This is a genomic window from Streptomyces sp. ISL-12, assembly GCF_018614415.1.
Classification (GTDB): domain Bacteria; phylum Actinomycetota; class Actinomycetes; order Streptomycetales; family Streptomycetaceae; genus Streptomyces.
The window spans coordinates 1-56,936 of record NZ_JAGGOO010000012.1 but is presented as its reverse complement, the minus strand read 5'-3'; the positions used below and the strand labels follow the sequence as shown (position 1 = coordinate 56,936).

Sequence of the window (56,936 nt, the reverse complement as noted above, 5' to 3'; positions counted from 1 at the left end):
GGCGGACGTTGAACCACCAGTCGTCCGACGACACGGTGAGGCCGTCGAGGTCGTCCAGGGTGACGTCGTCGCGGCCCTCGTAAGCGGCTCTGATCGCGGCCAGGCGGGCCGTCTGGTCGGCGACCGTGGAGTTGATCTCGCCCGAGCCGGTGTAGCGGTCGTACGCGGCGACCAGGGCGGACAGGGGGCCCTGCTGACCGCCGAGGGCGGCCAGGACGTGGAGGGCGGCGAGCATGCCCGTGTCCGCGTTCCAGAAGTCGCGGAAGTAGTAGTGCGCGGAGTGCTCACCGCCGAAGATCGCGCCGGTGCGGGCCATCTCGGCCTTGATGAAGGAGTGGCCCACCCGGGTGCGGACCGGGCTGCCGCCGTTCTCGCGGACGATCTCCGGGACGGACCAGGACGTGATCAGGTTGTGGATGACCGTGCCGCTGCCGCCGTGCCGGGCGAGTTCGCGGACGGCGACCAGGGCGGTGATCGCCGACGGCGAGACCGGGTCGCCGTTCTCGTCGACGACGAAGCAGCGGTCGGCGTCGCCGTCGAAGGCGAGGCCCAGGTCGGCGCCCTCCTCGCGGACGCGCTGCTGGAGGTCGACGAGGTTGGCCGGATCGAGGGGGTTGGCCTCGTGGTTGGGGAAGGTGCCGTCCAGTTCGAAGTACATCGGCACCAGGTCGAGGGGGAGGCCGGCGAAGACGGACGGGACGGTGTGGCCGCCCATGCCGTTGCCCGCGTCGACGACGACCTTCAGCGGGCGGACGGCGGTCAGGTCGACCAGTCCGCGCAGGTGGGCCGCGTAGTCGGCCAGCGTGTCACGGCGGGTCACGGTGCCCTGCCGCGCCGCCGGTTCCGGGGCGCCGGCCGCGGCCCAGCCCTCCACCCGGGCGCGGATCTCCGCGAGGCCGGTGTCCTGGCCGACCGGGGCGGCACCCGCGCGGCACAGCTTGATGCCGTTGTAGCGGGCCGGGTTGTGCGACGCCGTGAACATGGCGCCCGGCAGGTCCAGCGCGCCGGAGGCGTAGTAGAGCTGGTCGGTGGAGCACAGGCCGATCTCGGTGACGTCGGCACCCTGGGCCGCCGCCCCGCGCGCGAAGGCGCCGGAGAGGCCGGGGGACGAGGGGCGCATGTCGTGGCCGGTCACGACGGCGCTCGCGCCGGTCATCCGGACGAAAGCGGCGCCGAACAGCTCGGCCGTCGTCTCGTCCCACTGGTCCGGGACCACTCCGCGTACGTCGTACGCCTTCACGATCTGCGACAGATCGGACAGATCAGCAGTCACGGGCCAGCCTTCCTGGAATTCCTGTCGGTGATCAGGTGATCAGGTGATCAGCCGGTCGGGTTGATCGGGTTGATCACGTTGATCGGGTTGCAACGGGTGAGCAGCGGTCCGGCCGACGGACAGGAGTCCCGTCGGTGGTCACAAACTACCCGGCGCCACTGACAGCCCCGTCGTCAAGGCAGCATCCACTCCAGGACCGGCGAGGACTGGCCGACCACGATCAGGCACATCACCAGCAGCAGGCCGAGGCTCCAGGGGAGCACCTTGCGCAGCAGGTCGCCCTCGCGGCCGGCGAGACCGACGGCGGCGCAGGCGATGGTGAGGTTCTGCGGGGAGATCATCTTGCCGAGGACGCCGCCGGAACTGTTGGCGGCGGCGAGCAGTTCGGGCGACAGGCCCGACTCCCGCGCGGCGGTGACCTGGAGGGCGCCGAAGAGGGCGTTGGCGGAGGTGTCGGAGCCGGAGACGGCGACGCCGAACCAGCCGAGGACCGGGGAGAGGAAGGCGAGTCCGGCGCCGGCCGCCGCGACGAAGTGGCCGATGGTGGCGGCCTGCCCGGAGAGGTTCATGACGTAGGCGAGGGCCAGGACGGAGGTCACGGTGAGGAGGGCGAAGCGGAGTTCGTGGACGGTGGCGAGCCACTCCTTCACCGCCACGCGCGCGTGGACGCCGATGACGAACGCCGTGGCCACGCCCGCGAACAGCACCAGCGTGCCGCCGGTGGAGACGATCGGCCAGGTGAAGACGTTGCCGCCGACCCGCTCGCCGTCCGGGCCGGCGACGTCGAGGAAGGGCCAGTCGTACGTCCGGGTCGCCCCGGCCAGCCAGCCCTTGACCGCCGGGATCTGCGCGATCGAGAAGATCACGACGATCAGCGCGTAGGGGACGTAGGCGCGGACGACCTCCCGCGCGGGGTCGCGTTCGTCGAGTTCCTCGCTGCGCGCGCCGGTCAGGACGGCGGTCCGTACGGGTTCGGCGGCGGGCCGCCGCGCGTGCGGTACGGCGACCAGGGCGCCCGCTCCGGCGAGGGCGGCGCCGATGTCGGCGAGCTGGGCGGAGACGTAGTTGGAGGCGGCGAACTGGGCGACGGCGAAGGCCGTTCCGCAGACCAGCGCGGGCACCCAGGTCTCGCGCAGTCCGCGCCGTCCGTCCACCAGGCCGACCAGGACCAGGGGGACGACCAGGGCGAGCAGCGGTGTCTGACGGCCCACCACGGAGGCGACGTCGTCCAGCGGCAGTCCGGTCACCTGGGCGAGGGTCACCACCGGCGTCCCCATCGCCCCGAACGCGACCGGCGCGGTGTTGGCCACCAGCGACACCACCGCCGCGCGGACGGGGTCGAAGCCGAGCGCCACGAGCATGACCGAGCAGATGGCGACCGGCGCCCCGAACCCGGCGAGCGCCTCCAGGAGGGCGCCGAAGCAGAAGGCGACGACGAGCGCCTGGATGCGCGGGTCGTCGGAGAGGCGGCCGAACGACCGCCGGAGGATGTCGAAGTGCCGGGTGCGGACGGTCATGCGGTACACCCACAGGGCGTTGACCACGATCCACAGGATGGGGAAGAGGCCGAAGACGGCGCCCTGGACGCCGCTGGAGAGGGTCTGGCCGAGCGGCATGCCGTAGGCGAGCCAGGCGACCAGGACGGCCGCCAGCAGACCCGTGAGGCCCGCCAGGTGCGCCTTCATCCGCACGCCGCCGAGCAGGACGAGGACGAGCACCAGGGGCAGGGCCGCGACCAGGGCGGACAGGCCGAGCGAGCCGGCGACGGGTTCGAGTTCCTGGACGTACACGGGCGCCTCCCCGGTTCCGCCATGCGAAAGCGATTTCTCGCCGCTGAGTCACTGAGACGGAATGGTCGTGTCCGCGACAATGGCCCGTCAATGGCCGTGCAGCAACAAGTCGGGAGAGGAGCGGCTCAGTTGTCCGGCGACCGCAGGACCCTCAGGTGCCCGCGCCGGGCGACCTCCATCGGGTCGGCCGACCGTGCCCCGCCGGCCTCCGCGGCCCGCTCCTGGGGCCGGGCCGCCTCGCGCACCGCGTTCGCCAGCGCCTCCAGGTCGTCGCCGCTGGGGCGGGCCGGGGCGGAGCCGTCGAGGAGCCGGACGACCTCCCAGCCGCGCGGGGCGGTGAGGCGCTCGGAGTGCTCGGCGCACAGGTCGTAGCAGTGCGGTTCGGCGTAGGTGGCGAGCGGGCCGAGGACGGCGGTCGAGTCGGCGTAGACGTACGTCAGCGTCGCTACGGCGGGACGGCCGCAAGCGGTGCGCGAACAGCGACGTACAGGGCTCACGATGTTGGACGGTACCGCACTCTTGAGCGGGCCGCGACGACTCCCCACCGGGTCACTCCACCGTGTCGCGGTGTGAGACGCCCCACACACCCGTCCGGGCCCACTGCGCTGACCTGCGTGGACACCGTCCGCCACACTGCCGGACGAGCCGGAAACCGGACATGATCCCACACAAACCGCACCAATCGGCCCACCCTCCCGCCGCCCGGACGGCCGCCGGGAGATACCGGAGAGATACGGAATCGAGCCCCGACCTTGGCTTGAACGGTCGCCTCCCGGCGCGCCGCCGACGGTCCCGTATCCGGTGTGGAGCCCGCCGCCGGGGCCCCGCGAGGACTACCCTTCACCAGTGATGGACAACCCCGTGACGCCCCGCGACGCCGCCCCCGGCCCCCGCCGCCGTGACCGCCACGGCCGGGGCATGCGCGGCCCGATCGCTCCCCCGCAGGTACCGCTCGCCGCGAGCCGCGGTGACGTGTTCCGGGACCTGGTGGAGGACTCCGTGGAACGGCTGGAGCGGCGGTGGCCGCAGCTCGCCGACATCGATTTCCTCGTCCTGGAGGTGCCGCGGCCGGACGAGAGCGGCGAGGCGTGGAGCGACGAGGCCGTGCCGCTGGGCCGCACGGTGCCCGCGCGGGACGGGCGGCGGGCGCGGGTGGTGGTGTACCGGCGGCCGGTCGAGATCCGTACCAAGGGACGGGACGAGCGGGCCATGCTGGTGCACGAGGTCGTGGTCGAACAGGTCGCCGACCTGCTGGGGCTGACGCCGGAGACGGTCGATCCGCGCTACGGCGAGGACTGAGCCACCGCCGCGCCGGCCGCCGTCACCCCGGCCACCGCCGCGCCGGCCGCCGTCGCTCCCCCGGCCCCGTCACTCCTGAAGGACCGACAGATCCTCCTCCGCCTCCGGCACCGACACCGTCCCCCGGTCGTCCGGGAGGGTCTGCGTGGTGAAGGCCGAGACGCCGTCCTCCGTCGCCGTCAGCGTGCGGGCCGCGTACACCGGGCCGCCCGACACCGGCTCGACCGTCAGGGCGTACGTGCCTTTCAGGCCCTCGGGGACCGGGATCTCGACGTTCTGGGTGGTGCCGCCCTTGATCGTGTACGTCTTCGTCGCCTGCGTGCCGCCCTCGCTGCCCGCCGACGCCGTGACCTTGACCTTCGCCTCGGCCTTGGGGGCCGTGACGGACAGCGTCGTCCCCTTGGCGCGGTTGTCCACCGCGGTCGCGCGGGTCTCGATCGGGCTCGTGGCGGGAATGAACGCGGTCTCCTGACCGGAGTTCTTCCCCCGCACCACGCGGGCCGCCGCGACGACGGGTACGGACCGGTCGGTGGGCGTCAGCACCAGCGAACCGGCTTCACCCCGGGTCACGTCGGCGAGGTCGACGGCGGTCGTCATGCCCGCCTTCACCCGTACCGTCTCGTACCCGGCGGGGGTGATCAGTCCGGACGGGGAGGCGAGCTTGACCTGGAGATCGGCGTCCGTGTCCCCGGGCGTGAACACCACCAGCCGTACGTCCTCGGCGTCCTCCGGGATGCCCGGCAGGACCAGGCTGCCCGCCGGGTCGGTGGACGCGGCGAGCCAGTCGCCGCCCAGCTTCTCGTGCAGGGCCTGCACGGCGGCGCCGACCCGGCCACTGCGGACGCCGACGTGCACGGTGAGGTCGGACTCCGCCTCCTCGCTGAGCGTGGACAGCAGGATCGACTCGGTGGCGTGGGGCTTGACGGTGATGCCCTCCCCCGCCGTCGACTCCACGGCGCCGTCCTTGCCGTACAGCTCGATGTCGACCACGGCGGCCGAGTCGTCGGGGTTGGTCAGGTGCATGTAGTCGGTGCGGCCGGGGTCCGTGCTGGCGCCGGGGAACCAGAACTCCGTGTCCGCCTGGGCGCAGTTGAGGCCGAGGAGTCCGCGTCCGGTGCCGACGGCGACCTCCGTGGTCTGCTGCACGGTCCAGCCGGGCGCGAACTCGCCCTCCGCCGTGCCGATCAGGGCGGGTTCCTCGCCGCCGTCGACCTCGGTGGTGACCGGCGTGCCGGGCTCCTCCGACTTCAGTACGGCCTTGGCGTCCTGCTCGTCGTCCTGCTCCCCGGCCGCCGTCAGCTGCGCCCCGCCGTCGCTCTCGGCGCCCTCGGTGACGGGGGTGAAGGACGTGTACGTGGTCTCGGCGAGGTCGGAGGTGCTGGGCGCCGGGCACACCAGGCCGGTGCGCTCGACGGGCAGCAGGGCGGCCTGCCCGGCCGGGTCGGTGCCGGTGGCCTCCGGGGCGGAGACCACCGCGAACCCGGTGACGGCGGCGAGCGCGGCCGTACCGGCGATGAGGGACAGGGTGGTGCGCTTCACTGCTGACTCCCGTCGGGACGCTCACTGCCCGTGCCGTGACGGTACGGCGCCTCGTGGCCTCCTTGGCCCTGGCTCTGGCTCTGGCTCTGGCCCTGGCCGTAGGTCTGGTCGAAATCCTGCCCGTAGTCCCGGGTGTAGCCCTGGCCGTAGGCCTGGTCGTACCCCTGGTCGTAGCCCTCCGCGCCGCCCTGGCCGCCATAGGCGTACGGGTCGTACTGGCCGCCCTGGTACTCCTCTTGCGGGTACGGGACCTCCTGGTACGCGCCCGCCGGGTACGGCTGCGGCACCTGCTCGTAGGGGTCGGCGGCGTCGGCGGGGTCCGTCGCGTACTGCTCCTGGTGCTGCGGCGTGCCGTAGGCGTCGTACGTGCCGCCGCCCGCGTCCGCCTGCCAGTCGTCGTAGGACTGCTGCCGGGGGACCGCCGCGGGGGTCTCCTCGGCCTCGGGAAGCGGCTGTTCCTCCTCCGCTTCCGTCTCGGCCTGTGCGCGCAGCCGCCGGGCCCGGCGGCCCTCGCCGGCCAGTGCCTCCGCCGGGGCGGCCGGCTCGTCGGGCAGGTCGTCGTCCACGTCGCGGCGCCGCCCGGGCAGGGCGAGGACGACGAGGACGACGGCGAGCAGGCCCTGGGCCCAGAGCCAGGCGGTGCGGGTGAGCGGCTCGTCGTAGGTGACGTCCAGCTTGCCGCCCGCCGCCGGGAGTTCGAAGCCCTGGGCCCAGCCGTCGACCGTGGTGCGGGTCAGCGGCTTGCCGTCCAGGGTGGCGGTCCATCCGGCGTCGGCGGTGTCGGCGAGGCGCAGGACGCGGCCCTCGGCGCCGGCCTCGATCGTGGTGTGGATCTCGACCGGTCCGGCGGCGACCGGCTCGGGCGTCCCGGACCCGGTGGCGACGGTGGCCCGCGCGACCTCCTGGTCGACCCGCCACAGGCCGCTGCCGTCCTTCTGGCTGAGCCGGCTCAGGCCGGGGGTGGTGTCCAGGACGCGGGTGACCTCGCGGGGCGCTCCCTTGTGGACGAGGACGTAGCGCACGGCGTAGCCGCCGAGCTGGTCGGCCTGGTCGGCGCCGGAACCGGCGACGAGGTTGGCGACGACCTTGCCGAGGCCGCTGTCCGAGCCGGCGGCGGCCAGTTCGGCGTCGCCGAGGCGGACACCGGAACCGCGCACCAGGGTGTAGCGCACATGGGAGGCGGAGTCGCTGTCGAGGACGAGGGTGCGGGCCTGGTCGCGGCCGCCGCTCTCCTCGGCGACGAACGCGGGCACCTGCACGGGGTCGCGCCGCTCCAGCGGGCCGTCGGCGCCGCCGATCAACCAGGTCGCGGCGGCGATCAGCGGTCCGACGGCCGAGGCCAGGGCGATCAGCACGGCGACCGGCTGGCGCCAGCCGAAGCTCTGTTCGGCGACCCGCGCGCGTGCCCCGTCCGCGCCGAGGGCGGCGGCGGACAGCAGGGCGATGCCGTAGACGAGGGTGGCCGGACCGGCCCAGGCGGAGCCGTTGGACAGAACGGCGAAGACGAGACCGGCCAGGGCGGCCACCCAGGCCGTCCAGATGCCCAACTGCCGTTCGGAGCGCAGCAGGGCGGCCAGCGCGGCCAGCACGATGCCGAGGAGCAGCACCCCGCCGACCGTGCCGGGGCCGCCGGGGCTCGCGCCGAGCAGGTCGAGCGCGGAGGCGGCCGAGGAGCCGTACTCCAGGCCGGCCTCCTGGAAGAAGCCGAACGGGAGCAGCGACAGCGACCAGGGGGCGAGCACCAGCAGCGGGGTGCCGAGCTGGGCGAGGAAGCGGAGACCGTAGGCGGTGATCTCGCCGCGGCGCAGGGCCAGTACGCCGATGCCGAGGAGCAGCGCCACCGGCCACACCACGGGGGTGAAGGCGGTGGTGACCGTCAGCAGCAGCGCGTAGGCCCAGGTGGCCCGCCAGGTGCCGCGGCCGCCCGCGGGGCGGGTCAGGCCGGCCGCCGCGACGCCCGCGCGGGCGATCAGCGGCAGCAGCACGGCGAGGACCGCGGTGCCGATCCGGCCGCCGGCCAGGGCGCCGGTGGCGGCGGGCAGGAAGGCGTAGACGACCGCCGCCCAGGCGCGCAGCAGCCGGGAGGTGACCAGCGGGCGGGAGGCGAAGTACGCGGTGAGGCCGGCCAGCGGGACCGAGCAGACCAGCAGGAGGGTGACGGCGAGTCCGGTGGAGCCCAGCAGTACGGAGGCGAGCAGGGCGACGACGGCCAGGTAGGGCGGTGCGGAGGCGGTGCCGCCGGCGCCGACCGCGTGCCAGGAGTCGGCGTAGCGCGACCAGAGTTCACCGGCGCCGTCCGGTGCGGGCAGCAGGGCGCCGCCGGTCAGCGCACCACCGCCCAGCAGGGCGCGGCAGGCGGCCAGCGAGACCAGCAGCAGCGCCAGGAAGAGCACCGGGCCCGGCTTGCGGGCGATGCGCTTGAGGCGGGCGAACTGCTCGATCTCCAGGAAGTCGGCGTCGTCGCCGCCGGGTCCGGACTCGACGGCGCCGCCGTGCCGTCCGGCGCCCGAGGCGACCTCGGCGTCGGAGCGGCTGGTGAAGCTGCCCGCGGCCTGTTCGACAGTGGCCCGGATGGTGGCGCCGGGCGGCGGGAACAGGGCCCGCAGCTCGTCCTTGTCGATCTGCGGGCGGCCTCTGACGCGCCGTCCGGCGAGGATCCGTTCGGGGCGCAGCACCACGCTCAGCAGACCGCTGACCTCGTCGAGGGCCTGTCCGGGCACCTTGCCGACGAGGTAGGCGAGGGTGCGCAGCAGCGTGCCGAGGACGATGCGGAACAGCGTCCAGGGCAGGGCGGCGGTACGGGTGTTGACGAGCAGGGTGTGGACGGCGCCGGCCTTGTCGACCTTGTGCGGTGAGGCGGTGGTGCGCCCCGCGCAGTCGACGGCGCGGCGCTCGCGGGAGGCCGCCTCGGCGTGGCGTACGACCGCCTCGGGGGCGACCAGGACGCGGTGCCCGGCGGCGTGCGCGCGCCAGCACAGGTCGACGTCGTCGCGCATGAGGGGCAGCCGCCGGTCGAAGCCGCCGAGCGCCTCGAAGACGTCGCGGCGCACCAGCATGCCCGCGGTGGACACCGACAGCACGCTGCGGACGTGGTCGTGCTGGCCCTGGTCCTGCTCGCGCCGGTCCAGGCCGGTCCAGCGGCGGCCGGAGTTGGCGATGGAGACGCCGACCTCCAGCAGTTGCCGCCGGTCGTACCAGCCGCGGAGCTTGGGGCCGACGACGGCGACGTCCTCGCGGCCGAGGCCGTACTCGTTGTCCACGACGCGCAGCAGCTGGGCGAGGGCGTCGGGTTCGGGGGCGCAGTCGTCGTGCAGCAGCCACAGCCAGTGCACGGGCTCCCCGTGGGGGAGGTCCGGCAGGTCATAGGCGTCGTCGCGCCAGGTGCGCGTGACGGGGTCCCAGCCGCTGGGCCGCTTCAGGTACGGCAGGTCGTCCGGGGTGAGGACGGGCGCGGTGCGGGCGGCCTCCTCGACGGCCTGGCCGAAGCCGGTGCGCCGGGCGAGGTGCAGGACCCGGTCGTCGCCGAGCGCCTCGGTGACCAACTCGGCGGACGCGTCGGCGCTTCCGGTGTCGGCGGCGACGGCGTACTGGACGGGCCGTTCCTGGCCGAGCAGGCCGGACAGCGCGTCGGGCAGCCAGCGGGCGCCGTCGTGGGAGACGAGGACCGCGGTCACCACATGACGCGGGAACTCAGGTGAGGCAGCGGTGTCGTGATCTGCTGCCGTGTGGCTGTGCACGGACATCGAGGTACGGGCCCCGGTTCGGTGGACTGCGGTGGACGCCGGTGCCCGGTGGGAAGGGCGGGGCGTCTCGGACGAGCGCCCACACTATCGGCTGGCCATGAGGACGGCCCGCCGCCTGTGGACAACCCACCCGCGACGGGCCGTTCGTCTGCCTATGCCCGGTTGCACCGCGCTGACGGCGCCCGTCAGACCGCCGCCTTCTTCAGCCGGCGGCGCTCCCGCTCGGACAGACCGCCCCAGATGCCGAACCGCTCGTCGTTCGCCAGGGCGTATTCGAGGCACTCGGAGCGCACCTCGCAGGCGAGGCAGACCTTCTTGGCCTCCCGGGTGGAGCCGCCCTTCTCGGGGAAGAAGGACTCGGGGTCGGTCTGGGCGCACAGCGCGCGCTCCTGCCAGCCGAGTTCCTCGTCCGCGTCGTCGACCAGCAGTTGCTGCACCAGCTCGGTCATGTGCGCCCCTCGTCTGTCTTCGCGTCCCCGTGATGTGGCCGTTACCGATTCCGGCTGAACGACACGAGTGAAATTACAAGTGTGCTGCTCCGGGCGAGTCAAGCCGAGATCTGCTATTGAGCCCCTTATTCACTCTGCGGAACCAAGGCCGAGCGGAAAGTGTTCAAATCGGCCTAAAGCTCGACACACCGACCGGGCCCGCAGGGCCGTCACCCCCGTCACAGGGGAGGACGCCCCGGCGTCCGGTCCCGTTCCTGCGCACGCACCGAAGCGGCCTTGATCACATTCGGATCACAGGATCGCAACGGGGGTTGTGCGCCCGGCTTGTGCGCCATGTGTCCCGGAGGTCGGGTGAGCAAACCTTTCATCTTTCAGGTGAACCGGATGAGGTGAACCATGTCCCACATTTCGGGCGTCGAGTTGACAGTGCAGGTGTCAGCCGCTGTCCTTGTGGGCATGCTCGCGAATTCGGCACTCACCTCGACCCGCCCCGCCGGGTCCCACGGTGCTGCCCGCGCTCGCTGTAGCTGTCGCTGTTCCGGCTGTTGAGCCAAGCCCGCTCCGGCCGCCCCGGGTTTACTCGACCCGTCCCGCGTTCTCCCGCCCCACCAGGGCGCCCTTGTCCTCCCCGCACTTGCCCTCCCCGCACTCTTCCGCCGAGGAACCACCCCACCCCATGAACAGCGACAGCGACCTGCAGATCGCCGGCGACATCCTCGAAGTACCGCACCTCCTGCAAGCACCGCGCGAGCACCCGGCCACGGTGGCCGAGTTCGCCGGTCTGGCCCGCTCCATCGCCGCGGACCGCGCCCACTGGGAGCCCCTCGTCCGCTACGACGCCCTCTCCCGCTGGTACCACCGGCTGCGCACCGGCCCCGGCTACGAGGTGTGGCTGCTGTCCTGGGTGCCCGGCCAGGGCAGCGGACGGCACGACCACGGCCCGTCCTCCGGGGTGCTGACCGTCCTGGACGGCACGCTCACCGAGCACAGCCGGCGCGGCACGCGCGCGTTGCGGCCGGGTGCGCAGCGGGTGTTCGCGCCGGGCTACGTGCACGAGGTGGTCAACGAGACCCTGGAGCCGGCGGTCAGCCTGCACGTCTACCACCCGGGCCTGACCGACATGACCGTGTACTCGGCGTACTCGGCGCGCTGCACGCCCGCCCCGGCGACTGCCTGACGCACTGTCGTACCCGCCTGCCAGACTGGGCGCATGCGCATTGTGGTTCTGGCAGGCGGCATCGGTGGTGCCCGGTTCCTGCGCGGTCTGAAGCGGGCCGCGCCGGACGCGGAGATCACGGTCATCGGCAACACCGGCGACGACATCCACCTCTTCGGGCTGAAGGTCTGCCCGGACCTCGACACGGTGATGTACACGCTCGGCGGCGGCATCAACGAGGAGCAGGGCTGGGGACGGACCGACGAGACCTTCCACCTCAAGGAGGAACTCGCGGCCTACGGCGTCGGCCCCGAGTGGTTCGGCCTGGGCGACCGCGACTTCGCCACACACATCGTCCGGACCCAGATGATCTCCGCCGGTTACCCGCTCAGCGCGGTGACCGAGGCCCTCTGCGACCGCTGGCAGCCCGGCGTACGCCTGCTCCCGATGACCGACGACCGCGTGGAGACGCACGTCGCCGTCGAGCTGGACGGCGAGCGCAAGGCGATCCACTTCCAGGAGTACTGGGTACGGCTGCGGGCCTCGGTCCCCGCCGAGGCGGTCGTCCCGGTCGGCGCCGAGCAGTCCAAGCCGGCCCCCGGCGTCCTCGAAGCGATCGCCGACGCCGACGTCATCCTCTTCCCGCCCTCCAACCCGGTCGTCTCCGTCGGCACGATCCTCGCCGTACCCGGCATCCGGGAGGCGATCGCCGAGGCGGGCGTGCCGGTGGTCGGCCTGTCCCCCATCGTCGGGGACGCGCCCGTGCGCGGCATGGCCGACAAGGTCCTCGCCGCCGTCGGTGTCGAGTCCACCGCCGCCGCGGTCGCCGAGCACTACGGCTCCGGGCTCCTCGACGGCTGGCTGGTCGACACCGTCGACGCCGACTCGGTCACGCGCGTGAAGGCCGCCGGCATCCTCTGCAAGGCCGTCCCGCTGATGATGACCGACGTCGACGCCGCCGCGCGGATGGCGCGGGAGGCGCTGGAGCTGGCCGAGGAGGTGCGGGCGGCTTGAGCGACGGGAACGGGTACCGGGTCTGGGCCGTGCCCGGACTGCCGGAGGTGCGGCGGGGCGACGACCTGGCCGAGCTGATCGCCGCCGCCGAGCCGGGGCTGGCCGACGGGGACGTGCTCCTCGTCACCTCCAAGATCGTCTCCAAGGCAGAGGGCCGCGTGCTGAAGGCCGCCGACCGGGAGGCGGCCATCGACGCGGAGACGGTACGGGTGGTCGCCCGGCGCGGCACGCTGCGCATCGTCGAGAACCGCCAGGGCCTGGTCATGGCCGCGGCGGGCGTCGACGCCTCGAACACCCCCGCCGGCACCGTCCTCCTCCTCCCCGAGGACCCCGACGCCTCCGCCCGCGCCCTCCGCGACGGACTGCGCGACGCCCTCGGCGTGCGGGTCGGCGTCGTCGTCACCGACACCTTCGGCCGCCCCTGGCGCTCCGGGCTCACCGACGTGGCGATCGGCGCGGCCGGCGTCCGCGTCCTCGACGACCTGCGCGGCGGCACGGACACCCACGGCAACGCGCTCGGCGCCACCGTCGTCGCCACCGCCGACGAGCTGGCCGCCGCGGGCGACCTGGTCAAGGGCAAGGCCGCCGGGCTGCCGGTCGCGGTGGTCCGCGGCCTGCCGCACACCCTGACCGAGGACGACGGCGAGGGCGCCCGCGCCCTGGTCCGCGGCGCCCGCGACGACATGTTCCGCCTCGGCACCTCCGAAGCCATGCGGCAGGCGGTCACCCAGCGCCGTACCGTACGGGCGTTCACGGACGAGCCCGTCGACCCCGGCGCGGTCCGCCGCGCGGTGGCCGCGGCGGTCACGGCACCGGCCCCGCACCACACCACGCCCTGGCGGTTCGTCCTCCTGGAGTCACCGGAGTCCCGCACCCGGCTGCTGGACGCGATGCGGGACGCCTGGATCGCGGACCTGCGCCGCGACGGCAAGTCCGAGGAGTCCATCGCCAAGCGGGTCCGCCGCGGCGACGTCCTGCGGAACGCGCCGTACCTCGTCGTCCCCTGCCTGGTCATGGACGGTTCGCACACCTACGGGGACGCGCGGCGCGACGGGGCGGAGCGGGAGATGTTCGTGGTCGCGGCCGGGGCCGGGGTGCAGAACTTCCTCGTCGCGCTGGCCGGCGAGCGGCTCGGCTCGGCGTGGGTGTCGTCGACGATGTTCTGCCGCGAGGTCGTACGGAAGGTCCTGGACCTGCCGGCCGGCTGGGACCCGATGGGGGCCGTCGCGGTCGGCCACCCGGCGGAGGAACCCCGCCCGCGGCCGGAGCGCGACCCCGGGGCCTTCGTCGAGGTGCGCTGACCGGATCACCCGGCGAGCGCCTACCCTCGTAGGGAACTCTCACCATCCCCAGGGACATCATTCGTGGCCGGACGCTTCGCTCCCCGCCCCGCGCGTACGTCGACGTACGGCGGGCGCGGCGTCGTATCCGGCGGGGGTGTGCCGCGCCAGGCTCCGGCGCCGGGGAAGGTCCGTGTCTGGGTGCCGGACGGGCCGCTCGACGTCGGCCTGGTCCTCGGCCCGCTGCGGCGCGGCCCCGGGGACCCCACCTTCCGGGCTACGCCGGACGGGTCGGTGTGGCGGGCCAGCCTGACGCCGGCCGGGCCCGGGACACTGCGGGTCGCCGTGCGGGGCGGTGAGGTACGGGGTGAGGCGTGGGGTCCGGGCGCGGAGTGGCTGCTGGACCGGCTGCCGGGGTTGCTGGGCGCCGACGACGACCCGTCCGCGTTCGTGCCGAGGCACCGGTTGCTGGCGGTGACACGGCACCGGCGGCCGGGGCTGCGGCTGGGCCGGACCGGGCTGGTGCTGGAGTCGCTGATCCCGTCGGTGCTGGAGCAGAAGGTCACGGCGGTGGAGGCGTACCGGGCGTGGCGGCTGCTGGTCCGGGCGTTCGGTGAACCGGCGCCGGGGCCGGTGCCCGACGGCCTGTGCGTGATGCCGGCGCCGCGGACGTGGGCGCTGATCCCGTCCTGGGAGTGGCACAAGGCCGGGGTCGACGACAAGCGTGCGTCCACCGTCCTGCGGGCCGTACGGGTCGCCGCGCGGCTGGAGGAGGCGGCCGGGATGGAGCCGGCGGCGGCGCGGGCGCGGCTGGAGGTCGTGCCGGGGGTGGGGCCGTGGACCTCGGCGGAGGTGGTGCAGCGCAGTCACGGGGCGCCGGACGCGGTGACGGTCGGGGATCTGCATCTGCCGGGCATCGTGGGGTTCGCGCTGGCCGGGGACCGGGACGCGGACGACGAGGAGATGCTGCGGCTGCTGGAGCCGTATGCCGGGCAGCGGCATCGGGCGGCGCGGTTGATTCTGCTGAGCGGGAGGGTGCCGGAGCGGCGGGGGCCGCGGATGGCTCCGCGGGGTTATGCCGGGTTCTGACCGTTGCCGGGTGCTGTGCGGTGGCCGGCGTCGGGGCTGACGTCCGGGTGGGTGGCGCGACCCGGCGCTGACCGGTTGCCGCCGCGCCCACCCTCCCCCACTCCCGGCTTCGCTCGAGCGGGGGGACCCCCATCGCCCCTGGGGGTACCTCCCAGGCCGTTCAGGCACTGGGGGAGGCACGACTGCCCGCGGATTAAGCGGCCTGCGCCACCCGCACGCGAGGGCCTGCGGTGACGCGACCTGCGCCGCCCGCACAGGTGAGTGGGCCCCACGTCCCCCGCGAGTGAGCGGGGCCGGTGCCGCTCGGCCGGAATGGGGTCGTACCCGCACCCGCGTACGGCGCGCAGGGGACGGGGTGGGGGGTGTCCGCCCGCAGCGGTTGGCGCGTCGACGCGCTTCACCCCCGTAGAAGACCGATTCCGCGCCGTTCCGAGGACGGACACCCCCCACCCCGGCCCCGACCCACCCGCACACGACTGGGCGCTACCCGCACCCCCACCGAACCCGCAGATGCGCCGCAGGCACCCCCTACTGATCGGACGAGAACCGCACCGCCCCCGCCGGAATCCGCGCGCCGCACCACACCCGGACGCCCTCCCTCAACTCGTTGTCCGCGCCGATCACCGCCCCGTCCCCGATCACCGTCCCCGTGACCACCGACCGTCTCCCGACCCGGGCCCCGTTGCCGACCAGCGAGTCCGTGACGACCGCCCCCGGCTCGATCACCGCGCCCGGCAGGATCGTGCTGCCGAATATCCGCGTCCCCTCCGCGACGAACGCCCCCTCGCCCACCACCGTCCCGCCCGACAGCTTGGCGTCCGGCGCCACCCTCGCCGTCGGCAGGACGAGCCGGTCGCCGCAGCGGCCCGGCACGGCCGGGGACGGGGCGCGGCCCAGGACCAGGTCGGCGGACCCCCGTACGAACGCGGCCGGGGTGCCGAGGTCCAGCCAGTACGTGGAGTCGACCATCCCCTGCAGATGCGCCCCCGTCGCCAGCAGCTCCGGGAACGTCTCGCGTTCCACCGACACCGGCCGCCCCGCCGGGATCGTGTCGATGACCGAACGGCGGAAGACGTACGCCCCCGCGTTGATCTGGTCGGTGACGATCTCCTCCGGCGTCTGCGGCTTCTCCAGGAAGGCCAGGACGCGGCCCGCGTCGTCCGTCGGGACCAGCCCGTACGCCCGCGGGTCCGTCACCCTCGTCAGGTGCAGGGAGACGTCCGCGCCCGTCGCCTCGTGGGTGTCCACCAGCGCCCTGATGTCCAGCCCCGTCAGGATGTCGCCGTTGAAGATCAGCACCGGCTCGTCGGGCCCCGACCGCAGCCGCGAGGCCACATTGCGGATCGCCCCTCCCGTGCCGAGCGGCTCCCGTTCCGTCACGTACTCGATGTGCAGCCCGAGCGACGAGCCGTCCCCGAAGTACGGCTCGAACACCTCTGCCAGATAGCTCGTCGCGAGCACGATGTGCTCGACCCCCGCCGCCTTCGCCCGCGCCAACTGGTGCGTGAGGAACGGCACCCCCGCTGCCCTGACCATCGGCTTCGGCGTGTGCACCGTGAGCGGGCGCAGCCGTGTGCCCTTGCCGCCGACCAGGAGGATCGCTTCTGTCACCTGTCGTCTCTGCTTCCTGCCGGGACCGGCCGAACTGTCTTTCGGCCGGCCAGTGTATGCAGACCGGTGAATCCGTCCTTGCCCCGCCGCTCAACGGCCCTGGTACTTGGCCGCGGTCGAGCGGGCCGTGCCGAGTTTCTTGTACAGCTGCGCACCCGGACAGCTCGTGTTGAAGCCGTCCCGGTGACCGGAGATCACACTGAGTCGCACGTTCTTGCCTTTTCGGTAGAGATTGCCACCACCGGACTTCAGGTATGTCTTGCCGCGGGGATTCATGCCGTACAGGCCGAGCTTCCACGCGCTCAGGCGGGCCACCCCCCGGACCGCCGCGGCGGAGGGCTTCTTCGTGCTGTACGTGCCGAGTACGGCGATCCCCATGCTGTCGGAGTTGAAGCCGAGGGTGTGCGCGCCGAGGACCGGCTTGGCCACGCCGCCCGCCCGGCCCTCGTAGATCTTCCCGCACTTGTCGACGAGGAAGTTGTAGCCGATGTCCCGCCAGCCCATGCTCTTGACGTGGTAGCGGTAGATACTGCGGATGACCGACGGGGCCTGCGCGCAGGTGTAGTTGTTGCCGGTGGCCGAGTGGTGCACGAAGGCCGCCTTGACCTTCTTCGTGTACTTGAACCCCTTCTCCCGCAGCCCCTCGTCCGCGCCCCACCCGCGCCGCGTCACGATCGCGGGGCGCGGGCCGACATAGGGCTTGGCCTTCGCGGGCGCGGCCTGGTCGGCGGCGAGCGGGCTGTACTCCGACGTGCCCCCCTCCTCTTCTCCGCCGGGGTCGACTAGTTCCAGGCGCAGGCCCTCGGGAAACGCGAACTCCCAGTCGTCGTCCGCCCGCACCCGCAGCTCCACCCCGTCCGAAGCCCCGACCCACAGCGGCGCGGTGGCGCCCCGCACCCGGTCCGAGGCTCGCTCGGGGGTGCCCGGGTCGGCGCCGTGGTCGGCGTTGTGGGTGGCCAGGTCCTGCCAGCCGGACCAGGCGCCGGTGGCGGCGTCGCGGACGCGGACCCGGACGCTGCCGTGCAGTTCGCGGTCGGGGTCGTCCCAGACGACGCCGACCAGCGAGAAGGGCCGTACGTCCCGGCGGGGCACGCCCTGTTCGACGGCGCCCGCGGGACCGGACGGGTCGGCGGAACGGTCCTGGGCCAGGGCTCTCAGCGGCAGCGACTGCGTGCTGCCGGACACGGACGCCTCGGCGCGCGCCGCCCGCGCGGCAGCCGAGGCGGAGGCGGGAGCGGGCGTGCCCGCCGCGGCGGGCGGGACGAGCGGGAGGGCGAGGGCCGCCGCGCAGGTGACGCCGATCGAGGAAGCGAGGAATCCATGCATGCCCCTGATCCTGAACATAGTCGTACAAATCTGTCTATTCGAAACTTCCCGGAACTTGTCCGCCGCGAGGGCACGTTCGCCCGGACCGGTGGCCGCGCGGAGCCTCCCCCACCCCCCGCCCCCGCGTACGCTTGCGCGGGTGAACGCGACCGACCGCACCCCTGCCGACCTGCTGAGTTCCGCGCTCGCCGCGGACCCGGGACGCCCCCTGGTGACCTTCTACGACGACGCCACGGGCGAACGCGTCGAACTGTCCGTCGCCACCTTCGCCAATTGGGTGGCCAAGACCGCCAACCTGCTCCAGGACGAGCTGTCGGCCGAGCCCGGCGACCGGGTCGCGCTGCTGCTGCCCGCGCACTGGCAGACGGCCGTGTGGCTGCTGGCGTGCGCGTCGGTCGGCGTGGTCGCCGACATGGCCGGCGACCCGGCCTCGGCGGACCTCGTCGTCAGTGGCCCTGACGCCGGGTCACTGGCGGCGGCCCGCGCGTGCTCGGGGGCGCGGATCGCGCTCGCCCTGCGGCCGCTGGGCGGACGGTTCCCCGAGCCGCCGGAGGGCTTCGCCGACTACGCGGTGGAGGTGCCGGGGCAGGGCGACCGGTTCGTGCCGTACGCGCCGGTGGACCCCGAGGAGCCCGCGCTGATCGTGGCGGGACGGGAGTTCAGCGGGGCCGAGGTGGTGGAGCGGGCCCGCGCGGAGGCCACGGGACTGGGGCTGACGGGACCGGGGGCGCGCATCCTGTCCGGGCTGCCGTACGACACCTGGGAGGGGCTGAACGCCGGGCTGTACGGGCCGCTCGCCACGGGCGGCTCCGTAGTGCTGTGCCGCAACCTGGACCGGCTGGCCGCCGACGCCCTGGACCAGCGCATCGAGACCGAGCGGGTCACGGCCACGGCCCGCTGAACCGACCGGACCCCCGCCCCCCTGCCCCCCGTTCGGCGCATCCCCACCTCCCTCCCGCCCCGCATCCGGGCCATGGTCGTAGGAGCAGCAGGCCCGCAGGACGCTCGTACGGCAGGAGGGGTGGCCAGAGGTGACCGGCACCGCAGGGGGCCCCGAGGGCCGTGCGAGCGCCCCCGGGCCGGGAGCGGGGGCGTCCGCGACCGGGAGCGGGCTCCGGCGCCGCCGCGGGCGACGGTGGCTGCGCTGGTCGGTGCTCGGCACGGCCGTCGCCCTGACCGGCGCCGCGGGCATCGGCTGGACGGTCTACACCGAACTGGACGGCAACATCACGCCCGACGAGGCCGCCGCCGCCGAACTGGCCCGGTACGAGAAGGAACGCCCCGCCTCGCTGGTGCGCGGGGCGCGGAACATCCTGCTGATCGGCTCGGACTCGCGGTCGGGCGAGGACAACTCCCGCTACGGGCGCGACCCGGGCACCGAGCGGTCGGACACCACGATGCTGCTGCACCTGTCGGCGGACCGGCGCAGCGCCACCGCCGTCTCCCTGCCCCGTGACCTGATGGTGGACGTGCCGGGCTGCCGCCGCCCGGACGGGTCCCGGTCGGCGCCGGCCTTCGCGCAGTTCAACTACGCCTTCGAGGTGGGCGGTTCGGCCTGCGCGATCCGGACGGTGGAGAAGCTGACGCGCATCCGGATCGACCATCACGTGGTCGTCGACTTCCACGGTTTCAAGAAGATGGTCGACGCGGTCGACGGCGTCGAGATGTGCCTGCGCGAGCCGGTCACCGACAAGGCGGCCAGGCTGCGGCTGCCGGCGGGCCGGGTGACGCTGAGCGGGGAGCAGGCGCTCGGTTACGTCCGCGCCCGCAAGTCGCTCGGCGACGGCAGCGACACCGAGCGGATGGAACGGCAGCAGCGGTTTCTCGGGGCACTGGTCAACAAGGTGCAGAGCAACCGGGTCCTGCTGAATCCGGTGAAGCTGTATCCCGTGCTGAACGCGGCCACGTCCTCGCTGACGACCGACCCCGGCCTGGCGAGTCTGCGTGGTTTGTACGAACTCGCGCGGGGACTGCGCGACATCCCCACGGAACGGGTGCAATTCCTCACCGTGCCACGGGAGTCGTGGCCCCCGAACCCCAATCGCGACCAGCTCGTGGAGCCCGCGGCCCGGAAACTCTTCGCCCGGCTGCGGACGGACGAGCCGGTCACGGTCGCCCGCGCCGCCGAGCCCCGCCCGGGCGGCCGGCACGCCCCCGGCCGATCCGGCGATCCCGGCGGCGCGGACTCCGGTGACCACGGAACGTACGAGCGCGGCGGCGGACCGTCGATGAAAAAGCGGTCCGACGAGCCCGCGGACAGCGTTTCGCCCACGCCGACATTCTCCGGGAACACGGCCGCCGAGGACCCGTGCGGGTAAAGCGGACTCCAAGGAAGCGCACAACATCGGACGCCGGTTCGCGAGAATGTGCGGATTGCCGGGTGTAAGCACCGTGGAATACGTCACCGGCGTCGCCGTACCCCGAACGGGGCGGTTAGTGTGAGCGATCCGGTGTGCCCTACCGCGAGTTCGTTCTCGGTCGGGCCCTGAACGACCGAGAGACCCGAGCGCCTTGGAGGGGAAAGGCGCCACGTGGCCCCGACGGAGGATTCGGACAACCGTGGACTCGCAAGGCCGTGGGCGGGCGGACGACATCGACCCCGCAGACCAGTGGGTACTCAACCCGCACACTGGCGAATACGAACTGCGACTGACCCCTTCCGCACCGCAGCCGTCGGTACCGGGCCCCCGCAGATCCGCCCGGAAAAGAACCGCCGCCGACGTCACCGGTGCGGACGCGGACGGGACCGGCACCGCGGACGCCCCGCGCGGAAACCGGGCCGCACCGGCCCCGCCCCGGGACGTCCCGCCCCAGCGGCGGCGGCGCGGCGCCCCCGAGGAGCCGCCGCCCGGCCGGCGCGGACGCCGCCCGGAGAAGAAGAAGTCCAAGGGCCGCAAGGTCCTGCTGTGGACCGGCGGCACGATGGCCTTCCTGATCCTCGGCACGGCCTCGGCCGGGTACTTCTACCTGGAGCACCTCAACGGCAACATCACGGCCGTCTCCGACGACGGCGCGAGCACCGGTGGCTTCCAGAAGGACAAGGCGATCAACATCCTGCTGATCGGCACCGACAAGCGCACCGGCGCGGGCAACGAGAGCTACGGCGACGCCGGCAGCGTCGGCCACGCCGACACCACGATCCTGCTGCACGTCTCCAAGGACCGCTCCAACGCGACCGCGCTGAGCATCCCCCGCGACCTGATCGTCGACGTCCCCGACTGCCCGACCGAGCAGGAGGACGGCTCGACGAAGGTCATCCCCGGCACCACCGGCGTCCGCTTCAACACCAGCCTGGGCCAGGACGGCCGTACGCCCAGCTGCACCGTGCGCACGGTGACCGAGCTGACCGGGGTCCAGCCCGACAACTTCATGGTCGCCGACTTCAACGCGGTCAAGACGCTGACCACGGCGGTCGGCGGGGTCGAGGTGTGCCTGGCCAAGGACATCGACGACCCGGACTCGCACCTCAAGCTGTCGGCGGGCACCCACACCATCGAGGGCGAGCAGGCCCTCGCCTTCGTCCGCACCCGGCACTCGGTCGGCTTCGGCGGCGACCTGAGCCGGATCGGTCTCCAGCAGCAGTTCCTCAGCGCGCTGATGCGCAAGCTGAAGTCGAACGACACCCTCACCAGCCCCTCGAAGATGCTGAAGCTCGCCGAGGCGGGCACCGAGGCGCTCACCGTCGACTCCCAGCTCGACAGCATCAGCAAGCTGAAGGACCTCGGTCTGGAGCTGGGCAAGCTCAACGTCAAGAACCTGACGTTCACCACGGTGCCGGTCATCGACAACCCGGAGGAGACGGTCAAGACGACGGTCGTCCTGAACGAGTCGACGGCCCCCGAGGTCTTCAACATGATCCAGAACGATGTCTCGTTCACCGAGGTCAAGCAGCAGAAGAAGAAGGAGAAGGCCGCCGTCGCCGCCCGCCTCAAGGGCACCAAGGCGGACGCCTCCGAGGTCCGCGTCCGCGTCCTCAACGGCGGCGCCCCGAGCGGCAGCGCCCAGGAGGAGCTGACCTGGCTGCAGACCGAGGCCGGCGTCACCAAGTCCGAGAACGGCGGCAACGCGGAGAAGGACCTCGCCAAGACCCAGCTGGAGTACGACCCCGACCAGGCCGACCAGGCCCGCCGCCTCGCCGACCTGCTCGGCCTGTCCGGCTCGGCCATGAAGCCCGGCGAGTCCGTCACCAACGCCCAGGGCCTGCCCACCATGACGCTGACCCTCGGCAAGGACTTCAAGGGCGCCGGGGTCAAGCTCAACGCCACGTCGAACACGTCGGTGGACGTCGACAAGTCCACGGCCGACGAGGTGAAGTGCGCCGAGTGAACCCCGCGGCCACGTCTCACGTCTGACAGGGCGGCTCCGGCGTACAACCCATCGGGGCCGCCGTTCGTCCACCTCATGGTGGACACGTCACAAGGGCGGAGACCGGGATGTCACTGAGCGGTGCGCACACGCGGGGAGGGTGTCCCTGAACCACCTGGATGCCGAGAGACACCCATAGTCGTTCGACGCTGAACCAGGCGGATAATGTGAGCGCTCACAGCGCTCACCGTGCCCACTGCCGTGCGGCCCGCCCGGCGTCGCGCACTTGCTGATTCTGACCGCGCACCTTCCGGACAAGGTGCCGCGTGGCTCCCGACGGAGGATTCGGACAACCGTGGACGCGCAAGGCCGTGGGCGGGCGGAGGACGTGGACCCCGCAGACCAGTGGGTACGCAACCCGCAGACCGGCGAATACGAACTGCGAATGCCGCAGTCCGCACCGCAGCAGCCGGAGCCGTCCTGGCCCCGGCAGCAGAACCCCCGCACCACCTCGCCCCCGGGCTCGCCCGCCGGGCCACCCGCAGGCGTGCCCGGCCCCCGGACCACTCCCGGCCCCGGCCGTGACGTCCCGCCCCAGCGAAGACGCCCCACCGGCCCGGAGGAGACGCCGCCCGGCCGGCGCGGACGCCGCCCGGAGAAGAAGAAGGGCAAGGCCGGCAAGGTCCTGCTGTGGACCGGCGGCACGATGGCCTTCGTGATCCTCGCGGCCGGCACCGGCGGCTACTTCTACCTCAAGCACCTGGAGGGCAACGTCGCCACGACGGACGTCGGTGACGCGGGCGCGAGCAGCTTCCGCAAGAACGAGGCGTTCAACATCCTCATCATCGGCACCGACAAACGCACCGGCGCGGGCAACGAGGGCTACGGCGACACCGGCAGCGTCGGGCACGCCGACACCAACATCCTGCTGCACGTCGCCAAGGACCGCTCCAACGCGACCGCGCTGAGCATCCCCCGGGACCTGATCGTCGACATCCCGGACTGCCCGACCGAGCAGGAGGACGGCTCGACGAAGGTCATCCCCGGCACCACCGGCCAGCGCTTCAACAACAGCCTGGGCCAGGACGGCCGGGACCCGGGCTGCACGATGCGGACCGTCGAGGCGGTGACCGGCATCAAGCCCGACCACTTCATGATGGCCGACTTCAACGCGGTCAAGACGCTGACCACCGCGGTCGACGGCGTGGAGGTGTGCGTGAGCCACGCCGTCGACGACAAGGAGTCCAAGCTCAAGCTGAAGGCCGGCGAGTCCACGGTGAAGGGCGAGCAGGCCCTCGCCTTCCTCCGCACCCGGCACTCCTTCGGCAACCGGGGCGACCTGGACCGGATCGGGGTACAGCAGCAGTTCCTCGGCTCGCTGATGCGCAAGATGTCCTCCGGCGACACCCTCACCAGCCCCACGAAGCTGCTGAAGCTGGCCGAGGCCGCGACCAAGGCGCTCACCGTCGACAGCGCCATCGGCAACGTCGGCACGCTCAAGGACATCGCCCTGGAGCTGAAGAAGGTGCCGACGAAGAACATCTCGTTCACGACGGTGCCGGTCGACGACAACCCCGCGGAGACGGTCAAGGCCACGGTGGTGCTACGGCAGTCGGAGGCCCCCCAGCTCTTCGACCTGATCAAGAACGACGTCTCCCTGACCGAGGTCGAGCAGCGGGAGAAGAAGGAGAAGGCCGCCGTCGCCGCCCGCCTCAAGGGCACCAAGGCGGACGCCTCGGAGGTCCGCGTCCGCGTCCTCAACGGCGGGGCCGCCGACGGCAGCGCGCAGTACGAACTCAACTGGCTCCAGGGCACGGCCGGTGTCACCAAGTCCGAGAACGGCGGCAACGCGGAGAAGGACCTCGCCAAGACCCAGCTGGAGTACGACCCCGACCAGGCCGACCAGGCCCGCCGCCTCGCCGACCTGCTCGGCCTGTCCGGCTCGGCCATGAAGCCCGGCGAGAGCGTCACCAACGCCCAGGGACTGCCGACGATGACCTTGACCCTGGGCAAGGACTTCAAGGGCGCCGGCGTGAAGCTCAACGCCTCGTCCGCTTCGACGCAGGTGAAGAACAAGACCACGGCCGACCAGGTGAAGTGCGCCAGTTGAACGCGACCGGGGCGGCTCGGGCGGCGGCGCGGTGCCGCCGCCCGTGGGCGGGGAGGGACACGCAGTGAAGACGGACAACAGCGCACCCGTCACCGGCGCACCCGGTGACGCCGGTGACGCCGGCGACGGGGAGGACGGCGGGCCCCGCCCGCGCCGCCGTCGCCGCAGGCGCGCGCTCCGCTGGACCGCGATCACCCTCGCCGTGGTGATATGCGCCACGGCCGGCGCCGGCTACCTCTACTACCGCCACCTCAACGGCAACATCAAGAAGGACGAGCTGAACCTCGGCGACAGCAAGGTCGCCGAGCCGACGCCGAACGCGGCCGGGCAGACCCCGCTGAACATCCTGGTCATCGGCTCCGACGCGCGGGACACCGAGGAGAACCAGAAACTCGGCGGCGCCAAGGAGACGTTCGGCTCGGCACCGCTCGCGGACGTCCAGATGCTGGTGCACCTCTCGGCCGACCGCACCAACATGTCGGTGGTCAGCATGCCCCGCGACACCCTGGTGCAGATCCCCAAGTGCACCGACCCCGACGACGGGACCGTCTACCCGGCGAGCGACGGCCGGACGATGACCAACCAGAGCCTCGGCCACGGCGGCCCCGGCTGCACGGTCGCCACCTGGCAGGAGCTGACCGGCATCCACATCGACCACTTCGTCATGGTCGACTTCTCCGGCGTGGTGTCGATGGCGGACGCCATCGGCGGCGTCCCGGTGTGCGTGGACGCCAACATCCACTCCCGGGACAGCGAGGGCCACGGCTCCGGGCTGAAGCTGGAGAAGGGCACCCACTCCATCAAGGGCGAGCAGGCCCTGCAGTGGCTGCGCACCCGGTACGGCTTCGAGGACGGCAGCGACCTGGCCCGCGCCAAGGCGCAGCACATGTACATGAACTCGATGGTCCGCGTGCTGCGCGAGAACGCCACCCTGAGCAGCCCGGGCAAGCTGCGCAGGCTGGCCGAGGAGGCCACCGGGGCACTCACCGTCGACTCCGGCCTGGACACCGTCAAGAAGCTCTACGACCTCAGCAACGAGCTGCGCAAGGTCGAGCCGAAGCGGATCACCATGACGACGATGCCCAACCGCTACGTGGGCTCACGCGTCGAGCCCACCGAGGACGCCGAGCAGCTCTTCCGGCTGGTGCGGGAGGACATCGCGCTGGACGGCAAGGACGCGAAGGACAAGACGGAGAAGGCGGCGGCGTCCGGGACACCGGACGACCCGGCCGCCGCCGACGGCGAGATCGCCGTGCAGGTGCGCAACGGCACCGCCACCGAGACCCAGGGCGCGGCCGGCGGGCGGGCGGGCGCGGTGGCGGACGCGCTGGTGGCGGACGGCTTCGGCAAGGCGGTCGTGGACCAGGGCGCGTACACCGGCGAGGAGACCACGGTCGTCCGCTACCCGAGCGCCGACCTGGAGGGCGACGCCCTGCGGGTCGCCGAGTCGCTGGGCATCCCGTCGAGTGCGGTGAAGAAGTCGACCTCCGTCACCGGCGTGACGCTCGTCGTCGGCGCCGACTGGCGGGACGACGGTGACTACGAGGCGCCGAAGGAGGACAACACCACGCCGAAGTCGGCGGAGGCCCTCAACGGCGCCGACGAGTCGGCCTGCATGCACGTGAACCCGGCGTTCACCTGGTCCTGACCTCAGTGGGCGCCGGCGGTGTCCGCGTCGGCGTCCGGCAGCACCGCCGCCCGCCGCGAGGCGATCACCTTGCGGGCCAGCGACTTCGGGCTGGTCAGGAAGCCCCAGCCCCACGACATGTGCATGGTCGCCAGGGCCACCGGGATCTGGAGGCGGGCCTTGAGCGGCAGCCCCTTCCCGGCGGGCAGCGACCCGGCGACGATCGCCGCCAGGTAGCCGCCGGGTATCACGAAGCCCCACGGGGTGAGCACCGCGCCCACCACGATCCCGGCGGCTATCGCGCACACGGCGGTCGGCGGGGCGAGGTAGCGCAGGTTGATGGAGCCGGAGTGGTAGCGGGCGACGACGTGCCGCCAGCGGCCGTAGTCCTTGTACTGCTTGGCCAGCGCCTTCACGCTCGGCCGGGGCCGGTAGGAGACCTTCAGCTCGGGCGAGAACCAGATCAGCCCGCCGGCCTCGCGGATGCGGAAGTTCAGCTCCCAGTCCTGGGCGCGGATGAACTCCTCGTTGTAGCCGCCCTGCCGCTCCAGCGCCTCGCGGCGGAAGACGCCGAGGTAGACGGTCTCGGCCGGGGCGGCCTCGCCGCCGGTGTGGAAGGCCGCGTTGCCGACGCCGATCTTCGACGTCATGGCGGCGGCGACGGCGTGCTCCCAGTCGTTCTCGCCCTCGGCGTGCATGATGCCGCCGACGTTCTGCGCGCCGGTCTCCTCCAGGAGCCGTACCGCCGTGGCGATGTAGCCCGGCGACAGCATGCCGTGGCCGTCGACGCGGACCACGACCGGGTGCCGGGACGCCTTGATCGCGGCGTTCAGCGCGGCGGGCGTACGGCCGGTCGGGTTCGGGACCACGTGGACGCGGGGATCCTCGCGGACGAGTTCGGCGGCGATCTCCTCCGTACGGTCCGCGGACGGACCGACGGCGATCACGACCTCCATCTCGCCCGGATACTCCTGGGCGAGGATGGCCTGGACGGCGCCGCGCAGATGACGTTCCTCGTTGAGGACGGGCATGATCACGGAAACGGCGGGGAGCCGCACGTCGGACTTGGCGTTCATCGGGGCTCACGTTACCGCGAACGGGGGACACCGGTGCGCGCCGCGGGGTCCCCTGCCCCGGTCCGCAGATCGTATGGGCCTACGGTGCTCAAGATCCCACGTCCGGCACACCGTCCCGGCACACCAGGGACTGTCCTCGCGGAGGTGTCCCCTTGTCCACGCCGCCCCGCTCCCCCGCCCCCCGGGTCCCGGCCGCGCCCCCGGAGCGGCCAGGGGCGCGCACCGTCCGTCGCGCGCCCGCGCGGCGGAGGAAGCCGCGCTGGGCCGTACGGATGTCGACCGCGCTGTCGGTGGTGGTGCTCGCCTCGGCCGGGATCGGGCACGCGGTGCTGACCGGGCTGGACTCCGACATCGACCGGGTCGACGCCTTCAAGGACATGAAGAACCGCCCGCGGGCCGGTCACGGCATGAACGTCCTGCTGGTCGGCACCGACGGCCGGGACCGGATCTCCGAGCAGGAGCGGCGCCGGTTCCGGCTGGGCGGCGAGCCCTGCCACTGCACTGACACGATCATGATCGTGCACCTCTCGGCGGACCGGAGGCGGGCGAGCGTGGTCAGCCTGCCGCGCGACTCCTACGCCCGGACCCCGCCGCACACCGACCGCACCACCGGCAAGCGGCACGAGGGCCACCCGCTGAAGCTGAACGCGGCGTACGCCGAGGGCGGCCCGCAGCTGACCGTGCGCACGGTGGAGTCCATGACCCGTGTGAAGATCGACCACTATCTGGAGGTCGACTTCACCAGCTTCATGAAGACGGTCGACGTGCTCGGCGGCGTACGGATCTGCACCGCGCGGCCGCTGAAGGACAGCCACACCGGCCTGGACCTGCCGGCCGGCACGCACACCCTGAAGGGCGGACAGGCCCTCCAGTACGTCCGCTCCCGCCACCTGGACGGGGCCTCCGACCTGAGCCGGATGCGGCGCCAGCAGCGTTTCATGGCGGCCGTCATCGACCGGGCGACCTCCTCCGGCATCCTGCTGAACCCGGTGAAGTTCCGGGACGTGACCCGGGCGGTGCTGGGCTCGGTCCGCGCCGACAAGGGCTTCGGCGCCGACGAACTGCTGGCTTTGGGCCGCGCGATGCGGAACTTCTCGCCGTCCTCGTCCGAGTTCACGACCGTCCCCGTCGCGCGGACCGAGTACGCCGTGAAGGGCGTCGGCTCGACCGTGAAGTGGGACGACGCCGCGGCCGGCCGGCTGTTCGCGGCGCTGCGCGAGGACCGTCCGCTGGCCGTGCCGGAGCCGAAGTCCGCGCCCGGCTCCTCGGTGCCCCGGGTGCCGGTCGACCCCGGGCGGATCAGCGTGCAGGTCGCCAACGGCACCCGTACGGCCGGGCTCGGCAAGCGCGTCGACCAGGCGCTGGCACAGGCCGGTTTCCGCACCACGGGCGCCCCGGTGAACGCTCCGGAGCCCACCGTGCGGCGGACCGTCGTCGTCTACGACCCGCGCTGGGACAACTCGGCGAAGTCGCTGGCCGCGGCCCTGCCCGGAGCCGAGCTGCGGCCGGTCGAGGGCCAGGGCGCCACGCTGAGGGTGATCGCGGGCGCCGACTTCGTGAAGGTCCGCGAGGTGCGGCCGGCGGAGCCGGCGCGGGACACCGGGACGGGTGCGGTGGTCCGGGGCGACGAGGTGGTGTGCGGCGAGCGCTGAGGCGGGCGGCCGGCCGGGAGCACCCGGCCGGCACCGGCCGGTCTCAGTCGGCGGAGACGGTGACCTTCTCGTCGTTCTTCAGCTCGTCGACCAGCGTCTTGACCTTGGCGGTGTCCCACTGGAGGTTGCCGTTGGAGGCGTTCCCCGCGATCGGCATGTTCATGGAGGTGCCGTCGCCGCCGCTGACGCCCTTCATCGCCCAGAACATGCCCGCCAGGTCGAACAGGCCCATGTCCTTGTCGACGACGAGGGAGTCCAGGCCCGCGCCCATGGTCGGGTAGAGCTTGAACGGGTTGAGGACGGTGGACGGGGTGGCGACCTGGTTGGCCAGGGCCGACAGGAACTTCTGCTGGTTCTTGGTGCGGTCCAGGTCGGAGCCGGCCAGCGCGTACCGGGTGCGGACGAAGGCGAGGGCCTCCTCGCCGTTCAGGGTCTGCTCGCCCTTCTTGAAGTCGGCGCCGGACTTGGTGTCCTTGATGTCCTGCGGGATGTCGATGGTGACACCGCCGACCGCGTCCACGATGTTGGCGAAGCCGCCGAAGCCGATCTCGACGTAGTGGTCGATGCGCAGCCCGGTGTTGTACTCGACGGTGCGCACGAGCAGCTCGGGGCCGTCCTCGGCGTACGCGGCGTTCAGCTTCACGTGCCGACCGGTGCCCTGGTAGGTCTTGCCGGACTCGGAGCCCTTGAAGGTGGGGATCTCGACGTCCGAGTCACGGGGCAGCGACACCAGCGTGGAGCCGTTGTCGCCGGTGTGCAGGATCATCATCGAGTCCGTGCGCTTGCCCTCGGCGGAACCGGTGTGCAGTTCCTTCTTCTCCTCGTCGGTCATGCCCTCGCGGCTGTCGGAGCCGACGATCAGGTAGTTGGTGCCCTCGCCGGCGTCGGGCCGGTCGATGACCTTGGAGAGGTCGACGTCGCGGTTGAGCTTGGAGTCGGCCCAGAAGTAGGTGCCGACGCTGGTGACGACCAGCACGGTCGCCACGGTGATCGCGGTCCACTTGATCCGGCGGCGCCAGTCCGGCGCGGGGCGCCCCGGGCCGCCGGGACCGGCCGGGCCGTGGCCGCCGGGGGTGCCGTAGACCTGGCCGGTGTTGTACCCGCTGTCGTATCCGCCGGGTCCGCCGCCGCCGTCGACGTACGTCGGCTGCTGCGGCACCCCGCCGTACGGCGGTGCCGCCGGGCCCTGTCCGGGCGGCGACTGGCCGCGCCGGACCTGCCGCATCACGCGGGCGCTCTCGGGCTGCGCGCTCGCGCTGCCGCGTCCGTACCGGCCGCCGTTGTCGCCGGGCCTTCCCTCGGGCCAATCGCTCATGCGGACCAGTGTGCAGGCCCCTGCTGTGCCCCATACAAGGGTCGTCGGAAAATCAGGGCCGCGCTGTTGCGAAGCTGACACAAATCACACCCATGTCGGCTCGGCTTAGGGTGGAGGTCATGACAGACCAGGCACCCCAGGCCTCGGCCGAGCGGCCGGCGACGCCGGAGATCCCGGGCAAGCCGACCTCGGCCTCCCGCACCACCCTGAGCCACATCATGACCCACAACGACACCAATCTGCTGGGCACGGTGCACGGCGGCGTGATCATGAAGCTGGTGGACGACGCGGCGGGCGCCGTCGCCGGGCGCCACTCGGGCGGCCCCGCCGTCACCGCGTCGATGGACGAGATGGCGTTCCTCGAACCGGTCCGCGTCGGCGACCTCGTCCATGTGAAGGCCCAGGTCAACTGGACCGGCCGGACCTCGATGGAGGTCGGGGTGCGGGTCCTGGCCGAGCGCTGGAACGAGTCCGCCCCGCCCACCCAGGTCGGCTCCGCCTACCTGGTCTTCGCCGCGGTGGACGCCGACGGCAAGCCGCGCGCGGTGCCGCCGGTGATCCCGGAGACCGAGCGCGACAAGCGGCGCCACCAGGAGGCCCAGATCCGCCGCACCCACCGCCTGGCCCGCCGCCGCGCGATCATGGAGCTGCGGGAGCGGAGGGCGGCGGAGGGGTTCGCGGACTAGTCCGGCGTACGGGGGGCTACGCGTACTCCGGCGTACGGAGGGCTACGCGTACGGAGGGCTACCGGACGACGTAGCTCTCGATGTGGTCGATCACCGTCGTCACGGCCTGCCGGTAGGCGGTGCTCGACCGGCGGACCTGGGACAGCAGCATGCCGCCCTGGATGGCGGCCAGCAGGGCGGTGGCGAGTACCGCCGGGTCCGCGTGCTCGTTCAGTTCGCCCCGCGCCTTCATGCGCTCCAGCCCCGATCTGATGGGGCTCTCCCACCGGTCGAAGGCGGCGGCCAGTCCGGTGCGCGCCGCCGGATCGGTGTCGGCCAGTTCACCGGCGAGCGAGCCGATCTCGCAGCCGCCCTCGCACCCGGCGGCGTCCTGCCGGTCCCCGGCCCGGTCGCACCACTCCCGCAGCGCCTCGATGCTGTCCAGATGGTCGAGCAGGGGGCGCTGCTGGGCGAGCCTGGCGTCGGTCTGGTGGTCGATGACGGCGAGGACCAGGCCCTGTTTGTCGCCGAAGTAGTGGTAGATCTGCGACGCGCTGACCCCGGCGGCGGACTGGATGTCCGGGATGCTCGTGCCGCCCACACCCCGCTGGTGCATCAGTTCCGCGGCCGTCTCGACGATGCGGTCCCGGGTCCTGCGGCCGGCCTTGGTGAGCCGGGGCCGTTCCGGGCGGTCGGCCCGCACTGGCGTGTTCATGAGCCCACCCTACCGAAGTTGGAATTGACATTCCAATCTCCCGGTCGAGAGATTGGAGAAGTCATTCCAGCCCGTGCGGTTCTCCCGCGGCTCCAGTGAGGTGCGCCATGTCGCTCGACCCCCAGATCAAGACCCTGCTCCAGCAGACCGCCGAGCACGCCGGACCGGCCCCGGAGACCCTGACGGTCGCGGAGAACCGTGCCGCCGGAGCCGCCTTCGCCGCCCTCGCCGGCGATCCCGTGCCGGTCGCGGACGTGGCGGACACCGCCGTCCCCGCCGACGGCCGGGACATCCCCGTACGCCTCTACCGGCCCGCCGGCGCCGGGCCGCGGCGGTCCGGTCCGCTGCCCGTGACCGTCTTCCTCCACGGCGGGGGCTGGGTCTTCGGCGACCTCGACACCCAGGACCAGATGGCCCGCACCCTGGCCGCCCGCTCCGGCACGATCGTGGTCTCCGTCGACTACCGGCTGGCCCCCGAACACCGCTTCCCGGCCGCCGTCGAGGACGCCTACGCCGCGCTGACCTGGGTCGCGGACCACGCCGCGGAGTTCGGGGGCGACGGCGGGCGGATCGCCGTGTTCGGCGAGAGCGCGGGCGGCAACCTGGCCGCGGTCCTCGCCCAGGAGGCCCGGCGCCGGGGCGGGCCGCGCATCGCGCTCCAGGTGCTCGCCTATCCGGCGGTCGACCGGTTCGACGACAGCCCGTCGATGTACGAGCACATGGCCGGACCGGTCCTCTCCCGCTCCTACCTGGAGTGGTTCTGGGGCGTCTACCTCAGCACCCCCGACCAGGGCGCCGACCCCCGCGTCTCACCGCTGCGCGCGGACGACCTGACCGGACTCCCGCCCGCCGTCGTCGTCACCGCCGGACACGACCCGCTGCGCGACCAGGGCGACCGCTACGCCCGCGCCCTGGCGGAGGCGGGCGTGGCGGTCCGCCACCTTCCGGTCCCGGGCGCCGTCCACGGGTTCCTGTCGTTCACCGGGCCGGTGAAGCTCTCCCGGGACGTCCTCGACCAGCTCGGGGAGTCCGTGGCCGCGGCCTTCGGCTGACCGGGACCGCGCGGTCGCCGGCCGCCCCCGGGCGCCCGCTACGGCAGGTTCCTACGGAAGGTTCCGGGCCATCACGATCCGCTGGACCTGGTTCGTGCCCTCGTAGATCTGCGTGATCTTCGCATCGCGCATCATGCGCTCCACCGGGTAGTCGCGGGTGTAGCCGTACCCGCCCAGCAACTGCACCGCGTCCGTGGTGACCTCCATCGCCACGTCCGAGGCGAAGCACTTGGCCGCCGCGCCCTGGAAGGTGAGGTCGGCGTCGCCGCGCTCGGACTTGGCCGCCGCGGCGTACGTGAGCTGGCGGGCGGCCTCGATCTTCATGGCCATGTCGGCGAGCATGAACTGGATGCCCTGGAAGTCGGCGACCGGCTTGCCGAACTGCTTGCGCTCCCGCACGTAGCCCTTGGCGTAGTCAAGGGCGCCCTGGGCGATGCCGAGGGCCTGGGCGGCGATGGTGATGCGGGTGTGGTCCAGGGTCTTCATCGCCGTGGCGAAGCCGGTGCCCTCCTCGCCGATCATGCGGTCGGCGGGGATGCGGACGTTGTCGAGGTAGACCTCGCGGGTGGGCGAGCCCTTGATGCCGAGCTTCTTCTCCGGGGCGCCGAAGGAGACGCCTTCGTCCGACTTCTCCACGACGAAGGCGGAGATGCCCTTGGACCGCTTGACCGGGTCGGTGACCGCCATGACCGTGTAGTACTCGGACTCGCCGGCGTTGGTGATCCACCGCTTCACGCCGTCGAGGACGTAGAAGTCCCCGTCGCGGACCGCCTTCGTCTTCATGCCGGCCGCGTCCGAGCCCGCGTCCGGCTCGGAGAGGCAGTACGAGAACATCGCGTCGCCCTTGGCGAGCGGCCCCAGGTACTTCTTCTTCAGCTCCTCCGAGCCGGAGAGGATCACCGGGAGGGAGCCGAGCTTGTTCACCGCCGGGATGAGGGACGAGCTCGCGCAGACGCGGGCCACCTCCTCGATGACGATCACCGTGGCGAGGGCGTCGGCGCCCGCGCCGCCGTAGGACTCGGGGACGTGCACCGCGTGCAGGTCGTTCGCGGTCAGGGCGGCCAGCGCCTCGCGCGGGAAGCGGGCCTCCTCGTCCACCGCGGCGGCGTGCGGCGCGATCTTCGCCTCGGCCAGCGCGCGGACGGCGTCGCGGAGCATGTCGTGCTCCTCGGACGGGCGGTACAGGTCGAAGTCAGCCGATCCGGCCAAGGTCTCTCACGCTCCAGGACGAAGTGATGACGACGCTAACTACTGTTAAGTAACCCAGATTTTAGAACCGCGTCGACGGCCGTGGGTAGGTGAGCTTGACGACAGCCGCAGGCTGCCCGTCCAGGGGCGGCGCCATGCCCCCGGTTATGCTCACTCCCGCACCCGCCGTACGTCTCTGGAGCATCCATGGCCCTCAAGATCACCGTGATCGGCACCGGCTATCTCGGCGCGACCCACGCGGCGGCCATGGCGGAGCTGGGCTTCGAGGTGCTGGGCCTGGACGTGGTGCCGGAGAAGATCGAGATGCTGCGGCGCGGCGAGGTCCCGATGTACGAGCCGGGACTCGAAGAGTTGCTGCGCAAGCATGTCGCCGGGATCGAGGGGTCCAGCGGGCGGCTGCGCTTCACCACCGACTTCGAAGAGGTCGCGGCCTTCGGCGACGTGCACTTCCTGTGCGTGAACACGCCGCAGAAGCACGGCGAGTACGCCTGCGACATGAGCTACGTCGAGTCGGCGCTGGCCTCGCTCGCCCCGCACCTGCGCGGCTCCGCCCTGGTCGTCGGCAAGTCGACGGTGCCGGTCGGGTCGGCCGACCGGCTGGCCGCCTACCTCGTCGAGCACGCCCCGGCGGGCGGCGACGCCGAGCTGGCCTGGAACCCGGAGTTCCTGCGCGAGGGCTTCGCCGTCCAGGACACGCTGCACCCGGACCGGATCGTGGTCGGCGTGCGCAGCGAGCGGGCGGAGAAGCTGCTGCGGGAGGTGTACGCGACGCCGGTCGGTGAAGGGTCGCCGTTCGTCGTCACCGACTTCCCGACCGCCGAGCTGGTGAAGACCTCCGCCAACTCCTTCCTCGCCACCAAGATCTCCTTCATCAACGCGATGGCCGAGGTGTGCGAGGCCGCCGACGGGGACGTCGCCAAGCTGGCCGAGGCGATCGGGTACGACGACCGGATCGGCAAGAAGTTCCTGCGGGCCGGGATCGGCTTCGGCGGCGGGTGCCTGCCCAAGGACATCCGGGCGTTCATGGCCCGCGCCGGTGAGCTGGGCGCCGACCAGGCGCTGACCTTCCTGCGCGAGATCGACTCCATCAACATGCGCCAGCGCGGCCGGATGGTCGAGCTGACCCGGGAGGCGCTGGGCGGCGGCCCGTTCCTCGGCAAGCGGGTCGCGGTTCTCGGCGCCACCTTCAAGCCCGACTCCGACGACGTACGGGACTCCCCCGCGCTCAACGTCGCCGGGCAGATCCACCTCCAGGGCGGCCAGGTCACGGTGTACGACCCCAAGGGCATGGCCAACGCCCGGCGGCTGTTCCCGACCCTCGGGTACGCCGAGTCGGCGACGGAGGCGGTGCGCGGCGCGGACGTCGTGCTGCACCTGACGGAGTGGCGGGAGTTCCGCGAGCTGGACGCGGAGGCGCTCGGCGAGGTCGCGGGCGCCCGGGTGATCCTGGACGGGCGCAACGCCCTGGACCCGGAGGCGTGGCGCCGGGCCGGGTGGACGTACCGGGCGATGGGCCGGCCGACGGCGTAGGCGCTCGGCGCGGCAGCCACTCGGCAGTCGCGACACGCGTCCCTCGCACCACCCTTCGCGCCGCGCTCACGCGCCCTTCGCGCGGTACCTCCGCATCTTGGCGCGCGCCCCGCACACCCGCATCGAGCACCAGCGTCCGCGCCCGGCCGGGCTGCGGTCGTAGTACGCCCAGAGACAGTCGGCCGCCTCGCACGCCTTCAGCCGCGTCCAGGTCCCCGCGACCAGCGCCTCGGCGACGGCGGCGGCGATCCGGGCGGTCAGGGACCCCGGCCGGGCCGGGGCGAGCGCGGCGGAGCCGTCGGCGGCGTCGACCGTCACCAGCAGGGGGCCCTCGGCCAGCAGCTCGCCCAGCGGCGTCACCGTGCGGTGCGGCGGATGGCCGGCGTGGGCGAGCAGGACGGCCCGCAGCGACTCCCGCAGTTCGACGGCCGCCGGCACCTCGTCCTCCGTGAGGCCGAACCGCGCCCGGCCCTCGGGCGTGCCGAGCGAGTCGGCGCCCGTCTCCACGTCCAGGGTGTTGACCAGGGACTCGACCAGCGCGAGGCCCCCCGGCGCGGGCGCTCTCTCACTCATGCCTGCGACGTTACCGCCCATGAGGATGCATGGAGTAACCCGTTACTGGCTACTCTCCCTTTACCGGTAACCACCGGACCGGACTTCACCGGACTTCAAGGAGGAAGTCATGGCTGTCGCCGAACTGAGCGTCGTCGTCCTGGACTGTCCCGATCCCCACGCCCTGGCCGGTTTCTACGCCGAGGTGCTCGGCGGGACCGTGGAGGACCAGGGCGACTGGGTCGACCTGAAGCTGCCGGGCGGGCAGGCGCTGGCCTTCCAGGCCGCCCCCGGGTTCGTACCGCCGCGGTGGCCCGCGCCCGACCACTCGCAGCAGTTCCACCTGGACCTGGACGTGCCCGACCTCGACGCGGCCGAGCGGGCCGTGCTGGCGCTGGGCGCGAAGCCGCTGGACACGGAGGACCGCGCCCGGTCCTTCCGGGTCTACGCGGACCCGGCCGGGCACCCGTTCTGTCTCTGCGCCGCCTGACCGAGGAGGTTGCCCGTATGGCATCCGTGGCACGTTTCCGTTCCGTCGTCGTCGACTGTCCCGACCCGCGGGCGCTGGCCCGCTTCTACGCGCAGATCGTGGGCGGCAGGCCCGAGGAGGACGACCCCGACTGGGTGGTGCTCCGGGTACCGGACGGGCCCCGCATCGCCTTCCAGCGGGCGCCTGGCCTGACCCCGCCGGAGTGGCCGCGCGCCGACCGCAACGCCCAGCAGTTCCACCTCGACTTCGACGGCGGGTCGACGTGGGAGGAGATGGACGCCGCGCACGAGAAGGTGCTGGCGCTGGGGGCCCGGGTGCTCGACGCGGAGGACCGGGAGAAGAAGGACTTCGTGGTGTACGCCGACCCGGCGGGGCACCCCTTCTGCCTGTGCCGGATCGAGCACCCGTAGGCCGGCCGCGGTCGGCCGTTGACCGTCAGCGGTTGTCCGTCGGCCGTTGACCGTCGGCCGTTGTCCGTCGGCCGTTGACCGTCAGCCGTCCAGGTCGGTGATCGTCGCCGTGGACGGCTGGCGGCGCACCTGGAACGTCCGCGCGGTGAACGCCGCGTCGCGCAGCACCCGCTGGACGTTGCCCCAGGTCAGCAGCGCCACGTCGGCCTCGTCCCAGCCGCGCCGCAGCAGCTCGGCGACGATCCGGGGGTAGCAGGAGGGGTCGCCCAGCTCCTGCGGATGGGCGGTGCCGGTGTCGTACGTACCGGACAGGCCGACGCCCCGCGGGCCGGCGACGTCACGGACGTGGTCGAGGTGATCGGCGACGTCGCGGACGGTCGGGCCGGTCTGCTCGGCGGTCAGCGGCACCATGCACAGGCCCCCGGCCGCGCCCAGCTCGGCCAGCAGGTCGTCGGGGAGGTTGGCGGGGTGCGGGCGCAGGGCGCGGGCGGCGGAGCGGGTGCACAGCGCGGGCGCCTTGGAGACGGCGAAGGTGCGGCGCACCGTCGGCGCGGAGGCACCGGAGAGGTCGACGATCATCCCGAGCCGGTTCATCTCGCGGACGACCTCCTCGCCGAACCGGGTCAGCCCGGCCTCGCTCGCCCAGGTGGCCCCGGTCAGCGTGAGCACGCGCAGGCCGAGCAGGTACAGCGAGCGCAGGATGCCGAGGGAGTCGCCGACGGCGGCGGCGCCGGCTGGTCCGGGCAGCACGGCGACCCGGCCGCAGTTGCGGGCGTCGATGGCCTCGCCCGCGTCGTAGGCCAGGCGCAGCCCCTCGGGGTGGTCCCGGACGACCGTCTTGACCAGGTCCAGCTGCTCCAGCGTGGCGCCGACGGCCCGGTCGCCGGCGAGGGCCTCGGGCAGGTGCAGGGACGCGAACAGCACTCCGACGTGCCCCTCGCGCAGCCGGGGCACGTCGGTGCCGACGGCGGTCTCGCCGAGTTCCAGGTCGTACCAGGGCAGGTGCTTGAGCGCCCAGGGCAGTCCGCTGTACCCGTCGGCGACGGGGTGTGCGGCGAGTACGGCGTGCGCCCGCTCCAGCGGCGCGGCGTCCGGGTCCGAGGCGGGTGGGCAGGGCTCCGGTGCGGGGACGCGGGCGGGGGAGGGCGTGGGCAGGTCGTCCAGCTCGCCGGCCTCGGTGCTCGGGTGCAGGTCGTCCTGGAGGTCTGCCATGGCGGGCTCCGTACGGTCGTCGTGCAGTACCGACACCGTCGCACGGAGCGTGACAGGCTTCCTGGTGGGTGGGCCGTCAGGGGGTACGCCGCCCGGCGTACCCCCCGCACACGGCCCGGGGTCAGCCGTCGAGCGCGTCCAGCGTGGCGTTCGACGGTCCCCGGGTGGCCTTGAGGGAACGGGCCACGTCCTCCGCGTCACCCAGCACCCGTACCGCGTTCTTCCAGGTCAGCTTGGCCAGGTCGGCCTTGGACCAGCCCCGGTCGAGCAGCTCGGCGATCAGGTTGGGGTAGCCGGAGACGTCGTCGAGGCCGGCCGGGGTGAACGGCGTGCCGTCGTAGTCGCCGCCGATGCCGAGGTGGTCGACGCCGGCGACCTCGCGCATGTGGTCGAGGTGGTCGGCGACCGTGGCGACGGTGGCGACCGGACGCGGCCGGCTCTCCTCGAAGGCGCGGTGGACCTTCATCGCGTCCGGGCTGGTGTCCAGGTGGTGGAAGCCGTGCGCGCGCATGTTCTCGTCGGCCTCGGCCGTCCAGTCCACGGCCGCCTGGAGCACGAACTTCGGCACGAACGTCACCATCGCCACGCCGCCGTTGGCGGGGAGGCGTTCCAGCACGTCGTCGGGGATGTTGCGGGGGTGGTCGCAGACGGCCCGCGCGGAGGAGTGGGAGAAGATGACGGGCGCCGTGGAGGTGTCCAGCGCGTCCCGCATGGTCGTCGCGGCGACGTGCGAGAGGTCGACCAGCATGCCCTCGCGGTTCATCTCGCGCACGACCTCGCGGCCGAAGGCCGACAGCCCGCCGACGCCGGGCTCGTCGGTCGCGGAGTCCGCCCACGCCACGTTGTCGTTGTGGGTGAGGGTCATGTAGCGCACGCCGAGCGCGTACAGCCCGCGCAGCGCGGCGAGGGAGTTGTCGATCGAGTGCCCGCCCTCCGCGCCCATCAGCGACGCGATCCGGCCCTCGGCCCGCGCGGCCTCCATGTCGGCGGCGGTCAGCGCGGCCCGCAGCCGGCCGGGGTGGCGGTCGATGAGCCGCCGTACGCAGTCGATCTGCTCCAGCGTCGCGGTGAGCGCGCCGGGCAGGTCGGAGCGGACGTACACCGACCAGTACTGCGCGCCGACCCCGCCGGCCCGCAGCCGGGCCAGGTCGGTGTGCAGGTGGGCGGACTGGTCGGTGGCGATGTCACGGGCGTCGAGGTCGTAGCGGACCTGCTCGCGCAGCGCCCAGGGCAGGTCGTTGTGGCCGTCGACGACGGGGAACTCGCGGAGCAGTTCGCGTGCCTCGTGCAGTGGGGTCATGGGCGGTTACTTCCCGAAACCGAAGGAAGCCGACCCCTCGACCTTGGTGCGCAGCCGCTTGCCCTTCTCGGTGGCCTGGTCGTTCAGCTCCTGCTGGAACTCGCGCATCCGGCCCAGCAGCTCCTCGTCGTGGGCGGCGAGGATGCGGGCGGCCAGCAGTCCGGCGTTGCGGGCACCGCCGACGGAGACCGTGGCGACGGGCACACCGGCGGGCATCTGCACGATCGACAGCAGCGAGTCCATGCCGTCGAGGTACTTCAGCGGGACGGGTACGCCGATGACCGGCAGCGGGGTGACCGAGGCGAGCATGCCGGGCAGGTGGGCGGCGCCGCCGGCCCCGGCGATGATCGCCTTCAGTCCGCGTCCGGCCGCCTCCTCGCCGTACGCGATCATCTCGCGGGGCATGCGGTGCGCGGAGACGACGTCGACCTCGTAGGCGATCTCGAACTCGTCGAGCGCCTTGGCGGCGGCCTCCATGACGGGCCAGTCGGAGTCCGACCCCATGACGATGCCGACGACGGGACGGGCGGCGGGGCTCATTCGGTGATCGTCCCTCTCAGGTATCCGGCAGCGTGCCGGGCGCGCTCCAGGACGTCGTCCAGGTCGTCGCCGTAGGTGTTGACGTGCCCCACCTTGCGGCCGGGCTTGACGTCCTTGCCGTACATGTGGATCTTCAGCTGGGGGTCGCGGGCCATGCAGTGCAGGTACGCGGAGTACATGTCCGGGTAGTCGCCGCCGAGGACGTTGACCATGACCGTCCAGGGCGCGCGCGGGCGCGGGTCGCCGAGGGGGAGGTCGAGGACGGCGCGGACGTGGTTGGCGAACTGCGAGGTGATCGCGCCGTCCATCGACCAGTGGCCGGAGTTGTGCGGTCGCATCGCCAGCTCGTTGACGAGGACGCGGCCGTCGCGGGTCTGGAACAGCTCGACGGCGAGGTGGCCGACGACGCCGAGTTCCTTGGCGATGGACAGGGCCATCTCCTCGGCCCGGAGCGCCAGGTCCTCGTCGAGGCCGGGCGCGGGGGCGATGACGGTGTCGCAGACGCCGTTCACCTGCCGGGACTCGACGACCGGGTAGGCGACGGCCTGGCCGTGCGGGGACCGTACGACGTTGGCGGCCAGCTCGCGGACGAAGTCGACCTTCTCCTCGGCGAGGACGGGCACACCCGCGCGGAACGGCTCGGCGGCCTCCGCCTCGGAGTCCACGACCCACACGCCCTTGCCGTCGTACCCGCCGCGGACGGTCTTGAGGACGACGGGGAAGCCCTCGCCCTCCGCCGCGAACGCGGCCACGTCGGCCGGGTCGCTCACGATCCGGTGCCGCGGGCACGGCACGCCGATCGCCGTGAGCTTCGCCCGCATCACGCCCTTGTCCTGGGCGTGCACCAGCGCGTCCGGGCCGGGGCGCACGGGGATGCCGTCCGCCTCCAGGGCCCGGAGGTGCTCGGTGGGCACGTGCTCGTGATCGAAGGTGATCACGTCACAGCCGCGCGCGAACTCACGGAGCGTGTCCAGGTCGCGGTAGTCGCCGACGACGACGTCGCTCACCACCTGGGCCGCTGAGTCCTGGGGAGTGTCACTGAGGAGCTTGAACCTGATGCCCAACGGGATGCCCGCTTCGTGCGTCATACGCGCGAGCTGGCCCCCGCCGACCATGCCGACTACCGGGAACGTCACCCCCCTAGCGTATCGGCAGCCCGGGGGGAGGACGCTTCCCGGCCTTTTCCGGCCGTCTGGCCGGGCGGTTTCCCCCATGGTCCACAGGAAATTAGCGCGGTCGGGTGGTTAGCATGGCCGGGTTGACGCCAACCGACCGAGCGGGGGCCTGCACGACCATGGGACATGGTTCCTCGGCGCGTTCCGCGCCCCCGGCCGCCCGCGGCGCGCTGCGGCGGCGGCTCGAAGGCGTCCTGCGGGAGGTACTGAAGTTCGGCGCGGTCGGCGGCGCGGGCGTCCTGGTCAACCTGCTCGTCTTCAACCTGGTGCGGCACACGACCGACCTCCAGGTGGTCCGGGCCAGCATCGTGGCGACGGTCGTCTCCATCGTCTTCAACTACGTGGGCTTCCGCTACTTCACCTACCGGGACCGTGACAAGAGCGGCCGGACCAAGGAGATGTCCCTCTTCCTGCTGTTCAGCGCGGTCGGCCTGGTGATCGAGAACGGCGTGCTCTACACGGCGACGTACGGCTTCGGCTGGGACAGCCCGCTGCAGAGCAACATCTTCAAGTTCGTCGGCATCGGGGTGGCGACGCTGTTCCGCTTCTGGTCCTACCGGTCCTGGGTCTTCCGCGCCCTGCCCGCCCGGGACGCCGTCGCCCGCGCGGAATCGTTCCTGGAGCACGAGAGCCCGACCACGGTGTCCGCTCCGGGGCGCTCCCGCTGAGACCCGTTCCTCACCTGACCGTCCGGTCCGCCTCCGACGCCTCGGCCTTCGACGGCTGGGTGCGGGACAGGAACAGCCCGAACACCGGCGGCTTGGACTGGAGCAGTTCCAGACGTCCGCCGTCCGCCTCCGCGAGGTCGCGGGCGACGGCCAGCCCGATGCCCGTGGAGTTCCGTCCGCTGATGGTGCGCTCGAAGATCCGCGCGCCCAGGTCGGCGGGGACGCCCGGCCCCTCGTCGGTGACCTCGACCACGGCCTGGTTGCCGGTGACCCGGGTGCGCAGCGCGACCGTGCCGCCGCCGTGCATCAGCGAGTTCTCGATCAGCGCCGCCAGCACCTGGGCGACCGCTCCCGGCGTGCCGACGGCCGTCAGGTGCCGCTTGCCGGAGGAGACGATGGCCCGGCCCGCGCTGCGGTAGGCGGGGCGCCACTCGGCGATCTGCTGCTGGATGACGTCGTCCAGTTCGAAGACGACGGCGGAGCCGCTGCGCGGGTCGCGGGAGTTGGTCAGCAGCCGCTCGACGACGTCCGTGAGCCGCTCCACCTGGGCCAGCGCGATGGTCGCCTCCTCCTTCACCGTCTCCGGTTCGTCGGTGAGGGTGATCTCCTCCAGGCGCATCGACAGCGCGGTCAGCGGCGTACGCAGCTGGTGGGAGGCGTCGGCGGCCAGGCGGCGCTCGGCGGTGAGCATCCGGGCGATCCGCTCGGCGGAGGAGTCCAGGACGTCGGCGACCCGGTCCAGTTCGGGGACGCCGTACCGCTTGTGGCGGGGGCGCGGGTCGCCGGAGCCGAGGCGTTCGGCGGTCTCGGCGAGGTCGGTGAGCGGGGAGGCGAGGCGGTTGGCCTGGCGGACCGCGAGCAGGACGGCGGCGATCACCGCGAGCAGCGCCACCAGCCCGATGATCAGCAGGGTGCGGCCGACCTCGCGGGTCACCGAGGAGCGCGGCTCCTGGACGATGACCGTCTCGCCCTCCTCGCCGGTGGCCTCGCCCCGGATGACCTCGCCGGTCGGTTCGCTGCCGATCTCGATGAGCGGCTTTCCGGGGATGCGGATCGCGGCGTACCGGTTGCCCTCGACCTGGCCGCGCAGGACCTCGGCGTCGACGCTGCCGGTGCCCAGCAGCCGGCTGTCCACGATGCTGGCCAGCCGGGCGGCTTCCAGGTCCACCCGTTCCTGGGCCGTGCTGCTGATCGTCTGCGTCTCGACGATGACCAGGGAGACGCCGAAGACGGCGATCACGACGAGCACCACGGCGAGCGTGGACTGGATCAGTCGACGGCGCATGTTCCCCTACGTGACAACGTGACTACGTGACCGTGTACGCCCGTGCGGGCTCAGTTCTTCTCGAAGCGGAAGCCCACGCCCCGCACGGTGGCGATGTAGCGCGGGTTGGCCGCGTCGTCGCCCAGCTTCTTGCGCAGCCAGGAGATGTGCATGTCGAGGGTCTTGGTCGACGACCACCAGGTGGTGTCCCAGACCTCGCGCATCAGCTGGTCGCGGGTGACGACCCGGCCGGCGTCGCGCACCAGCACCCGCAGCAGGTCGAACTCCTTGGCGGTGAGCTGGAGCTCCTCGTCGCCCATCCAGGCGCGGTGCGACTCGACGTCGATGCGCACGCCGTGCGTGGCGGGCGGCTGCTGGGGCTCGGTGGCGCCGCGCCGCAGCAGGGCCCGGACCCGGGCGAGCAGCTCGGCGAGGCGGAAGGGCTTGGTGACGTAGTCGTCGGCGCCCGCGTCCAGGCCGACGACGGTGTCCACCTCGTCGGCGCGCGCGGTCAGGATGAGGATCGGCACCGAGTGGCCCTCGGAACGCAGCCGGCGGGCGACCTCCAGGCCGTCCATGCCGGGCAGGCCCAGGTCCAGCACGACCAGGTCCACACCGCCCTGCATCCCGGCGTCGAGCGCCGTGGGTCCGTCCTCACGCACCTCGACCTCGTACCCTTCCCGGCGCAGTGCGCGGGCCAGCGGCTCCGAGATGGACGCGTCGTCCTCGGCGAGCAGTACACGGGTCATGACCCGATGGTAGTCCGCCCGGAGCAACGCCCGAGGTGAGATCGGTGCGGGGCGTCCTTACCTCCGGACATGCCGGATACGTGCCCGCGAGCGCGCGGCGGGGCCGATCCTCCGGGAGACATCGGAATGTAGTATTCCGGTTCCATCACTCCCTGTGATACGTATCTCAAGTCCTTCCATACCGGGCAGTACCTTGCCTTATGGTGGACAAACGCCTGTAGCACCACAGGGACCTTTGGCGGCTCCGGCTCTCCCAAGCTCTTGAGCTCTTGACGCCGAAGGTCTTCTTCGTGTGTGCGGGCCGGCCGTCCGCCGGCCTCGAAAGGAATGACCTGTGGCCGGGCCTCGCAGCGCAGAGCCGCGCGCCGAGGCGTGGATCCCGGTGGTCACCGTCCGCCGCCCCGTGACCCGGGGCGGACTCCCCGTAGGCGTGGGGTGGACGGCCCGACCCGCCGGTGCCGGCCTGCCCCCCACCGGGCGCGCATCGCCTCCGTGAGCGCGTCCCGACCAGCAAGGATCGACCATGGCGTCCAGCCTGACGAAGGACTCGGTCACCCCGGGCACCCCCGGATCCGAGAAGTCCTTCTTCGGCCACCCCCGGGGTCTGGCCACCCTCTTCATGACCGAGATGTGGGAGCGTTTCTCCTACTACGGCATGAGGGCTCTGCTCCCGCTGTACCTCGTGGCCCCGGGCGGCCTGGGCATGAACGCCGGCACCGCCACCGCGATCTACTCGGTGTACCTCTCGCTGGTGTACCTGCTCACGATGCCGGGCGGCTGGTTCGGCGACCGCGTGTGGGGTCCGCGCAAGACCGTCGCCATCGCCGGCGGCGTCATCATGCTCGGCCACCTCACCCTGGCCCTGCCCTCCTCCGGCACGTTCTTCGCCGGTCTCGGCCTGGTCGCCATCGGCTCGGGTCTGCTGAAGGCCAACATCTCCACGATGGTCGGCCACCTCTACCAGGGCCCCGACGACCCGCGCCGGGACGGTGGCTTCACCGTCTTCTACATGGGCATCAACCTCGGCGCCTTCGTCGCGCCGCTGGTCATCGGCACCATCGGTGAGAGCGTCAACTGGCACCTGGGCTTCGCGCTGGCCGCGGTGGGCATGGCGATCGGTGTCGCCCAGTTCCTGATGGGCAGCCGCCACCTCGACCCGCACTCCAGCGTCGTCCCCAAGCCGCTGTCGGCCGCCGAGAAGACCTCGACGCTGCGCAAGGCCGCGTTCTGGGCCGCCGTCGCGGTCGTCTTCTACGCGATCGTCGGCTTCTCCGGCCACTACACGCTGAACTGGATCCTGGTCCCGCTGACCCTGCTCGGCGTGATCATCCCGATCCTGGTGCTGACCCGCATCAAGCGCGACAAGGAGCTGGACCGCGCCGAGCAGTCGAAGATGTCCGCGTACATCTGGTTCTTCGTCGCCGCGGCCGTCTTCTGGATGATCTACGACCAGGGCGGCTCGACCCTGTCGATCTTCGCCGAGTCCTCCGCCGAGAACAGCGTCCTGGGATGGTCGTTCCCGGTCTCCTGGTACCAGTCGGTCAACCCGGTCATCATCATGGCGCTGGCCCCGGTCTTCGCGACGCTGTGGCTGGCGCTGGCCCGGCGCGGCAAGGAGCCGAGCACGGTCGTGAAGTTCTCGTTCGGCCTGGTGCTGATCGGCGCGTCCTTCTTCCTCTTCCTCGCCCCGCTGGCGATCGCGGACGGCGGCCACAAGGCCGCGGCGCTGTGGCTGGTGGCGATCTACTTCGTCCAGACCTGCGGTGAGCTGCTGCTCTCCCCGGTCGGCCTGTCGGTGACGACGAAGATGGCGCCGGTGAAGTACGCCTCGCAGATGATGGGCGTCTGGTTCCTCGCGGTCACCGCCGGTGACGCGACCACGGGCCTGCTCTCCATCGCCGGCGTGGACCTGAACAAGACCGGCATCGTCGCCGCGGAGGCCACCCTCGCCGTGGTCGCCGGCGTGGCGGTGTGGATGTACCGCAAGCGCGTCCGGACGCTGATGGGCGACGTCCACTGAGACCTGCCGGTCCGGCTTTCCGTCGGAGGGTCACCGTGTCCTCGGGGGCGCGGTGGCCCTTCGGGGTTTCGTGGGGCTGCCGGAGCCTTCGCGGGGGCTACGGGTGTCGGCGGGGTGCCGGGCCCGCGGCGCGGTGGCCCTTCGGAGTTATGTGGGGCTGCCGGAGCCTTCGCGGGGGCTACGGGTGTTGGAGGGGTGCCGGGCCCACGCGGAAAGCCGCCGAGCCTTCGCGGAGGTCCGCGTCCGCAGGACCGTCGCCTACAGGGCTTCCGCCTACGCCGGCGCGGCCAGCTCCGCCCACACGGTCTTGCCCGCGACGCCCGGGGACCGTACGACCCCCCAGTCGAGGCAGAGCCGCTGCACGATGAACATGCCGTGGCCGCCGGGGCGTCCGGCGCGGTGCGGTGTGCGGGGTGCCGGCTGGCCCGTGCCCCGGTCGGAGACCTCCAGCCGGATCACCTTGCGGTCGCGGCTGATCGACAGCTCGTCCGGGCCCTCGGCGTGCAGGCAGGCGTTGGTGACCAGTTCGGAGACGACCAGCAGGACGTCCTCGGCGGCGGCCCGCTGGTCGGCCGAGTCGGCCGGCAGCCAGCCCCACGCGTACAGCGCCTGGCGGGTGAAGTCACGGGCGAGCGGCACGACACCGCTCGTGCCGTCGAAGCTCAGCCTGCGGGACTGGCCACCGGTGGCGGCAGCCGTCTGCGCGCCCACGTGCCCTTCGGACGCCCCGGTCACGGGCAAACCCCCCTCGGGCGCCCCGGAGGCGCCGGAAGCGCCGCTGGGCTCCGGACCGCGGTCGCCCGGCGAGTAGGGCCGGGTGGTGCTCATCAGCGCTTCACCTCACCGATTCACCAATTCATGATTCAACGTCGTACACAGCCGGTCGGTCGGCCGACCTGTTCAGGATGTCTCCTGCCCGACCGGACCGACAGAACACCCCTGTATTGGGCAGGAAACACAGGACGGGCCGGAACCACCGGCCACAGGGGAAGCGCGAGACGCCCCGCCGGGCCCGCGGGGCGGGTCAGCCGCTCTCGTCCGCCAGGGCCGTCTCAAGGGTGTCATGAACGGTGAAGACGGCGTCCGCACCGGTGATCTCGAAGACTCTGGCCACCACGGGCCGCATGCCGGCCAGATGGACGCCACCCCCCGCGGCCTCCGCCTTCAGCCGCGCGCCGAGCAGGACGTTGAGTCCCGTGGAGTCGCAGAACTCCAGACGCGAGCAGTCGACGACAAGCCGACTGAAACCCTTGTCCAGGCAGTCGTCCAGAGGCTCGCGCAACAGATCGGCGGTGTGGTGATCCAACTCACCCGCCGGGGTCACGACGGCACTGGAGCCTTCCTGCCGCACCTCCACCAGAAGCCGGCCAGACTGTGCGCTGCCGACCGTCCCGCGGTCCATGCCGTCTCTCTCTCCCGACGTCGAGGCTGCTTACTGACGCCCTCGAACACTACGCCTTCTGCACGTCCTTCAACACCCGAACATCCGCACAGAAACGGACATACAAGAACAAAAAGCACTTGCGGTGGGCTCGGTGAAGCCGGTAGGGCTAGTAAGAACACGCAACCGACCACGGCCGGCTTTGGAGGCGCCGCACACCGCAGTGCACGTATTTGGCTTCGGCAGCCGCATGCCGAGAACGATGGAGGACATCATGTCACCCCGGCTCGACGGATCGCGTACCCAGACAGCGACGTCGGCACCCCCTCCGGAACATCTGGATCCCATCGACCACTTCGAGCGAGCCGTCGAGCACGACGGCGCCCTCGCCGGGCTTCCGGACATCCCCGCGTACGACGAGGTCGCCCCGGCGGACGCCCGGGCCCTGTCCAAGACCCTTTTCGAGCGCCTGGAGTCGCTGGAGGAAGGCACGCACGAGTACGCGTACGTACGCAACACGCTCGTCGAGCTCAACCTCGCGCTGGTCAAGTTCGCCGCCTCCCGCTTCCGCTCGCGCAGCGAGCCGATGGAGGACATCATCCAGGTCGGCACGATCGGCCTGATCAAGGCGATCGACCGCTTCGAACTGTCGCGGGGCGTGGAGTTCCCCACGTTCGCCATGCCGACCATCATCGGCGAGATCAAGCGGTTCTTCCGCGACACCTCCTGGTCCGTGCGCGTGCCGCGCCGCCTCCAGGAACTGCGCCTGGACCTGGCCAAGGCCGGCGACGAACTGGCCCAGCAGCTCGACCGCGCGCCGACGGTGGCCGAGTTGGCCGAGCGCCTCGGCATCACCAATGACGAGGTCGTCGAGGGCATGGCCGCGTCGAACGCGTACACCGCCGCCTCGCTGGACGCCCAGCCGGAGGAGGACGACGCCGAGGGCGCGCTCGCGGACCGGATCGGTTACGAGGACCACGGGCTCGAAGGCATCGAGTACGTCGAGTCGTTGAAGCCCATGATCGCCCAACTGCCGCCGCGCGACCGGAAGATCCTCTCCCTCCGTTTCGTCGCGGGCATGACCCAGTCGGAGATCGGCGAGGAACTGGGCATCTCCCAGATGCACGTCTCCCGCCTGCTGTCGCGGACGCTGGTGAAACTGCGCAAGGGACTGACGGTCGAGGAGTGACCTCGGCCGTGGCCACGGCCGGGTGACGGCTGTGGTGTCACGAGAGGGGCGGTCCGCGCGGACCGCCCCTTCGTGCTGTCCTCCACGCCCCTCGCGCCGCCGTCACACCACGCGCACGCCCCGCCGCCACACCCCCGCCACCAGCGGTACGCCGGGCCGGTAGGCCAGGTGGACGTGGCTCGGGGCGTCCAGCAGGATCAGGTCGGCGTACGCCCCCGGCGTGAGGCGCCCGATGTCGTCCCGGCGCAGGGCCGCCGCGCCGCCTGCCGTGGCCGACCACACCGCCTCGTCCGGGGTCATCCCCATGTCCCGTACGGCGAGGGCGACGCAGAACGGCACGGAGGACGTGAAGGACGAGCCGGGGTTGCAGTCCGTGGAGAGGGCGACCGTGACACCGGCGTCGAGCAGGCGCCGGGCGTCGGGCCAGGCGGCGCGGGTGGAGAACTCGGCGCCGGGCAGCAGCGTGGCGACCGTACGGCTGTTGGCGAGGGCGTCCACGTCGGCGTCGGTGAGGTGGGTGCAGTGGTCGGCGCTGGCGGCGTCGAGTTCGACGGCGAGCCGCACGCCGGGGCCGTGGGAGAGCTGGTTGGCGTGGACGCGGGGGTGCAGGCCCTTGGCCTTGCCCGCGGTGAGGATCGCGCGGGCCTGGTCCCCGTCGAAGGCGCCCCGCTCGCAGAAGACGTCGATCCAACGGGCGTACGGGGCGCAGGCGTCGAGCATCTCGCCGGTGACCAGGTCCACGTAGGCGGCGGGGTCGTCGGCGTGTTCGGGGGCGACGATGTGGGCGCCGAGAAAGGTGACCTCGTCGGTGTGGCGGGCGGCGATGCGCAGGGCGCGGGACTCGTCGGCGGTGGTCAGGCCGTACCCGGACTTGGTCTCGAAGGTCGTGGTGCCCTGGCGGAGGGCCTCGGCGAGGTACCGGGTGAGGCCGGCCTCCAGTTCCGCGTCGGTCGCGCCGCGGGTGGCGGCGACGGTGGTGCGGATGCCGCCCGCGCTGTAGGGGCGGCCGGACATGCGGGCGTTGAACTCCTCGGTGCGGTCGCCCGCGAAGAGCAGGTGGGAGTGGGAGTCCACGAAGCCCGGCAGGACGGCCCGGCCGCCGGCGTCGACCCGATTGTCAGTGGCGGGTGCTTTGCTGGCATCACCGGTCCACGCGACGCGGTCGCCGTCGATGACGACGGCCGCGTCCCGGATCAGGCCCAGGGGGGTTCCGTCTTGGAGGGAGGGGTCGTTGGTGACCAGCGTGGCGATGTTGGTGATGACGGTACTGCCGGTGCTGCTGGTGCTGCTGGTGCTGCTGGTGCTCATGATGTCCTTCGCGGTCGGCGTCGTCAGGCGCGCAGGGCCGCCACGGCCCGCGCCAGTGCTCGCGGCACGTCCGGTACGAGGGTGTGGGCCCCGTCGCGCACGACGTGCCGTCCGCCGACGACCGTGTGCCGTACGTCCGCCGCGGTCGCCGCGAATACGGCCGCCTCGGCGCCGAGCCTGGGCGGCGGCCCCGCTGTCCTGACCGAGTCCAGGGCGACGGTCGTCAGGTCGGCGCGGGCGCCGGTCTCGATGGCGCCGGCGTCGTCCCAGCCGAGCGCCGCGTGACCGTCGGCGGTGGCGGCGCGCAGCAGTGCCGTGACCGTCCAGTGGCCCCGGGTACGGGTGCGCAGCCGCTCGTTCAGCTCCATCGCGCGTGCCTCTTCGAGCAGGTCGACGACGGCGTGGCTGTCGGAGCCGAGACAGAGCGGTGAGCCCGCCTTCTGGAGCGCGGTGGCGGGTCCGATGCCGTCCGCGAGGTCCCGTTCGGTCGTCGGGCACATGCAGGTACCGGTGCCGGTGGAGCCGATCAGCGCGATGTCGGCGTCGGTGAGGTGGGTGTTGTGCACGCCGGTGGTGCGCGGCCCGAGGACGCCGTGGTCGGCGAGGAGCCGGGCGGGGGTGCGGCCGTGCGCCTGCCGGCAGGCGTCGTTCTCGGCGGTCTGCTCGGACAGGTGGACGTGGAGCGGGGCCCGCCGCTCCTCGGCCCAGCGGGCCACGGTCGCCAACTGGCCGGCGGGCACGGCCCGTACGGAGTGCACGGCGGCCCCGATCCGCGCGTGATCCCGTTCCTTGAGAACTGAACAGCGTGCCGCCCAGTCCTCCGCGCTTCCGTCGGAGAAGCGGAGCTGGTGCGCGGTGGGCGGCTGCCCGAAGCCGGCGGAGAGGTAGCAGGTGTCGAGGAGGGTGATGCGGACGCCGGCGTCGGCGGCGGCCTCGATCAGCGCCTCGCCCATGGCGTTGGGGTCGGCGTAGGGCGTGCCGCCGGGGGCGTGGTGCACGTAGTGGAACTCGCCGACGGCGGTGATGCCGGCCAGGGCCATCTCGGCGTACACGGCCCGGGCGAGGGCGTGGTAGGTGTCCGGGGTGAGGCGGTCGGCGACGGAGTACATCACCTCGCGCCAGGTCCAGAAGGTGCCGGAGCCCACCTGGACGGTGCCGCGCAGGGCGCGGTGGAAGGCGTGGCTGTGTGCGTTGGCCAGTCCCGGCAGGGTCAGTCCGCGCAGGATCTCGGCGCCGGGCGGCGGGGTGCCGGTCCCGGTGCGGACGGCACGGACGCGGCCGTCCGCCACGTCGACGGCGACGCCCGGTTCGACGTGGCCGCCGAGCCACGCGTGTTCGAGCCAGTACGTCCGCTGGGGGTCGGTCACGGGCACGCGAGTCCTTCCAGTACGTCGGCGAGGGCGAGGACCCCGGCCGCGCAGTCGTCCTCGGTGGCGGACTCGGCCGGGGAGTGCGAGACGCCGGTGGGATTGCGCACGAACAGCATGGCGGCCGGGACGCGTGCGGAGAGGATTCCGGCGTCGTGTCCGGCGCCCGTGCCGAGGACGGGCACCTTCAGATCCGTGCCGGTGCCTTCGGTGCCGAGGATGCGGGCGAGTTCGTCGCGCAGGGCGTGGTCCAACTCGACGACCGGGGTGAAGGACTCCCGGGCGACGGTGAGGCCGACGCCGTGGGCCCGGGCGTGGGCGCGGGCGGCCCGCTCGACGGAGCCGACCACGGCGTCCAGGGTCTCCTGTCCCTCGGCCCGGGAGTCCAGCCAGCCGCGCACCAGGGACGGCACGGCGTTGACACCGTTCGGCTCCACGGCGACCTTGCCGAAGGTGGCGACGGCACCGGCGAGTTCGGCCTCGCGGCGGGCGGCGAGCACGGTCTCGGCGTACGGCAGCATCGGGTCGTGCCGGTCGGTGAGGCGGGTGGTGCCGGCGTGGTTGGCCTCGCCGCGGAAGTCGAACCGCCAGCGTCCGTGCGGCCAGATGGCGGAGGCGATGCCGACCGGGTCGCCGGACAGGTCCAGGGAGCGGCCCTGTTCGACATGGAGTTCGACGAAGGCGCCGATGCGGGCGAGCCGCTCCGGGTCCGGGCCGATGGCGTCCGGGTCCTGGCCGGCGGCCTCCATGGCGTGCGGGAGGGTAATGCCGTCGGCGTCGGTGAGGCGGTGGGCCTCGGCCACGGTGAGCGCTCCGGCGGTGAGGCGGGAGCCGACGCAGGCGAGGCCGAAGCGGGCGCCCTCCTCGTCGCCGAAGTTGACGATGCCGAGCGGCTTGGTGAACCGCGCTCCCCGGTGGCGCAGTTCGTCCAGCGCGGCGAAGGCGGAGACGACGCCCAGGGGGCCGTCGAAGGCGCCGCCGTCGGGTACGGAGTCCAGGTGGGAGCCGGTGACGACGGCGTCCCCGGCGGCCGGGTCACCGAGCCAGGCCCACTGGTTGCCGTTGCGGTCGGTCTCGTAGGCCAGGCCGCGTGTCTCGGCCTGCTCCCGGAACCAGGCCCGGCAGTCGGCGTCGGCGCCGGTCCAGGCGAACCGCCGGTAGCCGCCGGAGGCGGAGTCGCGGCCGACCGGCAGCAGCTCGGCCCACATGCTGTGGAAGCTCACGCGGCGCCGCCCTCGGGGCCGCCCGGCCGCGCGTCGCCGCCCTCGCGCATGGGGACGCGGACGCCGCGCTCCTCGGCGACCGACTCCGCGAGGTCGTACCCGGCGTCCACGTGCCGGATGACGCCCATGCCGGGGTCGTTGGTGAGCACGCGGCGGATCTTCTCCCCGGCGAGCGGCGTGCCGTCGGCGACCGTCACCTGCCCGGCGTGGATCGAACGCCCCATGCCGACGCCGCCGCCGTGGTGGACCGACACCCAGGAGGCTCCGGAGGCGACGTTGACCATGGCGTTGAGCAGCGGCCAGTCGGCGATCGCGTCGGAGCCGTCGCGCATCGCCTCGGTCTCCCGGTACGGGGAGGCGACGGAGCCGCAGTCCAGGTGGTCGCGGCCGATGACGACGGGCGCGGCCAGCTCGCCGCTCGCCACCATGTCGTTGAACCGCTCGCCGGCCTTGTCCCGCTCGCCGTAGCCGAGCCAGCAGATCCGGGCGGGCAGCCCCTGGAAGTGGACCCGCTCCCCCGCCATCCTGATCCAGCGGGCGAGGGACTCGTTCTCGGGGAAGAGGTCGAGGACCGCCCGGTCCGTCCTGGCGATGTCGGCCGGGTCGCCGGAGAGGGCGGCCCAGCGGAAGGGGCCCTTGCCCTCGCAGAAGAGGGGGCGGATGTAGGCGGGGACGAAGCCGGGGAAGGCGAAGGCCCGGTCGTATCCGGCGAGCCGGGCCTCGCCGCGGAGGGAGTTGCCGTAGTCGAACACCTCGGCGCCGGCGTCCTGGAAGCCGACCATGGCCTCCACGTGCCGGGCCATGGAGGCGCGGGCGCGGGCGGTGAAGCCCGCCGGGTCCTTGGCGGCGGCGTCCGCCATGTCGTCGAAGGCGATCCCGGCGGGCAGGTAGGCCAGCGGGTCGTGGGCCGAGGTCTGGTCGGTGACGATGTCGACCGGCGCGCTCATGGCGAGGAGCCGGGGGACGACTTCGGCCGCGTTGCCGAGGAGGCCGATGGAGAGCGGGCGGCGGGCGTCGCGGGCCTCGACGGCCAGCCGGAGGGCGTGGTCGAGGGAGTCGGCGCGGACGTCCAGGTAGCGGTGGTCGATACGGCGGTCGATGGCGCGCGGGTCGCAGTCGACGCAGATCGCGACGCCGTCGTTCATGGTGACCGCGAGGGGCTGGGCGCCGCCCATGCCGCCGAGTCCGGCGGTGAGGGTGATGGTCCCGGCGAGGGTGCCGCCGAACCTCTTGGCGGCGACGGCGGCGAAGGTCTCGTAGGTGCCCTGGAGGATGCCCTGGGTGCCGATGTAGATCCAGGAGCCGGCCGTCATCTGCCCGTACATGGTCAGGCCGAGCGCCTCCAGGCGGCGGAACTCCTCCCAGTTGGCCCAGTCGCCGACGAGGTTGGAGTTGGCGATGAGGACGCGCGGGGCCCACTCGTGGGTCTGCATGACGCCGACCGGGCGGCCGGACTGGACGAGCATCGTCTCGTCCTGCTCGAGGGTCCGCAGCGTCCGCACCATCGCGTCGAAGGAGCGCCAGTCGCGGGCGGCCTTGCCGGTGCCGCCGTAGACGACGAGCTTGTCGGGGTGCTCGGCGACCTCCGGGTCGAGGTTGTTCTGCAGCATCCGCAGGGCGGCCTCCTGCTGCCATCCCAGGGCGCTCGGCTGTGTGCCGCGCGGCGCACGGACGGGGCGGGGTCCTGACATGGCTGCCTCCTGAGGCCGGTTCTGCACGGATGTCACTACTTCTATTCACATCCTCACTTCCTGAATATAGCTAGTCAATACGTCGTGGGGCCTACGCCCGCGCCCCATGGATGTTTGGCTGGACCGCATGAGTGATGACGACGGCACCGGTGAGCGGCGGGCGGCACGGCGGGACCGGGCGGTCCGGGCGGCCGTGGAGCAGGGGCTGCTCGGGCCCGGCACACCCGTGCTGGCGCTGCTGGACGTCACCGGCATCCGGGAGTCGGCGGCGGCGCTGCGGGCGGCGTTCACGGCGGTGACCGCGCCCGGCACGCCCGTGCTGCACGCCTTCGCGGTGAAGGCGGCGCCGCTGGTGCCGGTGGTGCGGCTGCTGCGCGACGAGGGCATCGGCGCGGAGGTGGCGAGCCCCGGCGAGCTGGCGCTGGCGCGGGCGGCGGGGGTGCCGGCGGAACGTACGGTGCTGGACTCACCGGCCAAGACGCCGCAGGAACTGCGCGAGGCGCTGGCGCTCGGGATCGCCGTCAACGCGGACAACCCGCAGGAGCTGGACCGGATCGACGGCCTGCTGCGGTCGGCCCCGACCGCCTCGCCCCTCGGCCTCCGGGTGAACCCGCAGGTCGGCGGCGGCTCCATCGAGGCGCTCTCCACCGCGACGGCGACCTCGAAGTTCGGGGTGGCGCTGCGGGACGAGGGGGCGCGGGAGTGGGTGGTGCGGGCGTATCGGGACCGGCCCTGGCTGACCCGGCTCCATGTGCACACCGGCTCCCAGGGCATCGCGCCGGACCGGATGGCCGAGGGGGTGGCGGCCGTGCACGCGCTGGCCGAGGAGATCAACCAGCGGTGCGGACGGCGGCAGGTCGACACCGTCGACATCGGCGGCGGACTGCCGGTGAACTTCGCCTCGGAGGCGACGGCGCCGACCTACGGGCAGTACGCGCGGGCGCTGCGGGAGGCGGTGCCGGGGCTGTTCGACGGGCGGTACGGGCTGGTGACGGAGTTCGGGCGGTCACTGCTGGCCAAGCACGGCACGGTGGTGGCGCGGGTCGAGTACACCAAGAGCGCCGGGGGCCGGCCGGTCGCCGTGACGCACGCGGGGGTGCAGGTGGCGACACGGACGGTGTACGCGCCGGAGGCGTGGCCGCTGCGGATCGCCGCGTACGACGGGGCGGGCCGCCCCAAGGAAGGGCCACCGGTGGTGCAGGACGTGGCGGGCCCCGCCTGTTTCGCGGGGGACCTGCTGGCGACGGGGCGGGCGTTGCCGCGGCTGGAGCAGGGGGACTACGCGGCGGCGCTGGACACGGGGGCGTACTACTTCGCGCATCACTACGCGTACAACTCGCTGGCCCGGCCGGGGGTGTTCGGGTTCACCGCGGACGACGCCGGGGGCGTGCGCTTCGCGGTGGTCCGGCAGCCCCAGTCACTGGAGGAGATCGTGACCGAGGCGGGCGGAGCACACGTGGACGCCCTGACGTCCCCGACGCCGACCAGGTGAGACGCCCTCAGGGACGTGGGGCCGCGCGAGGCCCATCACATGACGCCCTCACACACGCGGGACCACGCAAGGCCCATCACATGACGCCCTCACACACGCGGGACCACGCAAGGCCCATCACATGACGCCCTCACACACGCGGGACCGCGCAAGGCCCATCACATGACGCCCTCACACACGCGGGACCTTTCAGGTGACGCCCTCAGGGACGCGTGGAACCCCGCGCGCCCAGCCACGACGCGCCCGCACCCGCCCTCTCACCGCACGCCCCGACCGCCTCCAACCGCCTCCGACCGCCTCCAACCGCCCCGGCGTCACACCAGCGCCGCCGTCTTCCGCCGCGCCCCGCCCGGGGCGGCATCCCCCGCCGCGACACCGGTCCCCCGGTACGCCTTGACCGCCTTGCCCGCAGGCCGACCCGCCCTCCGGTCGAGCCAGTCGACCCGCACCCACAGCAGCGCGTCCCCGGCACGCTCCCGGCGGCCGAGCCACGCCGCCTTCAGCCAGAGGCCCACCCCGCAGCCGGCCAGCAGCATCCCGCCGGCCGCCGGGACGGCGAACGCGCTGCCCAGTGCCGCGAGGAAGGCGAGCAGCAGCCACCAGCGATGCCCCCGGCGCCAGTTGCGCGAGGTCACCGCCCGGTCCTGGAGGACGTCGTGCTTGCCGGCGCGGGCCGCCGCACCGGCCAGCCGGGTGTACCGCTTGCGCCGGACGTACGCCACCACGAGGGCCGCGATGATGAAGAGCGCCGCTCCGGCCAGGACACCGATCCGGCGGCCGGTCAGTCCCGGCACCAGTACGCCGATGCCCGCCGCGATCACGCCGAGCCACCACATGGGTGCCGCGCCCGCCCGTACGACGACGGCCACCCGGGCCAGCCCTTGTCCTCCGCGCGCCACGTCTGCCTCCCGTCACATCTGCCAAGCGTCCGAGGGGTGTGCAAGGACGGCAGATTAACGGCGCAAGGTGAGACGAGTCTGAGAGCGCGCGGCGCTCCGCCGGGGCCCCGTCAGTCCACGAACAGCCCTCGCGCCGCCGCGTGGGCGTCGAACTCCTCCAGGCGCGCCTGGGCGTCCGGCAGGTCGTCGCACATGGCTTCCAGCAGCACCCGGCCCAGCAGCATCGGCGCGCAGGCGGTGTCGAAGGCGAGCCCGGTGCCGACGGCGGCGGGCAGCAGCAGGTCGGAGACCTTGGCGACGGGCGCGAAGGCGGAGTCGGCGACGGTGACGACGGTCAGCCCGGCCTCCTTGGCGTGGTCCAGGGCGTCGACGACCTCCCGGGGGTGGCGCGGCAGCGCGAAGCAGAGCAGCGCGCTCGCCCCGGCCCGTACGGCGCCGTCGATCCGGTCCTGGACCATCGAGCCGCCCTCGCCGAGCAGCCGGACGTCGGGGTGGACCTTGGCGGCGAAGTAGGCGAACCCCTGTGCCTGGGCGGCGGCGGCCCGCAGGCCGAGGACGAGGAGGGGACGGCTCGCCGCGAGCAGACGCCCGGCCCGCCGCACCGGACGGGGGTCGGCCAGCACCTCGGCGAGGTGCCGCAGGTTCTCGATCTCGGCCTCGACGGCCTGCTGGTACTCGTTGCCGGCCCCGGTCTGGGGCACCGGCTCGGCGGGGGCGACCTCGCGCAGGTGCCGGCGCAGGTCCGGGTAGCCGTCGAAGCCCAGGGCGACGGCGAAGCGGGTCACGGACGGCTGGCTGACCCCGGCCAGTTCCGCCAGCTCCACGCTGGACAGGAACGGCACGTCGGCGGCGCGCCGCACCATGCTGTGCGCGATGCGCCGCTGGGTCGGTGTCAGCCGGTGCCCCTCGAACAGCGCCTGCAGCCGCGCGGCCGGACTGTCGGTCACACCCATGACGCGCTCCCCCTCCGATCCAGTCGTCCCGGGCCGGTCCCCCGGTCCAGCCACCCTATTCAGTATCCCTCACCTCTGCATACGTCCATGCAGTCAGCCCGTGGAAACGGGGGCTAACCCCAGTGCGACGGGCACCCCCGCTCCGTAGCGTGGACGGCATGACGGGAATGGACGCGCGCGACGCCGAGCTGAAGAGGGAACTCGACGCGACCCTGCGGGCCCGCAGGG

General features: G+C 72.7%; 47 protein-coding genes (1 of these 47 running past the window's edge). 20 read left to right on the top strand and 27 right to left on the bottom strand.

Annotated features, from left to right (window positions below):
- From J7I94_RS03730 to J7I94_RS03720, 3 genes are all read right to left on the bottom strand, one after another.
- A protein-coding gene (locus J7I94_RS03730) for a phosphomannomutase/phosphoglucomutase (RefSeq protein ID WP_308114487.1) crosses the window boundary here: on the bottom strand, window positions 1-1,273 show its 5' portion. It extends 101 nt beyond the left edge of the window; only the first 1,273 of its 1,374 coding nucleotides appear in the window; the start codon lies at window positions 1,271-1,273; the stop codon falls past the left edge of the window.
- Window positions 1,274-1,446: 173 nt separating this feature from the next.
- Complete coding sequence (locus tag J7I94_RS03725; protein WP_215165053.1) at window positions 1,447-3,063, bottom strand: L-lactate permease; 1,617 nt, start codon at window positions 3,061-3,063, stop codon at window positions 1,447-1,449.
- 125 nt (window positions 3,064-3,188) lie between these two features.
- Entirely contained in the window at window positions 3,189-3,608 is a 420-nt protein-coding gene (locus J7I94_RS03720) for a DUF3499 domain-containing protein (RefSeq protein ID WP_215165051.1), read from the bottom strand.
- Window positions 3,609-3,912: 304 nt separating this feature from the next.
- On the opposite strand from J7I94_RS03720, the gene J7I94_RS03715 reads away from it, so the two are divergent.
- Window positions 3,913-4,362, top strand: a complete 450-nt coding sequence (locus J7I94_RS03715; RefSeq protein WP_215165068.1) for a metallopeptidase family protein — start codon at window positions 3,913-3,915, stop codon at window positions 4,360-4,362.
- Window positions 4,363-4,431: 69 nt separating this feature from the next.
- On the opposite strand, the gene J7I94_RS03710 is transcribed toward J7I94_RS03715, so the two are convergent.
- The 3 genes from J7I94_RS03710 to J7I94_RS03700 form a co-directional block, all read right to left on the bottom strand.
- Entirely contained in the window at window positions 4,432-5,901 is a 1,470-nt protein-coding gene (locus tag J7I94_RS03710; protein WP_215165049.1) for a DUF5719 family protein, read from the bottom strand.
- Entirely contained in the window at window positions 5,898-9,644 is a 3,747-nt protein-coding gene (locus tag J7I94_RS03705; RefSeq protein ID WP_215165047.1) for a glycosyltransferase, read from the bottom strand. The genes J7I94_RS03710 and J7I94_RS03705 overlap by 4 nt, the downstream gene beginning before the upstream one ends.
- 185 nt (window positions 9,645-9,829) lie before the next feature.
- Entirely contained in the window at window positions 9,830-10,093 is a 264-nt protein-coding gene (locus J7I94_RS03700; RefSeq protein WP_003975777.1) for a WhiB family transcriptional regulator, read from the bottom strand.
- 676 nt (window positions 10,094-10,769) lie between these two features.
- On the opposite strand from J7I94_RS03700, the gene J7I94_RS03695 reads away from it, so the two are divergent.
- From J7I94_RS03695 to J7I94_RS03680, 4 genes are all read left to right on the top strand, one after another.
- Window positions 10,770-11,270 carry a cysteine dioxygenase family protein gene (locus J7I94_RS03695; RefSeq protein ID WP_215165045.1) on the top strand — a complete coding sequence of 167 codons (501 nt, stop codon included), beginning with the start codon at window positions 10,770-10,772 and terminating at the stop codon, window positions 11,268-11,270.
- A gap of 33 nt (window positions 11,271-11,303) precedes the next feature.
- Complete coding sequence (gene cofD, locus J7I94_RS03690; RefSeq protein ID WP_215165043.1) at window positions 11,304-12,263, top strand: 2-phospho-L-lactate transferase; 960 nt, start codon at window positions 11,304-11,306, stop codon at window positions 12,261-12,263.
- Window positions 12,260-13,564 (top strand): coenzyme F420-0:L-glutamate ligase, encoded by a 1,305-nt coding sequence (locus tag J7I94_RS03685; RefSeq protein ID WP_215165041.1) that lies wholly within the window; start codon window positions 12,260-12,262, stop codon window positions 13,562-13,564. The genes cofD and J7I94_RS03685 overlap by 4 nt, the downstream gene beginning before the upstream one ends.
- 63 nt (window positions 13,565-13,627) lie before the next feature.
- Window positions 13,628-14,632, top strand: a complete 1,005-nt coding sequence (locus tag J7I94_RS03680) for a DNA-3-methyladenine glycosylase (protein ID WP_215165039.1) — start codon at window positions 13,628-13,630, stop codon at window positions 14,630-14,632.
- A gap of 528 nt (window positions 14,633-15,160) precedes the next feature.
- Here the strand turns inward: J7I94_RS03680 and J7I94_RS03675 are convergent.
- Both J7I94_RS03675 and J7I94_RS03670 read right to left on the bottom strand, forming a co-directional pair.
- On the bottom strand, window positions 15,161-16,243 hold the full coding sequence (locus J7I94_RS03675) for a sugar phosphate nucleotidyltransferase (protein ID WP_215165037.1): 1,083 nt from the start codon (window positions 16,241-16,243) through the stop codon (window positions 15,161-15,163).
- A gap of 90 nt (window positions 16,244-16,333) precedes the next feature.
- Window positions 16,334-17,569, bottom strand: a complete 1,236-nt coding sequence (locus J7I94_RS03670; protein ID WP_215165035.1) for a peptidoglycan recognition protein — start codon at window positions 17,567-17,569, stop codon at window positions 16,334-16,336.
- Between the two features lie 139 nt (window positions 17,570-17,708).
- Between J7I94_RS03670 and J7I94_RS03665 the strand changes: the two genes are divergently transcribed.
- The 5 genes from J7I94_RS03665 (at window position 17,709) to J7I94_RS03645 (ending at window position 25,632) form a co-directional block, all read left to right on the top strand.
- Window positions 17,709-18,470, top strand: coding sequence for a TIGR03089 family protein (locus J7I94_RS03665; RefSeq protein ID WP_215165033.1), 762 nt, complete (start codon window positions 17,709-17,711; stop codon window positions 18,468-18,470).
- 130 nt (window positions 18,471-18,600) lie between these two features.
- The gene (locus tag J7I94_RS03660; RefSeq protein ID WP_215165031.1) at window positions 18,601-19,887 is read left to right on the top strand and encodes an LCP family protein; all 1,287 of its coding nucleotides are present in this window, start codon (window positions 18,601-18,603) and stop codon (window positions 19,885-19,887) included.
- Window positions 19,888-20,128: 241 nt separating this feature from the next.
- Entirely contained in the window at window positions 20,129-21,895 is a 1,767-nt protein-coding gene (locus J7I94_RS03655) for an LCP family protein (protein WP_215165029.1), read from the top strand.
- A 334-nt stretch (window positions 21,896-22,229) separates the two neighbouring features.
- Complete coding sequence (locus J7I94_RS03650; RefSeq protein WP_215165028.1) at window positions 22,230-23,984, top strand: LCP family protein; 1,755 nt, start codon at window positions 22,230-22,232, stop codon at window positions 23,982-23,984.
- 64 nt (window positions 23,985-24,048) lie between these two features.
- Entirely contained in the window at window positions 24,049-25,632 is a 1,584-nt protein-coding gene (locus J7I94_RS03645; RefSeq protein ID WP_308114486.1) for an LCP family protein, read from the top strand.
- Window positions 25,633-25,634: 2 nt separating this feature from the next.
- Here J7I94_RS03645 and J7I94_RS03640 read toward each other — a convergent pair whose 3' ends face one another.
- Window positions 25,635-26,687, bottom strand: coding sequence for a glycosyltransferase family 2 protein (locus tag J7I94_RS03640; protein WP_215165026.1), 1,053 nt, complete (start codon window positions 26,685-26,687; stop codon window positions 25,635-25,637).
- 272 nt (window positions 26,688-26,959) lie between these two features.
- On the opposite strand from J7I94_RS03640, the gene J7I94_RS03635 reads away from it, so the two are divergent.
- Window positions 26,960-28,339 carry an LCP family protein gene (locus J7I94_RS03635; protein WP_215165067.1) on the top strand — a complete coding sequence of 460 codons (1,380 nt, stop codon included), beginning with the start codon at window positions 26,960-26,962 and terminating at the stop codon, window positions 28,337-28,339.
- Window positions 28,340-28,382: 43 nt separating this feature from the next.
- On the opposite strand, the gene J7I94_RS03630 is transcribed toward J7I94_RS03635, so the two are convergent.
- A complete protein-coding gene (locus J7I94_RS03630; protein ID WP_215165025.1) occupies window positions 28,383-29,654 on the bottom strand; it encodes an LCP family protein in 1,272 nt (423 codons plus the stop codon).
- A 119-nt stretch (window positions 29,655-29,773) separates the two neighbouring features.
- On the opposite strand from J7I94_RS03630, the gene J7I94_RS03625 reads away from it, so the two are divergent.
- Window positions 29,774-30,340 (top strand): acyl-CoA thioesterase, encoded by a 567-nt coding sequence (locus J7I94_RS03625; protein WP_215165024.1) that lies wholly within the window; start codon window positions 29,774-29,776, stop codon window positions 30,338-30,340.
- 58 nt (window positions 30,341-30,398) lie between these two features.
- Here the strand turns inward: J7I94_RS03625 and J7I94_RS03620 are convergent, their stop codons facing one another.
- On the bottom strand, window positions 30,399-31,034 hold the full coding sequence (locus J7I94_RS03620; protein WP_215165022.1) for a TetR/AcrR family transcriptional regulator: 636 nt from the start codon (window positions 31,032-31,034) through the stop codon (window positions 30,399-30,401).
- Between the two features lie 107 nt (window positions 31,035-31,141).
- On the opposite strand from J7I94_RS03620, the gene J7I94_RS03615 reads away from it, so the two are divergent.
- The gene (locus tag J7I94_RS03615; protein ID WP_215165020.1) at window positions 31,142-32,086 is read left to right on the top strand and encodes an alpha/beta hydrolase; all 945 of its coding nucleotides are present in this window, start codon (window positions 31,142-31,144) and stop codon (window positions 32,084-32,086) included.
- Window positions 32,087-32,137: 51 nt separating this feature from the next.
- Here the strand turns inward: J7I94_RS03615 and J7I94_RS03610 are convergent, their stop codons facing one another.
- On the bottom strand, window positions 32,138-33,295 hold the full coding sequence (locus tag J7I94_RS03610; RefSeq protein WP_215165019.1) for an acyl-CoA dehydrogenase family protein: 1,158 nt from the start codon (window positions 33,293-33,295) through the stop codon (window positions 32,138-32,140).
- A gap of 186 nt (window positions 33,296-33,481) precedes the next feature.
- On the opposite strand from J7I94_RS03610, the gene J7I94_RS03605 reads away from it, so the two are divergent.
- Window positions 33,482-34,825, top strand: coding sequence for a UDP-glucose/GDP-mannose dehydrogenase family protein (locus tag J7I94_RS03605; RefSeq protein WP_215165018.1), 1,344 nt, complete (start codon window positions 33,482-33,484; stop codon window positions 34,823-34,825).
- Between the two features lie 66 nt (window positions 34,826-34,891).
- Here J7I94_RS03605 and J7I94_RS03600 read toward each other — a convergent pair whose 3' ends face one another.
- Complete coding sequence (locus J7I94_RS03600; RefSeq protein ID WP_215165017.1) at window positions 34,892-35,398, bottom strand: CGNR zinc finger domain-containing protein; 507 nt, start codon at window positions 35,396-35,398, stop codon at window positions 34,892-34,894.
- A 109-nt stretch (window positions 35,399-35,507) separates the two neighbouring features.
- Between J7I94_RS03600 and J7I94_RS03595 the strand changes: the two genes are divergently transcribed.
- On the top strand, window positions 35,508-35,867 hold the full coding sequence (locus J7I94_RS03595) for a VOC family protein (protein ID WP_215165016.1): 360 nt from the start codon (window positions 35,508-35,510) through the stop codon (window positions 35,865-35,867).
- A gap of 17 nt (window positions 35,868-35,884) precedes the next feature.
- A complete protein-coding gene (locus J7I94_RS03590; protein ID WP_215165015.1) occupies window positions 35,885-36,277 on the top strand; it encodes a VOC family protein in 393 nt (130 codons plus the stop codon).
- Between the two features lie 81 nt (window positions 36,278-36,358).
- On the opposite strand, the gene J7I94_RS03585 is transcribed toward J7I94_RS03590, so the two are convergent.
- The 4 genes from J7I94_RS03585 to J7I94_RS03570 form a co-directional block, all read right to left on the bottom strand.
- Window positions 36,359-37,489 carry a dipeptidase gene (locus tag J7I94_RS03585; RefSeq protein ID WP_215165014.1) on the bottom strand — a complete coding sequence of 377 codons (1,131 nt, stop codon included), beginning with the start codon at window positions 37,487-37,489 and terminating at the stop codon, window positions 36,359-36,361.
- Window positions 37,490-37,610: 121 nt separating this feature from the next.
- Window positions 37,611-38,789, bottom strand: a complete 1,179-nt coding sequence (locus J7I94_RS03580; RefSeq protein WP_215165013.1) for a dipeptidase — start codon at window positions 38,787-38,789, stop codon at window positions 37,611-37,613.
- A gap of 6 nt (window positions 38,790-38,795) precedes the next feature.
- Entirely contained in the window at window positions 38,796-39,329 is a 534-nt protein-coding gene (purE, locus tag J7I94_RS03575) for a 5-(carboxyamino)imidazole ribonucleotide mutase (protein ID WP_215165011.1), read from the bottom strand.
- Window positions 39,326-40,465 carry a 5-(carboxyamino)imidazole ribonucleotide synthase gene (locus J7I94_RS03570; protein WP_215165010.1) on the bottom strand — a complete coding sequence of 380 codons (1,140 nt, stop codon included), beginning with the start codon at window positions 40,463-40,465 and terminating at the stop codon, window positions 39,326-39,328. Before J7I94_RS03570 ends, purE begins: the two co-directional genes overlap by 4 nt.
- A 158-nt stretch (window positions 40,466-40,623) precedes the next feature.
- On the opposite strand from J7I94_RS03570, the gene J7I94_RS03565 reads away from it, so the two are divergent.
- Window positions 40,624-41,172, top strand: a complete 549-nt coding sequence (locus J7I94_RS03565; RefSeq protein ID WP_215165009.1) for a GtrA family protein — start codon at window positions 40,624-40,626, stop codon at window positions 41,170-41,172.
- Between the two features lie 10 nt (window positions 41,173-41,182).
- Here J7I94_RS03565 and J7I94_RS03560 read toward each other — a convergent pair whose 3' ends face one another.
- Together J7I94_RS03560 and J7I94_RS03555 are read right to left on the bottom strand one after the other, a co-directional pair.
- Window positions 41,183-42,457, bottom strand: a complete 1,275-nt coding sequence (locus J7I94_RS03560) for an ATP-binding protein (protein WP_215165008.1) — start codon at window positions 42,455-42,457, stop codon at window positions 41,183-41,185.
- Between the two features lie 50 nt (window positions 42,458-42,507).
- The gene (locus J7I94_RS03555; protein ID WP_215165007.1) at window positions 42,508-43,185 is read right to left on the bottom strand and encodes a response regulator transcription factor; all 678 of its coding nucleotides are present in this window, start codon (window positions 43,183-43,185) and stop codon (window positions 42,508-42,510) included.
- A 523-nt stretch (window positions 43,186-43,708) separates the two neighbouring features.
- Here J7I94_RS03555 and J7I94_RS03550 point away from each other — a divergent pair.
- Window positions 43,709-45,205, top strand: a complete 1,497-nt coding sequence (locus J7I94_RS03550; protein ID WP_215165006.1) for an oligopeptide:H+ symporter — start codon at window positions 43,709-43,711, stop codon at window positions 45,203-45,205.
- Window positions 45,206-45,478: 273 nt separating this feature from the next.
- Here the strand turns inward: J7I94_RS03550 and J7I94_RS03545 are convergent, their stop codons facing one another.
- Complete coding sequence (locus tag J7I94_RS03545) at window positions 45,479-46,033, bottom strand: ATP-binding protein (protein WP_215165005.1); 555 nt, start codon at window positions 46,031-46,033, stop codon at window positions 45,479-45,481.
- Window positions 46,034-46,229: 196 nt separating this feature from the next.
- The gene (locus tag J7I94_RS03540) at window positions 46,230-46,607 is read right to left on the bottom strand and encodes an STAS domain-containing protein (protein WP_215165003.1); all 378 of its coding nucleotides are present in this window, start codon (window positions 46,605-46,607) and stop codon (window positions 46,230-46,232) included.
- Window positions 46,608-46,860: 253 nt separating this feature from the next.
- Between J7I94_RS03540 and J7I94_RS03535 the strand changes: the two genes are divergently transcribed.
- The gene (locus J7I94_RS03535; RefSeq protein WP_215165000.1) at window positions 46,861-47,775 is read left to right on the top strand and encodes an RNA polymerase sigma factor SigF; all 915 of its coding nucleotides are present in this window, start codon (window positions 46,861-46,863) and stop codon (window positions 47,773-47,775) included.
- A gap of 102 nt (window positions 47,776-47,877) precedes the next feature.
- Here the strand turns inward: J7I94_RS03535 and hutI are convergent, their stop codons facing one another.
- From hutI to hutU, 4 genes are read right to left on the bottom strand one after another with little or no spacing between them, the layout of a single operon-like run.
- A complete protein-coding gene (gene hutI, locus J7I94_RS03530) occupies window positions 47,878-49,083 on the bottom strand; it encodes an imidazolonepropionase (protein ID WP_215164996.1) in 1,206 nt (401 codons plus the stop codon).
- Between the two features lie 23 nt (window positions 49,084-49,106).
- Window positions 49,107-50,450, bottom strand: a complete 1,344-nt coding sequence (locus J7I94_RS03525; protein WP_374198355.1) for a formimidoylglutamate deiminase — start codon at window positions 50,448-50,450, stop codon at window positions 49,107-49,109.
- Window positions 50,447-51,673, bottom strand: coding sequence for an allantoate amidohydrolase (locus J7I94_RS03520; RefSeq protein WP_215164992.1), 1,227 nt, complete (start codon window positions 51,671-51,673; stop codon window positions 50,447-50,449). Before J7I94_RS03520 ends, J7I94_RS03525 begins: the two co-directional genes overlap by 4 nt.
- Window positions 51,670-53,364 carry a urocanate hydratase gene (gene hutU / locus J7I94_RS03515; RefSeq protein ID WP_215164991.1) on the bottom strand — a complete coding sequence of 565 codons (1,695 nt, stop codon included), beginning with the start codon at window positions 53,362-53,364 and terminating at the stop codon, window positions 51,670-51,672. Before hutU ends, J7I94_RS03520 begins: the two co-directional genes overlap by 4 nt.
- A 106-nt stretch (window positions 53,365-53,470) precedes the next feature.
- Here hutU and J7I94_RS03510 point away from each other — a divergent pair, with 106 nt between their 5' ends.
- Window positions 53,471-54,856, top strand: coding sequence for a diaminopimelate decarboxylase (locus J7I94_RS03510; RefSeq protein ID WP_374198354.1), 1,386 nt, complete (start codon window positions 53,471-53,473; stop codon window positions 54,854-54,856).
- Between the two features lie 314 nt (window positions 54,857-55,170).
- Here the strand turns inward: J7I94_RS03510 and J7I94_RS03505 are convergent, their stop codons facing one another.
- Window positions 55,171-55,755 (bottom strand): hypothetical protein, encoded by a 585-nt coding sequence (locus J7I94_RS03505; RefSeq protein WP_215164989.1) that lies wholly within the window; start codon window positions 55,753-55,755, stop codon window positions 55,171-55,173.
- A gap of 110 nt (window positions 55,756-55,865) precedes the next feature.
- Complete coding sequence (locus J7I94_RS03500; RefSeq protein WP_215164988.1) at window positions 55,866-56,708, bottom strand: MurR/RpiR family transcriptional regulator; 843 nt, start codon at window positions 56,706-56,708, stop codon at window positions 55,866-55,868.
- Between the last annotated feature and the right edge of the window lie 228 nt (window positions 56,709-56,936).

Bases quoted from the DNA above. Each gene is read 5' to 3' on its own strand.
- J7I94_RS03715 (WP_215165068.1), top strand. From the start codon at position 3,913: ATGGACAACCCCGTGACGCCCCGCGACGCCGCCCCCGGCCCCCGCCGC.
- J7I94_RS03705 (WP_215165047.1), bottom strand. From the start codon at position 9,644: ATGTCCGTGCACAGCCACACGGCAGCAGATCACGACACCGCTGCCTCA.
- J7I94_RS03700 (WP_003975777.1), bottom strand. From the start codon at position 10,093: ATGACCGAGCTGGTGCAGCAACTGCTGGTCGACGACGCGGACGAGGAA.
- J7I94_RS03695 (WP_215165045.1), top strand. From the start codon at position 10,770: ATGAACAGCGACAGCGACCTGCAGATCGCCGGCGACATCCTCGAAGTA.
- cofD (WP_215165043.1), top strand. From the start codon at position 11,304: ATGCGCATTGTGGTTCTGGCAGGCGGCATCGGTGGTGCCCGGTTCCTG.
- J7I94_RS03670 (WP_215165035.1), bottom strand. From the start codon at position 17,569: ATGCATGGATTCCTCGCTTCCTCGATCGGCGTCACCTGCGCGGCGGCC.
- J7I94_RS03640 (WP_215165026.1), bottom strand. From the start codon at position 26,687: ATGAACGCCAAGTCCGACGTGCGGCTCCCCGCCGTTTCCGTGATCATG.
- J7I94_RS03635 (WP_215165067.1), top strand. From the start codon at position 26,960: ATGTCGACCGCGCTGTCGGTGGTGGTGCTCGCCTCGGCCGGGATCGGG.
- J7I94_RS03630 (WP_215165025.1), bottom strand. From the start codon at position 29,654: ATGAGCGATTGGCCCGAGGGAAGGCCCGGCGACAACGGCGGCCGGTAC.
- J7I94_RS03625 (WP_215165024.1), top strand. From the start codon at position 29,774: ATGACAGACCAGGCACCCCAGGCCTCGGCCGAGCGGCCGGCGACGCCG.
- J7I94_RS03620 (WP_215165022.1), bottom strand. From the start codon at position 31,034: ATGAACACGCCAGTGCGGGCCGACCGCCCGGAACGGCCCCGGCTCACC.
- J7I94_RS03615 (WP_215165020.1), top strand. From the start codon at position 31,142: ATGTCGCTCGACCCCCAGATCAAGACCCTGCTCCAGCAGACCGCCGAG.
- J7I94_RS03605 (WP_215165018.1), top strand. From the start codon at position 33,482: ATGGCCCTCAAGATCACCGTGATCGGCACCGGCTATCTCGGCGCGACC.
- J7I94_RS03600 (WP_215165017.1), bottom strand. From the start codon at position 35,398: ATGAGTGAGAGAGCGCCCGCGCCGGGGGGCCTCGCGCTGGTCGAGTCC.
- J7I94_RS03595 (WP_215165016.1), top strand. From the start codon at position 35,508: ATGGCTGTCGCCGAACTGAGCGTCGTCGTCCTGGACTGTCCCGATCCC.
- J7I94_RS03590 (WP_215165015.1), top strand. From the start codon at position 35,885: ATGGCATCCGTGGCACGTTTCCGTTCCGTCGTCGTCGACTGTCCCGAC.
- J7I94_RS03585 (WP_215165014.1), bottom strand. From the start codon at position 37,489: ATGGCAGACCTCCAGGACGACCTGCACCCGAGCACCGAGGCCGGCGAG.
- J7I94_RS03580 (WP_215165013.1), bottom strand. From the start codon at position 38,789: ATGACCCCACTGCACGAGGCACGCGAACTGCTCCGCGAGTTCCCCGTC.
- purE (WP_215165011.1), bottom strand. From the start codon at position 39,329: ATGAGCCCCGCCGCCCGTCCCGTCGTCGGCATCGTCATGGGGTCGGAC.
- J7I94_RS03565 (WP_215165009.1), top strand. From the start codon at position 40,624: ATGGGACATGGTTCCTCGGCGCGTTCCGCGCCCCCGGCCGCCCGCGGC.
- J7I94_RS03560 (WP_215165008.1), bottom strand. From the start codon at position 42,457: ATGCGCCGTCGACTGATCCAGTCCACGCTCGCCGTGGTGCTCGTCGTG.
- J7I94_RS03555 (WP_215165007.1), bottom strand. From the start codon at position 43,185: ATGACCCGTGTACTGCTCGCCGAGGACGACGCGTCCATCTCGGAGCCG.
- J7I94_RS03550 (WP_215165006.1), top strand. From the start codon at position 43,709: ATGGCGTCCAGCCTGACGAAGGACTCGGTCACCCCGGGCACCCCCGGA.
- J7I94_RS03545 (WP_215165005.1), bottom strand. From the start codon at position 46,033: ATGAGCACCACCCGGCCCTACTCGCCGGGCGACCGCGGTCCGGAGCCC.
- J7I94_RS03540 (WP_215165003.1), bottom strand. From the start codon at position 46,607: ATGGACCGCGGGACGGTCGGCAGCGCACAGTCTGGCCGGCTTCTGGTG.
- J7I94_RS03535 (WP_215165000.1), top strand. From the start codon at position 46,861: ATGTCACCCCGGCTCGACGGATCGCGTACCCAGACAGCGACGTCGGCA.
- hutI (WP_215164996.1), bottom strand. From the start codon at position 49,083: ATGAGCACCAGCAGCACCAGCAGCACCAGCAGCACCGGCAGTACCGTC.
- hutU (WP_215164991.1), bottom strand. From the start codon at position 53,364: ATGTCAGGACCCCGCCCCGTCCGTGCGCCGCGCGGCACACAGCCGAGC.
- J7I94_RS03510 (WP_374198354.1), top strand. From the start codon at position 53,471: ATGGATGTTTGGCTGGACCGCATGAGTGATGACGACGGCACCGGTGAG.
- J7I94_RS03500 (WP_215164988.1), bottom strand. From the start codon at position 56,708: ATGGGTGTGACCGACAGTCCGGCCGCGCGGCTGCAGGCGCTGTTCGAG.